Genomic DNA, 57,671 nt, shown 5'->3' with positions numbered 1-57,671 from the left:
GGGTGCCCGGATGGGTCGCTCAGAACATCGGATAGATGGACGAGTCGTTCTTTTGGGTGGCCTTCTTGCGGCGGAAAAGGCCAAGGATTTTCTTGAACAGGGTCATGGTATTGTTCCTTTCTTTCAGGTGGAAATTGCGTCGAGAACGATCTTCGAAACAAAATCGTGCCCGTCGTCGGTAAAGTGAATGCGGTCGACAAAGATCCATTGCTCGGGGCGCGCCTGACGGGCAATAAGCGGGGCAAGATCGACAAATTTCACGCCCAAAGCTTCGGCGCCCTCGGCAAGCCGGTTTGAATAGCTTTGCGCCGCGTGGGCTTCGAGAATGTCGCCATAGGTTTCGGCAAAGCGGCCGCGCCGCTCCAGTTCAGAAAACAGGATTTCCTCTTCGGGGGAACCGGTCTGACGGACCCAGTTCGACAGCGGCTGCAGCATGAAGACAAGCTTCGCGCCCAGCCCGTCGGCGAACATTTTCCAGCTCGTCAGATTCCGTAGCATTAGGCCTGCGGCATAGTCGATCTGTTCATCCAGCGAGGGCGGTGCTTCGGGCGCGTCCGCCGTGTCTGTGCCGAACCAACGCGAAAAGCGCGAGGGTTTCTTTTGCGCCATGGCATTGAAGAAATCGGGATACATGAAGAACGCGCCATGTTCGCCGCGATACCGTTTGGGCTGGCGCGCAAGGCCAAGGTCGTTGAACCCCGAAAACAGCACGATCTCGTCGACCATTGGCAGTTTGGAGTGGTGCAGCGAGAACAGGATCATTTCCTGCGTGGAATTGAAGCTGCGCCCGCCGAAATTGACCCAGGGGCTTCCGCCCGGGTCGTTTTCTGTCATGCGCGCGGACAGGGTGTGGCCGTCTGTGCTGGCCCCGATGCCAAAGACCGTCGAGCTACCCGCGAGGACGCGCACGCGGCTTTCGCCCTTGAGGTCGGCTACCGAATAGGACCGGTTGCGGGCCTCGGTGTAGCGGAACCCGCTGGCATCGGTATTGACCACCGGCGAGGAAAAGCCGAACGGGTGGAAATACATCAGATAGGGCAGCCAGTTGATATTTCCGTTGTCGGCGAATTCGTCGGAATAGGCCTGCATATGCGGCGTCAGTCTGGTGATGGCATTCATGGTATGGCTCCGGTTCGGAGGGAATTGATCGGTCGTATTCGTGAAAAGGCGCGGGGCTGGGCGCCCCGTTCCGGGGCTCAGCTTTCGGTCATTGCTGCGGCCAGAGTGGCCCGCAAAAGCACGTTGGCGCCCGCCTCGGCCCATTCGACCGAAATCTCTTCGGCCTCGTTATGGGACAGGCCACCGACGCAGGGGCACATGATCATCGTGCTGGGCACCACCCGTGCAAGCCAGCAGGCGTCATGCCCCGCACCCGAAACAAGGTCCATGTGGCTGACACCCAGCCCTTTTGCGGATTGGCGCACGATCGACACCAGTTCGGGATCGAAGGCGACCGGGTTCACCCGCCCCACTGGTTCGATGCTGATGCCAACGTCCAGATCGGCGGCGATCCGGGTCGCCTCGGCCTCGACCTTGGCGTGCAGCATGTCGAGCTTGGCCAGATCGGGAGACCGGACATCGACCGTGAACACGACTTTGCCCGGCAGAACGTTGCGCGAGTTCGGCGAGAAATTGACCTGTCCCACGCTGCCCACCGCGCCCGGCTGGTGCTGCATCGCCAGATCCTGAACCATCTGCATGATCTGGGCCATCGCCAGCGCCGCGTTCGAGCGCATGTTCATCGGGGTCGAACCGGTGTGTGCCTCGCGTCCGGTCAGGGTGATTTCGAGCCAGGAAAAACCCTGACAGTCAGTGACCACGCCGACATTGCGCTGCTCGGCCTCCAGAATCGGGCCTTGCTCGATATGGTATTCCAGATAGGCGCGCATTGGTTGGCTGCCGACCGATTCGGTGCCCATCCAACCGATGCGGCGCAATTCCTCGCCCAAGCTCTTGCCCTGCTCGTCCCGACGATCATGGGCATAGTCCAGGGTATAGGCCCCGGCAAAAACCCCCGAGCCGATCATCGAGGGTACAAAGCGGGCTCCCTCTTCGTTGGTCCAGTTGACGATGCCAACCGGGTGGCGGGTCTGGATGCCCTGTTCGTTCATCACGCGCACCACTTCGAGCGCGGAAAGGACCCCAAGCACGCCATCATAGCGCCCGCCGGTCGGCTGGGTATCCAGATGCGAGCCCATGAACACCGGGTCGGCATCGGGATCGGTGCCGGGCCGCACGGCGAACATGTTGCCCATCTGGTCGATGGTCAGGCTCATACCCTCGGCTTCGCACCAGCTCTGGAACAGACGCCGGACCTCTGCATCGTCATCGGTCAGCGTTTGGCGGTTGCAGCCGCCTGCAACACCTGGGCCGATAAGGGCAAGCTCGTGGATGGCGTTCCAGAGGCGGTCAATCTTGATGTGGGCGGTTTTCGAAATCTGGTCCAACATGTCGGATCCCTGTCAAGGCTATGTGTCGTAATTGAGTGGGCAGCACGGCGAGGGGACGGCGCGTCACATCACCGAAACCGCCGGGCGTTTGGTTGAGATCGAAGCAAGAAAGCGGCCAACAGGCGGCGCGAACTGATCGAAATCGGCAAGAAAGGCGTCATGCCCGCGCAGCGATTCAAGGTGAAGGACTTCGGTCGGGACCTTGCCGCCGTTCAGGCCGTCGACAATGGCCGTCTGCTGCCACACCGGGAACAGGATGTCCGTCTTGGTGCCGATTACCAGGGCCCGTTCCAGGTCAAGCTTCGACAGCGCACGGTGCAGATCGCCGCCCGTCTCGTCGGCCAGGTCGAACCTGTCGATTGCCCGGCTCAGGTACAGGTAGCAGTTGGGATCGTAGTGCCCGACAAAGCCGTTCACCTTGTACCGCAGATAGCCTTCGACCATGAATTCCGGCGCGAAAGCCACGTCCTTGGCGGCAGCCGCCGGGACTGGCTCGATACGGTCCCGAGCAAAGCGTTGCTGCCATTCCTCAGGCGAACGATAAGACAGCATACCCAGCATCCGCGCCTGCGACATGCCGACGTGCACATCGGCCGCGTGCTCGTACAGGCCGCGGCGCCAGGCCGGATCGTTCAGGATCGCCTGACGCTGCAGGGACCGCAGCGCGATGGCATAGGTGGCAGCCCCCGCCGCGCCCGAGATGTTGATATGCGTTCGGGCAATGTCGGGATAGCGGTGCAGCAGCGCAAGGGCGCTCATTCCGCCCATAGAGGTGCCGATCACGCAGCTCAGCTGCCGGACCCCAAGCTGCCGAACAAGGCAGCGCGCCGCTTCGGCGATGTCCTCGATGCTGATCTCTGGGAAATCCAAACGGTACTTGCGCCCTGAACGCGGATTGACAGAGGCCGGGCCGGTCGAACCGAAACAGCCCCCCGGTGCGTTGAAGCAGATCACGAACCAGCGGTTGGTATCCACCGCCTTGCCCGGCCCCACCATTTCCTCCCACCATCCTGGAGAGGTGTCCTCGGGATGAGATGCGATATGGGCGCTGGCGGAAAACCCACCGAATACCAGGATCGCGTTGCTGCCGTCGTCCGCAAGGCGGCCGTGGGTTTCATAGGCGATCCGGGCACTATGCAGGGCGCCGCCGCGTTTCAGGCGGAACCCGTCGGGCAACTCTGCAAAAAGAGTTGCCGCAGGTACGACCTCGCTTGTCCGGTCAGGAGCGTTTATCTTGTTCATCCCGGCCCCACCTCAAATCGCAAGTTCGAGTTCGGGCGTGCTATCGAGCGAGGCCAGCCATTCATCGTCCGACCCTTCAGAGAGGCCGTCGAAGAGGAACGTGGACAGATACCGTTCACCGGTGTCGGGCAGCACCGCCAGCAACACAGAGCCTTCGGGGGCGTCCTGCGCGATCTCAAGCGCGGTGGCGACATTCGCCCCGGAGGAAATGCCCGCAAAGATGCCTTCTTCGACCGACAGCCGCCGCGATGTGTCGCGGGCCACCACTTCGTCGATCTTGCGCAGCTCGCTGACCACGCTCTGATCCATGACGCTGGGCACGAAATTCGGCGCCAGCCCCTGGATCTGATGCGGGTTCCACACACCATCCTGTATGATGGCCGCATTGGACGGCTCGGCGGCGATGATCTTGACCTCGGGACGGGCCCGTTTGAGCATCTGGCCAACGCCGGTCACCGTGCCGCTGGTCCCGAACCCGGCGACGAAATAATCGAGGCGATGATTGGCAAAATCGCTCAGAATCTCGGACGCGGTGGTCATGCGGTGATAGGCCGGGTTGGCCGGGTTGTCGAACTGACGGGCGCGGAACCAGCCATGGCGCTCGGCCAGATCGTCAGCGATCTTGTTGCCGCCGCTGCTGCCCAGATGGCCGGGGAACAGGATCACCTTGCCGCCATAGGCACGGATCAGCTTGCGGCGCTCGATGGAATAGGAATCCCCCATGACGGCGACGAATTTGTAACCGCGCGCGGCCGCCACCATGGAAAAGGCGATGCCGACATTGCCCGAAGTGCATTCGACAATCGTATCGCCCGGCTTGAGTTCGCCGCGCCGCTCGGCGTCGAGCACGACCGCCAGCGCAAGCCGGTCCTTGACGGAACCGCCGGGGTTGAAGGATTCCACCTTGACGTAAACGGATACGTGTTTCGGCGCTATGTGGTTGAGACGGACAATCGGGGTTCTGCCGATGGTGTCGAGGACGGAATTATAAAGAGCCATCTTGAGGTACCTTTTGATTGAGCGGTTCGAGACAAAAAATGGTTGGGATCAGTCCCGTTTAACGGGCGTTGCGGCAACGGCAGAGCGCGATTGCGCACGCGGGAAGATCAGGAAGCCCTGGTTCACGGCGTAACCCGCAAACAGGATCATCATGCCGCCGGCGATCTGCACCAAGTGCATGGCTTTGCCATAGGCGAAGTAATCGACGAGGATCGCCACGACCGGATAGATGTAAGACAACACGGCGATGAGCGGCGTCGGCAGTTTCTTGAAGGCCGAATACATGAGAATGTAGGTCAGGCAGGTATGAAACGCGCCGAGGATCAGAAGGTTGGTCCACTGCGCCTGGGAAAAGCCGCTTGTCGCCTCAAGATTGGCCAGCGGCGCCAGCAACACGACCCCGACAGAAACTTGAATCAACGCGATCAGGTGCGGTTTGATCTCTTTGAGATGCTTCACGATAATCGATACGACCGCGTACAAGATGGCCGCCCCAATCGCCAGCGACACGCCCAGCAATTCCGCCGAGGCAAAGCTGAACTCGCCCATGTCCGGGCCGACGATCAGTACAACACCGGCAAAGGCGATAAGCACCCAGGCCAGCTTGTCCCGGGTCAGCTTGTCCCCCAGGAACAGCACCCCCATCAGAACAAAGAACAATGGCTGCGTGTGGTAAATCACCGTCGAGGTAGAGATCGAGGCAACGTTGAACGACGCGAACAGCATCACCCAGTTGGTGACCAGAAACACGCCGCTCAGCGCTGCGATCAGCAGCGTCTTGCGGGTCAGGCCGGTATTGCGCAGAAATCCCCGCGTATAGCAGTAAAGGGCAAGGAAGATCGCGCCAAACAGGCAGCGAAAGAACACCACGTCATATGGCGCCAGTTGCGACTCTAGAACAAAGTAGCCGACCGTGCCCATGACGATCATGGCCGCGATCATTTCAAGGAGTCCGCGACTCCGTTCAGTTGGAAGTAACATTCCTATTCTCCAGTCATTCTGTTTGGGTCGGGGCCGCGTCGTTGCGAGATCCGGAGGAAACGCCGCCGCCGGCAGCATCGGTTCGGGCTGGGGCGTGTGGCATGGGTTTTTGTAAAAACGGGCATTGCGCAGGCCGGGCTAGGTTGGTTTCTTCCAACTGGTACTGCCGCCATTCCCGGTTATCTTCGTCGCCGAAAAAGCCTAATTCTTCAGGCACCGTGCCGCCGTTGTAATCGGCGACCCGTTTACGGATATTGTCACGCACAAGGCGACCGCTCCGGGACTGCATGCTGGCGACTGCGTCGAAGTTTTCCCGTGGATTTATGACAAAGGTCAGGTAGTCGCCTAGATTGCGGCTGCGCAGAACTTGATGGTCCGGCGTGCTCATGTTCACGAACAACTGCACCCCGTTGAAACAGAAACACCAGCTGTGCTGATCTGGGTCCCTGGCAACGTCCGTGGGCCATGTGGCGGGATCCATGCCGTGCACCCAGTTCAGCACCTGCCAGCCCAGGTCGTGCAGGCTGATGCAATCCAGCCTCGACGCTTCGAAGAACATCACCAGCGGTGAAAACAGCCTGTCGTTCAGGGGGGTGTCTTTGACGAAATTGGTGTAGTCGGTGAGCCCGACCAGAACGTCATCGAATTCGCCTGCGTCGTTGCATTCGGCAAAGACGAAACGCACGTTATCGCTGGCCCACGCCTTGCGCCCGAACAGGCAAGGAAAGCTTTCGCTGCCGACGCGTTCGGCAAAGCCATCCATTGCACTGCGCTGCCAGCGGCTGGCCAAAAGGTCACCGGAATACAGTTCCCGTTTCATAAACAGTTTGCCAGCCTGAATGCGGCGTCGTTCGGTTACTGGTCCGGGTGAGGTTTGAACGAACATCTTGTTTGGAATCCTCAATTGCTCTCTTGGGCACGGAAAAAGCCCGCGCAAAACAGGTGGGCCGGCAGCATTGCCGCCCCGGGGTCCATGTCATTGTTTCAGCTAAGGAGTATCGTGCCTTAGGCGGCTACGACCCTGGTTTGACTCAGCAAGGGGCTGAGCATTTCAAGGATCGTCTTGAGCTCGGTTTCGGACTGCTGGGCATCTGGCGGCACCTGGAACTCCGCGACCTCGAGGCCCAGGACCTGATCGGGCGAAAGCGCCGACAAGATGGCCTGGATCTGGCCTGGCAGCAAGCCCCCGGACACTTTGTAATCGGCGGGAACATAGCCGGGTTCCAGCACGTCCCAGTCGATGTGAATCCACACCTTGCGCCCGTTCACGGCGCTCAGGACGGCCTCGGGCGTCACGTCGGAGGCGGGTATGATCCGGGCCCCTTCCCCCGCGATCAATTCTGCTTCCTTGGAGTCGATGTCGCGCGCGCCGACAAACACCACCTGATCCGCTTTCAGCCCCGCGCCAAGCCCGCTGTCCCAAAGGCCGCAGGCCGCCGCCACGACCATGCCGCCCAGATACCCCGAGTCGGTCGTATCCGGCGTGTTGAAATCACCATGCGCATCGACCCACAGCAGAACCGCGTCGGGATGGTTGCGCGCCATCGCAGGCAAGGACCCCAGGCTGATCGAACAGGTGTTCGACGCAAGCACGGTCAGCTTGCCGCTCTGAATGCTGCTTTCGACTGCGTCTTGTACCGCTTGCAGGGTCGGTTGTGCCTGCGGCAGGCTTTCGGTCCAATCGTCGTCGGCGGGCGCCGAGGGCGTGCCCACGGTTGTGGCCGTGAGCCCGTATTCCTGCTCCAGCGCCTTGGCGGTGAGCGCCGCCCCCTGAATGGTCATAGCGGTTTTGTCGGCAGCGCGGCCTTGCGACACGATCAAATTAAATAGCATGGTTATGATCCCCTGTTCGGCAGAAACTTTTCGGCTGAAAATCAATCGACTGACTATGCAGGCGGAGGCGTGGCCACAGTGCCCGGCCAGTAGTGGCCATCTGGTGTTGGGCGTTGTCCAAAGATGCCTTGCCCGATGCGGACAACCGTGGCGCCTTCGCGAATGGCATCTTCAAAGTCTCCCGACATGCCCATGGACAGACCACGAATTTCGGGGTGGTTGCCCAGCGACTGATCGCGCAGCTTGCGCAAAATACGAAAACACGCGCGAACACGGTCACGGTCGCCGCTGAACACCGCCAGCGTCATCAATCCGCGCGGGCGCAACTGCGTGCAGGTCTCAAGCACATCAAGGAAGGCTGGAAGGTCTTGGGGGGCAAGTCCGTACTTGCTGGCCTCGCCAGAGGTGTTCACCTGAACATAGACATCCAGAACCCGGCCTTGTTCGGCCAACAGTCGGTTCAACCGCGCCGCCAGCGCCATGCTGTCAAGCGCATGGAATTCCTGGGCGAATTCCAGCATCTGCTTGGCCTTGTTCTTTTGCAGGTGGCCGACCATTGTCCAACGCAACGGCAGATCGTTCAGCAGGTCGATCTTGCCCTGAGCTTCCTGCACCTTGTTTTCCGCGAAATCCCGCAGCCCGGCCGCATAGGCGTGACGCAGAATCTCGGCTGGCACGGTCTTGGTGATCGGCAACAGGCGTACATCCGACCGTTCGCGCCCGGCGTTGGCACAGGCCTGTGCAATGCAGCGTTCGATCTGGACCAGACGGGCATGGAACAACGCCTCCGGACTCGCACCAAATCGCGAGCTTTCGTCCATTTGCGCAATCACTTCCAGCACCTTTAATACCTCCATTCGTAAATCTTAACGGAGTGTTAATCCAAGTTGATATACCCTTAGAGATGAATTAGGACTCATAAAACGGCCAGTTTTCTCATGAATCGGTGGTCCAGTTGGTAAAAGCGGAATATCGCGCGCATCGGATCGGTCGCCGGGAGATCTGTGCAAATCTGCGCGACCAGATCAGGGGCGGAAATTACGCGCCCGACGAGCCGATTCCCTCTTCTCGGGCGCTCGCCGAGGAAATTGGCGTGTCCCGGACAACCGTCAGCGCCGCCTATGACCAATTGGCGGCCGAGGGCTATATTGTTGTCTGTCACGGTATGCGCCCTCGGGTCGCCGTCAACTTTCCCGCCGCTTCGACCAAAAAGACGGACAGTGCTGAAAAGGCAGATCCCGCGACCGAAAGCCTAAGCGCCTATGGGCGCCGATTGATCGATATCGGCCAATTGCGGCCACCCCGCTCTTCCCCTGACCTGATCAATTTCCGGTATGGAGAGATCGCGTCCGAGGATTTTCCCACCGCCCAATGGCGGCGCGCCGTGACCGGCGTTTTGCTGCGCAAACAAAACGTCCTGTCCTACCACGAACCGTTCGGCTCTAACGCGTTGCGCCATGCACTGCAAAGCTACCTGTGGCGGGCGCGGTCGATCAATTGCAGCCTTGACCAGATCATCATCGTCAATGGCTCTCAACAGGCGCTGGATCTGCTCTCACGCATCCTGCTGGACCCGGGCGACACCTTTGCGATTGAAAACCCGTCTTATGCGATGGCCCGGTGGTCATTCGAAGCCTCAGGTGCCACGGCCATCCCCATCGAGGTCGACGACCATGGGTTGGTCACCGACCAGCTTGAGGGGTTGCAGGCACGGCTGGCCTATGTGACGCCATCGCACCAATATCCCATGGGCGGAGTGATGCCGATTGACCGGCGCATGCAGCTAGTGGACTGGGCAAAACGCTCAGACGCCTGGATCGTTGAAGACGACTATGACAGCGAATACCGCTACGATGTGAAACCCTTGCCGCCCTTGTGGGCGTCGAACCCGAACGACCGTGTGATCTATATCGGCACCGTTTCCAAAACGCTCTCGCCTGCGCTGCGGATCGGCTATGCGGTGGTGCCTAACACGCTCGTCAGCGTTGTCGCGACTGCCAAACAATTGGCAGACCGGCACAACGCGCAACTGGAACAAGAGGCCTTGGCCGACCTGATTCAAAGCGGTACATATGAACGCCACGTTCGCAGGCAGCGCCGGAAGAACAATCACAGGCGGGAAACCCTGATCAGCGCCCTGAAAGCCACCTTTGGCGACCGCGTTGACATCCGCGGAACAGAGGCCGGTCTGCATATTGTGGTCTGGTTCCGCGACATCCCCATCGCACGAGAGCCAGACCTGATCGATCGCGCCCGCACGCTGGGTGTCGGGCTTTATTCCGTTCGCCCGCTTTGCAACCCGCCCTTGTCGCACAGCCAGAACGAACAGATCGGGCTGGTGATGGGGTATGCGTCGCTCAACCCGGCGTGGATCGTCAAAGGCGTCTCCCTGCTGGACAAGGCCATCCAAGACCTTGGCCTCTAAGCTTTGGAGCTCCAAGGCGGACTGCCAAAACGCGCGATGAACGTCTATTCCGGGAGAATACTCGCGTATATTGGGCTCTGTTGCAAACTCATATGCGGGTTGGCATGTTTGGGGCGGTGGCGGTGAGGAGGGTTTTGTTCGAAACTGGAATAACACCAGCAATGGCGCGGAGGGCATGATCGCTGACCACAACGATTTGTTGCTGCCTCTGGATGAATTGACCGTAGCGGCACCTGAACTCGCCTCACAATTGATTTATATGCTTGCAAACGGACAGGGCAAAGGCCGCGCACGCAAAGATGGGTCTGCCGCCGAACGTAATAGCTGGAACGCGTTGGTTTTGTCGTCCAGTGAGAAAACAGCGACACAACAAATTACGCAGGGGCGTCACAGGTCCCAAATGACGGGCGGATTGGCCGTCCGCATGGTTGATGTTCCAATTGAGCACGCGCCCAGAGAAACGATCGAAGACACCTGTGGCCTCGGGTCATCGCGGGCGTGGGTTGAGAAAGTAAAGTGCCTCACTGATGATCATTATGGGCTGGCGGGCCCAACTTTTGTGGAAAAGCTTTGTGTTGAGCGTAGTGTGCATATTGCGCAGGCTCGTCGGTACATCGCGCGCGTTCACGAAATGCTGTTCGAAAATGATGACGATCCCCAAGTACAGAGGGCAGCCGAGCGTTTCGCACTCGTAGCAGCAGCAGGGCAACTCGCCAGCGATTAGGGTATCGTCCCGATCTCACATGCACAGATTCTGCGGGCTATCACTGCTTGTTATCACGGGTGGAAAACGCAACGTGGTGGCGGTGAATCTGAGGAAAGTCGCCAAGCCCTGCGCCATCTGAAACATTTTTTTGAAACGCATGGCCCTTCCCGTTTTGAGCGCTTACTGCGAGGCGGCGCCGCAGAGGACAGCACTGACGAACGCACGGATGAATTTCCGGTGCGGGATCGTTGTGGATATAGGGTCAAACAAGAGGATGGCGCGTGGCTGTACTATGTTCTGCCAGGTGCATGGGAGGAGGTCATCTGCGCGGAGCATTCGCCTCAATTGGCAGCAAAAGTTGCGGATGAAGCGGGGGCATTGATTAAAGGGGGGGAAGCGCAACGCCTGCAGAAAAAAGTGCGCCTGCCCGATTTTCCGAATGGCACCCGCGTCTGCGCAATACGACCGGATTTGCTGTAAATTCCTGCGGGCCGCCATACGGTAAGGTGGCGGCCCGCGTGGTCATTGACAAGTGGTAGAAAGCGACTCTCGCCATTCAATGTACTAGCTCCTCATTTTCTGACCGTAGACGTGCGATGACCCGCGCCAGAAAACGCAGTGAGAATTCCGGGCGGCGCCAATCCTCGGCGATGAATTTCCGGACAGCATCGCGGACAGCGTCATCATCTGGGCACATCAGCTGCAGCGCCTGGACATACTGTTGCTCATCAAGTGCAGGTACATGAATGGCCTCAACTCGACTAAGGAAAGGCTGAGAAAGTCCGGAAATTTCGTTGGCAGTCAATGCCCATGAGATTTGGACATGTCACAAACAAGGCCACTCGCAGGGCAGCGAAAATGCGTGGCGGACTGTCGGTCCAGCAACGGCAACAGGGCATTGATCAGGCTGGTCGATCCGCCTGAGACGCCCCGCTTCCACGCCAGCGATCCGAAATGCCGCCGCGCCTGCTGAGGCATCGAGCTCCAGTGCAGGCAGCTGCGCAGCCTCAGCGATCAGCCGCGCAAGTACAGATTTGCCCGTACCGCCCGGCCCCCATAGCAGGATCGGCGGCATCAATGTGCCGCTACCGAGGCTCATTTTCATCAGTGACCAGATGCGCATCAATGGGCGATTGAGCCACGGTGCCTGCGCATAAACTGCAGCGATCATCTCATCAATTTGGTGCATATCCGTTGGCCCCGCCAGCGGCAGAGGGCCGTCTGCCGTCTCTAGCTGTGCGAAAAACTCTGCATCCCGTCGCGAGGGTTGATGACCTGTTGACGTCGGAAATTTCGCCCGCACCTCTGCCGTCAGAGCAGCCTCCAATTCATCATGCTCCGTAGTGGACAAACACAAATGATCACTCAGCCTCGACGTCACCGCGCGCGTCGCATCCGTCCGGCTGAGCGTCGATCTATCCAGAATGCTGTCGACATATTCGTCGCCGATGGTTTCGGACAGGGTGCGTGCAAGGGATTGGATTTGCGCGATTTCTACACCGCGAAGATCCAGTGACAGTTTGGGCTCTCTTTGCCCGCTCGAGAAATCCAGCGCGACAATTGTCCGAAAATCACATCCAGCGGCCTGAAACATCCGCTCTACCGCGATCAATTTTGGGGCCAGTGCATTTTTGACGGCGGCAGGCAGCCGTTGTTCGACATGCCAGTCCACTGAACGTGGGACCTGATACACAGCATGCGTGCGTGACGATTTTGCCGCAGTGGAAGTCTGAAAAGCCATTTGAGAAACTCTTTTGTGCTGAGGGGCGTATAGACTCTTACAGCGCTAAATCAGCGATGAGATCATGCCCTCGATCCAGATTGCAACCTGCTGAATGTCGATGTCCGGAAGTGAAACCTCGGACAAAAGAGAGACCGCATCCGCGATCAGATCCCCGTGAAGTGCATCAATACTCGTTTCGACCACATCCCCCATCAGCACGTAGAGCTAAGCAACGCAGGACATGCAAACGGCAGAGGATTTGAAAAATAAAAACATGATGATGATCCGATTTTCGGACAAACCATGGGCGTACATCGCGCAGCCTGTCCGGAGAATTTTTGGGGACACGACCCAATACGAATTAGTGCCCCCCACGAAGGAGGCTGGCTCTTATATTCGTATTATCGGATTGGTCATCTTCATGCCAAAGCAGGTAATCAGTACGAAATACCTTTTCAAGGGGAACGGCAGAAAACTTGGCTACTTAAAATCTTTCCCTGGACACTGATCGTTTAATAACTTTTGGCGGATCAAATGAATTATTAAACGATTAATGAGTATTCGGCTCTTTTGCAAAATGTTGATGATGGGAAGAGCATCACGGCAAGAAGCCCGGCACCCTAACTTGACGGCGGGTTCCGCATGTTCTTGGCTGACCGGTTTCAAACTACGCGGATCATATCTGCGGCTTTTTCGGCGATCATGATGGTGGCGGCGTTGGTGTTGCCAGACACTAGTTCGGGCATGATCGAACAATCCGCTACCCGCAGCCCGTCGATGCCATGCACCTTGGGGTCGCTTACGGCTGAGGGACTAGATTCCGGTAGGAGGCAGGATCGTATCACAAGGCATTTTGGCGGTGCCGCTTGACGATGTCCGTGACGGTGTTTTCCGTGAGACCGCGACCAGCGCTCTAACTCCAAATACCCTTTCGTATTTGCTGGAATGGACAATGCTGCCAATCGAGTGCCTTGGGTATCAATAGCGACGGCAACATGGGTTGCTTTATGAGTGTCGATGCCGACAATTACTGGATGGGTGGTCTTCATAGCGCCCTCGTTGCTTGCGAACTGCCCGGGCACCGAACCGAGAGGACAGGACTGTGATGGGGCGTCCCCGTCAGGCTCCTATGAGGTCACATCTCGCCCGTTGCCGGGGCGACTTGACGGTCGACACGTCAACACAATGACACGCGGTCAATCGTAGCATGGGTCAGGCCATCAAGCCGCAGTACCATATTCACAGTCATAGCAATTGCCCTTGCCGCTCATCGATAACCGGAACCCGTGCTGACGCAGGAGTTTCTGATAATCGTGGGAGCAATACTGACTTCCGCGATCTGTATGGTGGATGCAGCCTTTGTGCGGCTGCCGCAGCGCGACCGCCATGTTCAGGGCCCGGATCGCCAGATCACGTTTCATCCGATTGCTGACCGCCCAGCCGATGATACGGCGGGAATGCAAATCCAAGATCACCGCGAGATACAGCCAGCCTTCTCGGGTCCATACATAGCTTATGTCGCCCGCCCATTTCTGGTTGGGTTTGTCTGCTGAGAAGTCTCGGTTCAGCAGGTTCGGTGCAATGTTGAACGCATGGTTGCTGTCCGTCGTGACCTTGTATTTCTTTGACCTTTCAACCCGAATGCCGTGCTCACGCATCAGTCGACCGACACGGCGGTGGCCGATGTTCAGCCCCAGCTCTTTCAGCTCTTCGGTCATCCGTGGGCGGCCATAACTGCCCAGGCTGAGACGGGATTGCTCCTTGATGTGGGCCAGAACGACCATATCGGTTCGCTGCCTTTGACTGGCTGGTCGGCTGCGATAAGCGCGCAGGCCACGGGAGCTGACATCCAGCACGTCACACATCCGATTGGTACAAAAGGCGTGACAGTGTTCTTCGATGAACTTGAACCTCATGGCTTTTGGCCCGCGAAGAACTGCGTTGCCTTTTTTAGAATCCCCCTCTCCTCCTTGAGAATACGGTTCTCGCGTCGAAGCCGTTCATTCTCGCGTGCAAGGTCCAGACCCTTGTCGGAAACAACACCAGTGTCGCGATGTGCCGTGACCCATTTGTTAAGCGTCGACAGACCGACGCCCAAATCAGACGCAACCTGCTTGCGTGTCAGCCCGCTTGTCAGCGCGATCCGCACTGCATCGGCCCGGAATTCGTCCGTGCGTTTCATTCCCATAGTTCGTCTCCTTTGTTGCAATAAATGCTATCAAAGGAGCGGCATCAAACCGCGACAGGTCCAAGCCCATTTCCGTTCTCCTTTGCGGCAAAATACCAAGTCAAAGGAACGGAACAAATCCGCGACAGGCCCAGAACTCCAAGGGAAATCACGCCCTCGATCCACTCCAAAAACTCTCCCACGCCTCGACATCGCTCGCAAACCGGTCATAGACCTGCGCCTCAGTCACACCGCCGTCTATCAACAGACTCCAGCCTTCCTGTCCCGCGCGGCGGTAGATGGTGACGTAGACTGCGGTGGAGTTGGTCACAACCAGCCCCGACAGGTCCGACACCTCAACCGTGTGGCCTTTCAGCTGGGCCTGCACATCAGCGGGTAATTCACCGACGGCGAAGCGGCGGCTTTTGAAGTAGTCCATGGAAAACGCATAGGTGCTGATGAACAGCAGTGCGAAAAACAACAGCGCGGCCAATGCGCCAAAGCCGTTGTTCCAGAACACCACACCTGCGCTCACCGGGACCGCGATAAAGGGCAGCATCACCATCGTGGCGGCGGGATTGAAAAACTCGGGCCGCAGGCGTTTCTGGATCAGCAGGCGCAGGGCGCGCACCACCAGATGGTGGAAATGCAAACGATCAGGCTGATCGGTCTCTTTGTCCAAGAGACGGCGACGGATAATGGCAAAGGCGGTGTCGGCCACCGGCCAGAACAGGATCAGAATCGCCGCCAGACCGGCCCCTTCGGGATCGCGCATCAAGAGGATGATGCCGAGCCAGGACAGCACATGCCCGATCGCATAAGCCCCCGCATCGCCCAGAAACAACCGGCCGTAAGGCCAGTTCAGCACAAAGAACCCAAAGAGCGCCACAAACAGGATCGCCGCCACCAGCTGCACGTCCGCCTGACCGCTCAGGCCGCCGATAACAAAGTAAGCTGCCGCCGCCAGCATACTGTAGCCCGAGGCAAGACCGTTGAGCCCATCAATGAGGTTGAGCGCATGGCAGGCCCCCGCCGACCACAACAGGGTGATCAGGATGCCCACGCCAAAGAACCCGACAACGCCATCGACATAAGGAATACCAAAGCGCGGCACCATGGCGCCGCTCAGCACAATCGCCAGACCGGCAGAGGCAAAGGCCGCGATCAGACGCACCTTGGGCGACATGTCCCGCTGAATGTCTTCGCGCAGGCCCACGGCAAAGACCACCACACCGGCGCTGAGCGCCATCAGCAGGTCCGCTTCAATCCGGCCCATATAGACCAGCGTGGCCACAAAAAGGCCGACAATCACCGCCGCCCCGCCAATGCGCGGCGTCGGGCGCTTGTGTTCCGCCTGACGGGCGCTGAGGTCATTTTGCATGTGCTGTTTGTTCAAAAACAGATGCGGCGCGAAAGCAAAGAGGCAACACAGGCCAAAGCTGACGCCAAAAGCCAAAAGAAGCGGCAGCACACCGCCATCAGAAATTACGTCAAACATTACCTGTTCCAGAATACGCATCAGCCGCGAAAGGCGGATCGTTAAAAAGAGCTCGTTGCCCCGCTGTTAGCAAAGATTGCACCGCAATTGCTATAGCCGCATGATCGCTTAGACGCCTCTTTTCAACTTTCGCGATGCGAAAGAGGTCTGCGATCCCCACCGATAAAAACGACTGGCTAAAACGACTGACAAAAATACGGCAGCTGACCACAAGTTTAAAAATCCGTATGGTCCGCGTGTCGCAAGTACGGTAAAGCTGCCCCAATTGAACGACTGATAATGGATTTCCCATATGCTGACCTTGCCCCGCGCTGCACTTCTGGCGTCCTGCATGTTTCTGACCAGCTGCGGCGTCACCTATAACAGCCCCAAGGTGAGCGACACAGGCACAGCCTATGACGTGTCCATTATCTCCATGACACCCGCCACGGTTGCGCGCGCCAACACCAGTTCCTACAAGCCCAAACGCCTGCCTGCCGCCTTTTCGCAGATCGCCGGTGGGACCTCGGTCAGCCCTGGCCAGCTCCCCAAAGCGCCAAAGGGGTTGAAACTGCGCCTGCCGCCACCGGTGGAAGCTACCGCTTACAAAATCGGCGTGGGCGATGTCATTCTGGTGGCGACCCGCCGCCCCGCACCGATTGGTGCGGTGGAACAAACCAGCAGCCTGTCTGCCGCCCAAAGCCAGCGTCAGCCCTACACCGTGCGTGATGACGGCGCCATCGCCATCCCAGAGGTGGGCGCGGTCGCGGTCGAAGGTCTGACCATCGAAGAGGCCGAAGAGCGTGTATTCCAGCGTCTGGTGCAAAACCAGCTGGATCCGGAATTCAGCCTGGAAATTGCCGAATTCAACTCCAAACGTGTATCGATCGACGGCGCGGTGCAGCAATCGCAGCTGGTGCCGGTCACCCTCAACCCGCTGCATCTGGATGAGGCGATCACCGCTGCCGGCGGCATCTCCCCGGGCCAGCATGCCTACGCTTCGATCCGCATTCATCGCGGCGGCCGCCTCTACCAGATCCCGCTGGCCAACTACTATGCCAGCGCCCGGGTGCGCAAAACCGTGCTGCGCGACGGTGACTCGGTCTTTGTCGACAATGCTTATGAACAGCGCCGCGCCGAACTAGAAGAGCGCCGCGCCAATTTTCAGTCCAAGATGGAGCTGGGCGCGGTGGCGCGTGATCACGTCTACCTGACCGGTGAAGTGTCCGAGCAAAGCCGCATCGCCCTGCCCTTTGAGGTCAAATCCTCACTGGCGGATGTGTTTTATGAAAACGGCGGCTTCCCCACCGTGACTGGCAACCCGGCCCAAATCTACGTGCTACGCAGCAATGGTGAGGCGCTGACCGCCTATCACCTCAACGCCAAAAACATCGTCAATGTCGCCATGGCCACCAATTTTGAGATGCGCCCGAACGACATCATCTTTGTACAGGAACAGCCGATCACCACATGGGGCCGCGCCCTGCAACAGGCCTTCCCGCTGCTGTTGAACACGGGTGCCGCCAGCCTGCAATAAGCACGGCCAGACGATCACAGCACCGATCGTCTGAGGGATGGCCGGTGCCCAAACATTGACAGCGCCCTGCGCAAAGACATGCTGAGTGCAGGGCGGATCGTTTTGTCCGCTCCTGCTCTGCGCTATACTGCGCCTGCATCCGCAGCCTATAGGGCACCCCTGCCGCGCCAGCGGCTGCAAAAACAGAGTGCACAACAAATATCGTCTTTGACGCCTATTCATATTCAGCACCACGCTTAGGGAACAGTGAATTGATTATCATCAACAATCTTGAAAACCTGCCGCGCCGGGCCAAGCGGTCTGTGCTGTTTGCGGTCGATGTGGGGCTGATTGCGCTCAGCCTCGCCGCGGCCTTTGCTCTGCGTTACGGCATGATTGTTCCCGGTGAACCGATTCGCGCCAACTGGGTGCTGTTCCCCGCCATGCTGGCCATCGGTGCGGCGACGATCTGGGCCATGCGGCTCAACCATATCAAGATCCATACGGTGGAAAATCACACGCTGATGCGGCTGGCCATCTCTGCCGCGTTCCTCACCGTCTGCGCGATGGCGGTCAGTTTTCTGCTGAACCTGTCGGCGCCGCGTTCGGTGCCGGTGATCTTTGGCGCGATGTTCTTTGTTACCTCTGTGCTGTCGCACTTCGGCACCCGCTACCTCTTTGACCGCGTCAGCGACCGTCAGGCCCGCCGGGTGCCGGTGGCGATCTATGGCGCGGGCAACACCGGCGAACAGCTGGCCGCCGCATTGGGTCAGAACGGCGAAAACCGCCCCGTTTGTTTCATCGACGACAATCGTCAGCTGCACGGGCTGATGGTGTCGGGCCTCAAGGTGCATCCGGTCAGCGCCCTGCGCCGATTGATCAAAAAACACGGGCTGAAGCGGGTGCTGATCGCCATGCCTTCTGCCTCCAGCTACCGGCGTCAGGAAATCCTCGACGCGCTCTCCACCCAACCGATTGAGGTGATGGAACTGCCCAATCTTTCAGATCAGGTGGGCAACCGATCGCTGGAACTGGGGTTGCAGGCCAAACGGTTCAAGGATCTCTATGGCGCCCCCAGCCCCAATGCCCGCAACCCCGAGGTGCTGGCCGCCTGTCGCGGCAAAACCGTCTTTATTGCCGGGGCCGGTGGCCGCGTGGGGTCGGAACTGGCACAACAGCTGATCCGCTTTGAACCAGCCAAAATCATCCTGCTGGAGCGCAGCGAAACCGCCCTGCTGACGGTGATGCAGCGCCTCAACACGCTGGTGCATCGCAGTGGTTCTGCCACGGTGATTAAGGGCAAAACAGGCTCTATCGGGACGCTGGGGCGGGTGAAACAACTGCTGGGGCAAACGCAGGTCGATATCCTGATCAACGCGGCCCATTACGGCGACCCGCAGCTGTCAGAGGACAACCTGTTTGATGTGGTCGCCACCAATGTTCTGGGCCCCGTGAACCTGCTAAACGCCGCGATTGACCACGGTGTGAGCCAACTGGTGCAGCTGTCCTCTGAACATGTCACGACACCGCGCCATCTGGTCGATCACACCCAGCGGCTGGCAGAAAAGCTGCTGCTGGGACAGGCCGCTGCCCAAGAGGGCAGCGGTACGCAGGTCAGCCTGTTGCGTTTCGGCCCCACTGCGGGACCGGTTGGCGATATCTTCCCGCTGCTGGAACAGCAGATCCTCACTCATAACACCGTCACCCTGCCCGATGCAGAGATGACCCGTTTCTTTGTCACAACCTCCCGTGCCGCCGATCTGATCCTTGGCGCCCTGCCCTTTGGCAAGGAACTGCACACCCGTCCCGCCCACCTGTCCAAAGGCACCCCCCACCGCATCATGGATTTCGTCACCAAGGTGATCGACATGACCGGCAAGGGTGTGCGCAGCGAAAGCAACCCCTTTGGGGTCGAGGTGCGGTTTTCCGGCCTGCGTCCCGGCGAAGAGCTGCATGAAAGCTGCCCCTGCAGCGAACGGTGCATCCCGCTGGGGGCCAATCCGAACCTGCTGATGGCACAGGATGGCTGTCCGACGGCGGTGGAACATGGCCTGTTGATGCAGAGTTTTACCACCGCAATGGACCACTATGACGAAGACGCCCTGCGCCACCTTCTGCGCCCCGTAGCGGACGACGCCAAGGCAGCGGGCGAGGTGTTGCAAACCGCTTAAGGCTGCGGGCGGTTCAGCAACAGAGCAGACACAAAAACAGCACGGGGACGCCGATCCTCGTGCTTTGACGGGTCGACGATTGACTTGCGCCCTGCCCTCTTTCACAACCAATAAAAATTTAAGGTTTATTGATATGCACCCCCTTCCCCGCCGCCAGCGATCCAAAAGCACCGCTGCTTTCACATCCTCCCTGTTGTCCGCAACGCTGCTCAGCTCCGGCATGACACTGGCAGAGCCCGCCAGCGGCACGCTGACCCTTGGGACCATCAGCGAGGATTTTCTGACCCGCAGCGAACGGTTTGGCACGCTCGGCTTCAACGGTGCGGCAATCAGCGGGCGGATAGACTATGGCAACCTCTCGGCCTCCGCCACTTTGGGGCAGACGCAGCATGATCAGGCCTCGGGCGATTTTGACGCGTTGATCAACTATGATGTTTCGCTGCGCTTCGCTCAGAACTGGCGCGCGGGCGTGGGGCGCGTGGATCGCAACTGGTCGCCGTCACAATACAGCAGCCTGATCCTGTCGCAGAATGCACCCGCCTTTGATTCCGTCTACCTGATCAAGGACCGCCCCAGCAGCATCGACCTGCCGGTGCTGCGCTGGTTAGGGGACTGGGATGGGGAGGTGTTCATCGGCACCACCAATGACGCAGGCCAGCCCGACAATGCCCTGATCATGGGTATGCGCGCCCGCATCCGCCCTATTGAGAACCTTGAGGTGGATTTTGTCCGCACCGCCCAGTTCGGCGGTGAGGGACAACCACAGGATTTTGAAACCCTCCTGCGGGTTCTGGGCGGCAGCACCAATAGCGGCGCCGCCAGCGGTGCCAACCAGATGGCAGGCATTGGGCTGAGCTACAGCTTGCCGAATCTTGGCGGTGGTAGCCGGATTTATTACCAGTTCGTCGGCGAGGACGAGGCCGGATATTTCCCCTCCTGCCTGATGCATATGGGCGGCGTAGAGACGAATACCACCCTTTTCGGCAGCCGTTCACAGATCACGCTGGAACACACCGACACCACCATCGCCGCCACCGATGGCGGTTTCTGCGGCGCCAACACGGCCTATCGAAACGGCACTTATTCCTACGCCAACAACGGCGTCGTTCTGGGATCTGCCATCGATACGCAGAGCAAGGCGACCACGCTCTACATGAAGCATGAGCTGGATGAGACCTCTGTGAACTGGAGCATCGGACATTACACCATCAACGATCAGTCGCTGGCCACCCACCGCCTGTCCACCGCGCGGGCGACCGGGTTTGTGGCCACCGCGAGCCTGTCGCGCCCCTTACTGGGCGGCACGGTCAGCGCGTTGATTGCGCATCAGGACTTTGATCTGAACACCGCCGGTTTTGACAAAGGCACCCGTGTTGGGGTGAGCTTCCAGACCTCATTCTGAGGCAGTCCAGTTTTCCAAACATAGAAAGGGCCTGTGATCCGGCATGATCACAGGCCCTTTCTTTTCCATTAGACGGATACGGAATTGTTTCGCGCGCGAAACAATTGACCCTATTCAAGCCAAATAGACTCTATTTCGCCACCTCATCCGCATCAGACCGCGCGGTGAGCCAGTCGATCAGATCCACGATCAGCGCTTCATCCACAGCAGCGCCTTTTACGGTCAACTTGCCACCTGCACCATGTTGCACCACCTGCAGGTCAGGGCGAATTTTTCGGGTCATATTAGACTCTATTTCGGGTTTTAGAGACTGTTTTTTAGACTTCTCCGCCGCCGCTTTCCCTGCAGCTGCTGCCAATGTGGCGTTGATCAGATCCAGCTCATCCGCGGGGTTTTCTGGCGGGTTCGCCTCGATCCGCGCCTTCATGCCTTTGGCGAGGGCAGGGGCCGCCTCAATCTCACGGGCCAGAAATAGGCCAGCGCGTTCGCCAAGCGCCTCAGGGAAACGCAGCGCGCCATCGAGATGGGTCACCAAGGTCAGGAAGCTGCCGATCTTGGACCGTTTGGCACGACTTGCGGCGTGATAGAGACTGCGCAGCGCGGTGCGGGTGTCGGGGTAAACACCCTGCTCTACCGCGCGCGACGCGATGCGGGCGCGTTCATAATAGCTGAGGCCAACGCGGATTTCGTTTTCCTCAACCATCGCCAGATAGGCATCAGACGCCTGTTCCGGCTGACGCAGAAAGGCCAGGATCTGCGGCTGAGCTTCACCCGCCTCTGACAGGCGGGTGATGGCCCGCAAGCGGCGCCAGCCAGAGATCAGCCCATAGCGACCATCTGGCAGCGGGGCGACCTCGATCGGGGTTTGCTGGCCGCGTTGGCGCAGGGAAGTCATCAAAACCTCCATCTCGCCCTCATCGACGTTGATGCGATCGCGCACCAGATAATCGGTGACGATCTGATCCAGCGGCAATTCCAATGCCATGCGGCCCTCTTCACGGGCGCGGCGCAGGGTGTCGGACATTTCCTCTAGTGCGGCGGTGGTGCTGGCATGGGCGGCCACATCGGCAATGGGCGGCGCACGGCGAGCAGCTTCAGCCGGGGCATCCGGCAGGATCGGCGCCGCCACGGGGGAGGCGAGGAAGCCCGCTTTCGGCGGGGCGAGGCGTTTGCGTTTGGCCATGATTAATCCTCCGATACTGCAGAAATAGACTCTGGAAAAAGGCTAGGGCAGGGCGGCAAAGAGACGGTTACCGCAGCGCACGCAGATGTTTCGCGCGCGAAACATTTCCTTAACGACGGATTAAAGCCCCCGTTCATTCCGCCGCCTCCTGCAGGGCCAGCGCATCGCGGCGCCAGGCGCCGATCAACAGCGATTTGAAGGCGGCATAGGTGGCATCAAAGGTTTCACGGCCCCGCGCGTAAGTCTCGCGGTTGAAATCGCGATAATCCGCCTCATAGATCCCCTGCACCTGTTCACCAGCCTGACCGATCAGCGCGGTGAAATCCTGCCGGTGTGGTGACAACACCGGGCCAAGGTAGGCCTGCATCAAGGCGGTCAGTTCTGCCTGCTGGCTGCCGTCATAGCGGGTGACCACGGCACGCACCGCGTCCCATTCAAAATTCAGCTCGTCGCGTCCCAAAGCGCGGGCGGCGAGGTTTTCCCCCTCTTCAATCGACTGAAAAGTGGTGTGCAGCATGTCGAAAAACCGCCCCGTCGAGTCAAACTCAAGGAAAGACGCCCCCAGCGGCACCAACAGAATGTCCGAGGCCGCCAGCCCATTGATGGTCAGGTAGCCAAGCGCCGGCGGGGTATCGACGAAAATCACATCGTATTCGTCGAGGATGCCGTCCGCCTCCAGACTGTCGGTCAGGGCATCCCACAGCTTCCAGCCACCGCCCTGCATCCGCCAGACGGGGATCTGAAATTCTGCCCAGTAAAGGTTCAGCTGCGCGCCGATCAGGTCGATGTTGGGCCAGTGGGTGGATTGAATGAGCGACTGAGCCGACACATCCAGCGCGGCGGAGAGCGTGTCATCGAGCGGAATGGGCTGCTCCCCCCGATCCATCCGGCGCTGGTTGTCGCTGCGCAGATAACTGGCGTAGTGGCGTGCGAGGAGGGGGAAGACGGTTTGCCATTCATCCTCGACCTTGCCGCCGAAAATTGAGGTCATCGAACCCTGACTGTCCAGATCAATCACCAGCACCTTGTAGCCATCAAGGGCCGCCGACATGGCCAGATGGGCGGCGGTCGATGTCTTGCCCACGCCGCCCTTGAAGTTCGCCACCGCAACCATTTTGGCGGGCAGACCTTCGGGGCGATAGGGCAGGTAGTTTTTCGCTTTCGATCCTTCGGCCGCGAAATGGGCACGCAGGCGCAGCACCTCATCCAGGGTAAACCACTTGGCCCCGCCACTGGTTTCAGACTGGCCCTGCGGCAGGTCGGGGTTTTGTTTCAGCACGCGACGAAAATGGCCCTGCGCCACGGGGATCAGATAGCGGGTAATCTCCCAGGTTGAAAAAAGCCGCAGGTGACGTTCACCGTTTTCCTCCAGCCCGCGACTGGCGAGGTCAGAACGCCCCTGCGCACAGGCGGCTGCGATGGCGGCGAACCCATCGGTCTGGGTGGGTGCACCAAGCGCATTCAAAGCCTGATCGGGATCAATGTTGAAATAGGGAGGAAGGGTGGATGTCATTTCAGAACTGCCATGTGCGCTGTTTTCTTAAACATATCCAAAAACGCGACACATGGAAGGAAAAACGTCTCTTCCTCCTGTCTTTCTTAGCAAAAAAGCAGCGGAAATTGCAGGGAAAAACGTCTGCGGAGAGGCTGGAAGTGAATTTTTCTTGTTAGAATTTAGTTATTATATAGTTACGGGGCGCGAATGATTTGAGCAAACCTCTGATTAAAAATGATTTTTGTGCTTTCATTTTGGCATAAGCGACTCTGAAACCCCGATATGGTGATTCAGAAACCCCGCTCGAGTGACTCTGAAACGGCGAAGGCGCGGCGGTGTTGGCTGGACGCGGCCTGTGGATAACTTTAGGGTGTCACTGAAACCCCGAAAACGGGGGAGTCGGAGGGATGGAAAACATCCCCCACATCATGGCAAGAGCAGGCACAGGACATTCAGATGGGCGTGAGACAGCGGCATCACGGCACAGATTCAGCGGGGCGACAGCGATGAGCGCGGTTGCACCTATGGGGGGGATGTTGCCCGACCGTCATCCCACCGGTGATCTCTTCGTCTGCGATATTTTCGAGGCCAGTCCCAAGGATGATCTGGGTTCGATGGAGCATCCGATCTTTTCGCTCTCGACCCGGCCGGATCGACGCATCCTCAGCTATGCCCACAATGGGGTAGAGGTGCAGGTGACGCCCTCGGTGCGGGGACGGGCGACGATCCATGACAAGGATATTCTGATCTACTGCATCAGCCAGCTGGTGGCGGCGCTGAATGCGGGGCGTGAGATTTCGCGCACCCTGCAGCTGAAGGCGCATGATCTTCTGGTGGCGACAAACCGGGACACGGGCGGCGACAGTTACACCCGCTTGCGCGAGGCGTTTGAACGGCTGGCGGGCACGCGGATCACCACCAATCTGGAAACCGGCGGTCAGGAAGTGACCAGCGGCTTTGGCCTGATTGAGCGCTGGGAGATCGTGCGCAAATCCCGCGGCGGGCGGATGGTCAATGTGACGGTAACGCTGAGTGAATGGCTGTATCGTGCGGTGCTGTCGAAATCGGTACTGACGCTGAACCGTGATTATTTTCGTCTGCGTAAACCGCTGGAGCGGCGGATTTATGAGCTGGCGCGCAAACACTGTGGTCGTCAGCCCGAATGGCAGGTGAGCCTGGCGGTGTTGCACAAGAAAGCCGGATCCACCGCACCCCTGCGGGTGTTTCGCGCGGCGGTGCGCAAGATGATCGCGGCCGCCAACCTGCCCGATTATGACATCCATGAAGAGGCGGGGGATCTGATCGTCTTTACCCGTCAGGGGCAGGTGGTCAGTTCGGTGGGACCCGCGCAAACGGGGCAGGGGGCGGATGTGCCGCAATTGTCTGAAGAGGCATTGGCCGAGGCACGGCTGATGGCGCCCGGTGCGGATGTCTACGCGCTGGAGGCAGAGTGGCGCCGGTTTTGGGCGGATACGGGTCGGGTGCGGGTGCATGCGCCGGACAAAGCCTTTCTGGCATGGTTACAGGGCCGTATCGCGCGTCAGCCTTAAGGGGTTTGATCATCGCGGGGGGATCGTGTGTGGAGGGGCTGCATCGGGTGTCGCGTGATCCTGCTGGGGCGGGTGTGTCGCCTTGACTTGCACGGGGGGAGGCGGTGAACATGGCCATGATGATTTGGCCGGATTCGCCCACTGCGGGTGCGGCCTGTACCATTGGTTGCGATGCGATAGGCCAGAGGCCCACAGAGGTCCAGCACAGCGGAGCAATCCCAAGAGGATCGAAGAGCAGGAAGACAGATCATGCAGATCGTGTGTCGCAGATCGCCGCGGGCGATGGCGGGGGCGGGTTGGACCGGCCTTTCTGCGCGTTTCTGCGTGGGCCTCTGTGCCGTGCTGTTCTGGATGGCAGAGGGTGTGATGACAGAGGGTGATTATGCGGCGCAGGCGGGATCGAAACCGCAGCGCCCGGCAATGGAGCTGACATGTCCTGACGAGGGAACGGCCCTGAGTGACGCGCTCTGCGCTGCCGTGTTGGCCGAGCTGCAGGGCAGGGCGCAGGCTGTGCCGCCGCTGCCGCTTTCGGTGCGGCTGCAGATCAGCGACCGCAGCGACAGCCATATGACCGCGCATCTGGAGTGGCAGGGGCAGGGCGGCACGGATCAACGCACAGGGTGGACGACCGGCCCCGATCTGACCTTCAGCGCCACCGACCGCAGCCTTAGCACCGCAATGATGACCCGATTTGCCCGCGACCTTGTGAGGATCAGCGGGCTGCCTGAATGATCTGGCCCGAATGATCTGGCCTGAGTGAATTGGCCCGAATGATGCAGCCTGCCGCCGCAGGCCACGCCCAAGAGAGAAAGACGACAACAGCCCATGTGTACGATCTGCGCTCAATTCCAGCCGCTGGCGCCCGACTGCGCCTTTGTCCCCCTGCCCAACAGTGCTGCGCTGCTGGAATCTGATGATGCCGGTGACAGTGTGGCCACCAGCTACCGGATGGAGGTGGGCGATACGTTTTCCGGTGATCTGGCTTCAGCCGGGGATCGCGATTGGGTGGCGGTGACGCTGACGGCAGGGGACAGCTATGCCATCTCGCTCACGGGGGACACACTGAGCGATCCTTACCTGCGTCTTTATGATGGCGGCGGGCGGCTGCTGGCCAGCAATGATGATGGTGGCGCCAGCCTGAACTCTCTGTTGAACTACACCGTGTCGACCACCGGCACCTATTATGTGGTGGCGGGCTCCTTTGCCGATCGCACCACAGGGACGTACACGTTGGCGATTTCCGAACGGGACGCGCCGGAACCGGCCACGCTGGATGAACTGGCCACCTTCCTGACCGATGGGTACTGGGCCAATAACGGCGGTCGACGTGCCTTTGACACCAGCCAGTCCAATGAGATTACCGTCAACCTCACCGCGCTGACCAGTGACGGCCAGCAGCTGGCCCGTTGGGCGCTGGAGGCCTGGGCGATGGTTGCCAACCTGCGCTTTACCGAGGTGACGAGCGGCGGCCAGATCACCTTTGATGACAGTGAAAGCGGGGCCTTTTCCACCTCGTCCTTCAGTGGCGGGCAGATCATCTCGTCTCAGGTCAATGTCTCCACCAGTTGGGTCAGCACCTATGGCACCAGCATGGACAGCTATTCGCTGCAGACCTACATTCACGAGATCGGCCATGCGCTGGGTCTGGGCCATCAGGGCAGCTACAACGGCAACGCCCAATATGGCAGTGATGCCACCTTTACCAATGACAGCTGGCAGATGTCGGTGATGTCCTATTTCAGCCAGACCGATAACCCTACAGTGAATGCCTCCGAGGGGTTCCTGCCCACGACGATGATGGCCGATATTGTGGCGATACAGACCCTATATGGCGCCCCCGGCGGCAGTGGTCTCACCGCCGGAAACACCACCTGGGGCGCCAACACCACGCTGACCGGATCCCTGGGCCAGCTGTTCACCGACCTGGCCAATGGCACCACCTCTGCCACATACAGCGGTCGCGCGGTGGCGCTGACGATCTATGATCAGGAGGGCTGGGATACGCTGGACCTCTCCACCTCGACCACCGATGACCGGATCAGCCTGTGGCATTCGACCTTTTCGGATGTGCGGGGCGGCATCGGCAATCTCGGGATTGCCCGGGACACCGTCATCGAACAGCTGATCACCGGCGCGGGCAGCGACCTGATCAGTGGCAACTGGGTGGCCAACACCATCACCGCCAATGGCGGCAATGACACGGTCTGGGCGAACAACGGCGATGATCTGGTCTTTGGCAATGGCGGCAACGATGTGCTGGGCGGCGGCGACGGCCATGACCAGCTGTGGGGCGGCAGCGGCAATGACACAGCCTATGGCGGTGCGGGCAACGACCGTTTTGGTGGCGAAGCGGGGGCCGATGCCCTCTGGGGTGGGGGCGGTGACGACAGCATCTATGGCGGCAGCGGCGCCGACACCATCGGCGGTGACGGTGGCGATGATGAGATCTGGGGCGGCAGCGAAGGCGATGTGATCTATGGTGGCGCCGGTGCGGACACTGTGGGCGGCGGTGATGGCGCAGACCAGATCTGGGGCGGCAGTGGCAATGATGTGCTTTATGCCGGGGCGGACAATGACACGCTTTATGGGGACGAAGGCAGTGACACCCTCTGGGGCGGTGCGGGCAACGACAGCCTGTCGGGCGGCGGTGACAACGACCTGATCTATGGCGGTGCGGACAGCGACACCCTGTCGGGCCAATGGGGCAACGACACGCTGGTGGGCGGCACGGGGGGCGATACGTTCATCTTTGCGCCCGGCACCGGCAATGATGAGGTGCGTGACTTCTCCATCGGGGAGGGCGACCGGCTGCGCCTTGATGATGCGCTGTGGTCCGGCACGCTGACCGATGCGCAGGTGATCTCCACCTACGCGACGGTGCACAGCTGGGGCACGGTGTTCAATTTCAACGGCGACTATCTGACCGTTCTGGGCGCCAATGACGCCAGCGCCCTGGCCGGCGCGATCGATGTGTTCTGAACCTGACCTGGCGTCGCGGCCTTCTAAAATCTTTGGCCGAAACGGCCTGCAAAAACGGCCGCCCCTCACGGGGCGGCCTTCGCTATGACATAGCGTATTCTGCGCGTTGAGCACGGCGCGGCCCTGTCTGTTGTGTGGGTTTTGGGCCGGTCTTTCGGTCGGTCTTTTGCTTGGGTGCGGCAGGGCGTTGGGGACGGTGGCAGGAAATAGCAGGGCTTTCTTCGCCATCTGGGCCAGTGGGTGGTCCTGCAAAAACCTCCATTCCTAGAGCGGGGTATTGTGCCATAAAGGGGGACAGGGGTGTCAGTGCACCCTGATATTTGCGTGGATTTTGAACAGTGAACGTAGAACAAACCTCCCTTCCCGGGGTGCTGGTGCTGACGCCCGCCCGTTTTGGTGATCATCGCGGCTTTTTCAGTGAAAGCTACAGCCACCAGCGCATGGCGGAACATGGCATCACAACCGAGTTTGTGCAGGACAACCATTCGCTGTCGCGCGAGGTGGGGACAGTGCGTGGTTTGCACTTTCAGGCGCCCCCGCATGCGCAGGTGAAACTTGTCCGCTGTGGGCGCGGGGCGCTCTATGATGTGGCGGTCGATATCCGCAAGGGCAGTCCCACTTATGGTCAATGGTTCGGGACCGAGCTGAGCTTTGACAATGGCAAGCAGTTGTTGGTGCCCGCAGGCTTCCTGCATGGGTTCATCACGCTGCAACCCGATACCGAGATTGTTTATAAATGTTCAGACTATTACGCGCCGGACTGTGATGGCGCGGTGCGTTGGGACAGTTGTGGTGTTCAGTGGCCAGAGGTGGGTGCTGCGCCCATTCTGTCGGCCAAGGATGAGGTTGCGCCAGCACTCGCTGATTTTGACAGCCCTTTTGTGTTTGAGGACTAAGAGAATGAAGATTTTGGTAACCGGTGGTGCGGGCTTCATTGGATCGGCGGTGGTGCGACTGGCGATTGCGCGCGGCCATCAGGTGGTCAATCTGGATGCGCTGACCTATGCCGCCTGTCTGGACAACGTCGCCTCTGTTGCAGATCACCCGAACTATCAGTTCGTGCAGGCCGACATCCGTGATCGTGCCGCGCTGGACCGCGTGCTGGCGCAGACCCAGCCCGATGTGATCATGCATCTGGCCGCAGAAAGCCATGTGGATCGCTCCATCGACGGGCCGTCGGATTTCATCGACACCAATATCACCGGCACTTTCAACATGCTGGAGGCGGCGCGCAAATACTGGCTGGATCAGGGGCGATCAGACAGCTTCCGTTTCCATCATATTTCCACCGATGAGGTGTACGGCTCGCTGCCTGCGGATCCTGAGGTGCAGTTCACCGAAGCCACCTCTTATGACCCGCGCAGTCCCTATTCCGCCTCAAAAGCGGCCTCGGACCATCTGGTGCGCGCCTGGGCGGAGACGTATGGGTTGCCGGTTCTGCTGACCAATTGTTCGAACAACTACGGGCCCTATCACTTCCCCGAAAAGCTGATTCCGGTGGTTATTCTGAACGCGCTGGCAGGCAAGCCGCTGCCGATCTATGGCGATGGATCGAACGTGCGTGACTGGCTTTATGTCGAAGATCACGCTGACGCGCTGCTCTTGGTGGTGGAGAAGGGCCAGCTGGGCCGCAGCTACAATATCGGCGGCGAAAATGAGTGCAGCAATCTGCAACTGGTGCAGGCGCTGTGCGCAATCCTGGATGAGTTGCGCCCGCGCGACGCAGGATCCTACGGCGATCTGATCACCTTTGTCACCGATCGTCCCGGCCATGATGCCCGCTATGCCATCGACCCCACGCGCATCCGCGACGAGCTGGGCTGGCGTCCTTCGGTGACGGTGGAGGAAGGGCTGCGCAAAACTGTGCAGTGGTATCTGAGCAATGAAGCGTGGTGGCGTGCGTTGCAGGACCGTCAGGGCGTTGGTGAACGGCTGGGGGTGAAGGCATGAAGCTGCTGGTCTTTGGCAAAACCGGTCAGGTGGCGCGGGAGCTGGCGCGGCTCATGCCCGGGGCGCAGTTTCACGATCGCGCGATGGCCGATTTGAGCGATCCGGTGGGATGTGCAGATGCGATTGCCACCCACGCGCCGGATGTGGTGATCAACGCCGCCGCCTACACCGCCGTTGATCGCGCCGAAGAGGAAGAGGCGCTGGCCACCGTGGTGAACGGGGATGCCCCCACCGCGATGGCGCGGGCCTGTGCGGCGCGGGATATTCCGTTTATCCATATATCGACCGATTATGTTTTTGATGGATCGGGGCAGGCGGCGTGGCAGCCGGGTGATGCGACCGCGCCGTTGGGGGCTTATGGCCGGTCCAAACTGGTCGGCGAAGAGGGCATTCGCGCGGCGGGCGGGCGCCATGTGATCCTGCGCACATCCTGGGTGTTTTCGGCCCATGGGGCAAACTTTGTGAAAACCATGCTGCGCCTGTCTGAAAGCCGCGATGCGCTGAGTGTCGTGGCCGATCAGATTGGCGGGCCGACGGCAGCGGCGGATATTGCTGCGGCTTGTGTTTCGATTGCCCGCCAGATGGTGGCCGGCACGCATGCGGGCGGCACCTATCATTTTGCCGGCACACCGGATGTCAGCTGGGTCGGTTTCGCGCGCGAAACATTTGCGCGAAGTGACCGCGCGGTGACTGTCACCGACATCCCTTCGTCTGATTATCCGACCCCCGCCAAACGTCCGGAAAATTCGCGCATGGACTGCACAACGCTGGTCACAGATTTTGGCATTTCCCGTCCCGATTGGCGCGAAAGCCTGTCGCGGGTACTGATTGATTTAAAGGATATTTCCCAATGACAGAGACGAAACAGCGCCCGAAACACCGTAAAGGCATCATCCTCGCCGGTGGCTCTGGCACACGGCTGTATCCGATCACCATCGGGGTGTCGAAACAGCTGCTGCCGGTCTATGACAAACCGATGATCTACTATCCGTTGAGCGTGTTGATGCTGGCCGGTATCCGCGACATTGCGGTGATCACCACGCCCGAGGATCAGGCACAGTTTCAGCGCACGCTTGGTGATGGCAGCCAGTGGGGGATTTCGCTGACTTATATCGCGCAGCCCAGCCCTGACGGTCTGGCGCAGGCCTTTGTGCTGGCCGAGGAGTTTCTGGACGGTCATCCCTCGGTGCTGGTTCTGGGTGATAATATTTTCTACGGCGCCGATCTGCCGAAACTCTTGGCCAGCGCCAATGAGAAGGCCGTGGGGGCGTCGGTCTTTGGCTACCGCGTGGCCGATCCCGAACGCTACGGCGTGGTGGATTTCGATGCCGCGGGACACGTGAAATCGATCATCGAAAAGCCCGAAGTGGCGCCATCCAACTATGCCGTCACCGGCATCTATTTCGTCGATGAAACAGCGCCCGCGCGGGCCCGCGAGGTCAAACCCTCGGCCCGGGGCGAATTGGAGATTGTGACGCTTCTGGAAAGCTATCTGGCCGAGGATCAACTGGACGTGGAACTGATGGGCCGCGGTTATGCATGGCTCGACACCGGCACACATGGGTCGCTGTTGGACGCGGGCAATTTCGTGCGCACGTTGGAAAATCGTCAGGGCATGCAAACGGGATGTCTGGAAGAAATCGCCTATGACGCCGGTTGGATCAGCAAAGACCAGCTGCTGGAACGGGCAGAGATGTTCAAGAAAAACGACTTCGGACGGTATCTGGAGGGGTTGGTTTGAGGCGCCTGAGGGTGCTGCCATAGAGAATAAGGGGAAACCTGCATCTAGCGTTTGAACTGGAGGCCATTTCGTAGCACATAGGAACGGTATATTTTCTGATGAAATGGATTGGCTCAATGATCACCCCCGTTCTCCTCTGTGGCGGTTCAGGTACGCGCCTTTGGCCGCTGTCGCGTAAAAGCTATCCTAAACAGTTTGCACCACTTGTGGGCGAAACGACCTTGTTTCAGGCGGCGGCGCAGCGGTTAAGCGGGGTGCAGGGCGATGTCAGCTATGACCGGCCGATGGTGCTGACCAATTCCGATTTTCGCTTCATTGTGACCGAGCAGTTGCAGGGCGTGGGCATCGACCCCGGCGCCATTCTGATCGAGCCTGAGGGGCGCAACACCGCCCCCGCCGTGCTGGCCGCCGCGCTGAAGGCCCATGCCGCCGATCCTGAGGCGGTGCTGCTGGTGGCGCCCTCAGATCATGTGGTGCCGGACGCGCAGGCCTTTGCCGCCGCCGTGGCCAAAGGAATGGAAGCGGTGACCGCAGGGCAGTTGGTCACCTTCGGCATCACGCCCAGCCATGCGGAAACCGCCTATGGCTATCTGGAACTGGCAGCGCAGCCCGACGCCACTGGCAATGCTGTGGCGTTGAAGCGGTTCGTGGAAAAGCCCGATGCGGCGCGGGCGGCAGAGATGCTGGCGGCTGGCAACTTTAAGTGGAACGCAGGCATCTTCCTGTTCCGCGCTGCCGATATGATCGCCGCCTTTGAAGCCTATGCGCCTGCGCTGATCGCACCGGTGACATCCGCGCTTGATGAGGCGCAGGTGGACCTTGGCTTCCTGCGGTTGGCGCCCGGCCCCTGGGCTGAGGCCGAAGATATCTCGATCGATTATGCGGTGATGGAAAAGGCGGTAAATCTTTCTGTCGTGCCCTTTGATGCAGATTGGTCCGACCTTGGCGGTTGGGATGCGGTCTGGCGTGAAAGCGGGCCGGACGGGCAGGGCGTTGTGACCTCGGACGGCGCCACGGCAATTGACTGTCAGGACACGCTGCTGCGCTCAGAGAGCCCCAATATGGAAGTGGTGGGCATTGGCCTCAAAAACATCATGACCATCGCGATGAACGACGCGGTTCTGGTGGCGGATATGAGCTGTGCGCAAAGCGTCAAGAAAGCGGTCACGGCGTTGAAGGAAAAAGGCGCGGCACAGGCCACCACCTTCCCTAAGGATCACCGCCCCTGGGGTTGGTTTGAAAGCCTTGTGGTTGGCGGCCGTTTCCAGGTGAAACGCATCATGGTGCACCCCGGCGCGGCGCTGTCGCTGCAAAGCCATGTGCACCGCTCAGAGCATTGGATTGTGGTCGAAGGCACCGCGCGCGTCACCGTGGATGATGAGGTGAAGCTGGTGACAGAAAACCAGTCGGTCTATATCCCGCTGGGCGCCGTGCACCGGATGGAAAACCCCGGCAAAGTGCCGATGGTGCTGATCGAGGTACAGACTGGCGCCTATGTTGGCGAAGATGATATTATCCGCTACGAAGACGTCTACGCGCGGGATTAAAGGGACTTTAAAATGAAAATTGCAGTCGCAGGTCTGGGGTATGTGGGCCTGTCCAATGCCGTTTTGCTGGCGCAGAACCATGCGGTTGTTGCCGTTGATGTCAGTGAAGATCGCGTGGCCCTGGTCAACGCGGGCCAAAGCCCGATCGTCGACCCTGATATCGAAGAGTTTCTGAAAGGCCGCACCCTAAACCTGCAGGCCACCACTGATGCGACCGCGGCCTATGGGGACGCGGATTTTGTCATCGTGGCAACGCCGACAAACTATGACCCGAAAACAAACTATTTCGACACTTCCAGTGTTGAAGCGGTGATTGGGCAGGTGATTGCCCTGAACCCCGCCGCCACCATCGTGATCAAATCGACAATCCCTGTCGGCTTTGTTGCTGACGTGCGGGCGCGGCTCGGCACCGAACAGGTGATCTTCAGCCCTGAGTTTTTGCGCGAAGGCCGGGCGCTTTATGACAACCTGCACCCCAGTCGGATCATTGTTGGCGAACGTTCTGATCGCGCACGCATCTTTGCCGATCTGCTGCTGGAAGGGGCCGAACGTAAAGAGGTGGAGGTTCTGTTCACCGATGCCAATGAGGCGGAGGCGATCAAACTGTTTGCCAACACCTATCTGGCGATGCGTGTTGCCTTCTTTAACGAGCTGGACAGCTACGCCATGGCCGGCGGTATGGACACCCGCCAGATCATCGAAGGCATCAGCTTGGATCCACGCATCGGTGGCCATTACAACAACCCCTCCTTCGGCTATGGTGGTTATTGCCTGCCCAAGGACACCAAACAGCTCTTGGCCAACTACAATCATGTGCCGCAGAACCTGATCCGCGCCATTGTCGATGCCAACCGCACCCGCAAGGATTTTCTAACCGATCAGATTCTGATGAAAGGCCCTAAGGTCGTGGGCATCTACCGGCTGGTGATGAAAGCAGGGTCAGACAATTTCCGCATGAGTTCGGTGCAGGGGATCATGAAACGCCTGAAAGCCAAAGGCATTGAGGTGATCGTCTATGAACCGGTGATGGAGGAAGAGCATTTCTTCCACTCCCGGGTGATCCGCGACCTCGACGCGTTTAAGGCAGAGGCCGATGTGATCGTTGCCAACCGGCTGAGTGATGACCTCGACGGCATCGAAGAGAAAGTATTCACCCGTGACCTCTTTGGCGGGGATTGAGGCACCTATGCAAACTGTACTTGTAACCGGTTCGGCTGGATTCATTGGTCATCATCTCTGCCAGCTTTTGCTGGGGCAGGGATTTTGCGTTATCGGTCTTGATGCAATGACGGACTACTATGATGTTGCGCTGAAGGAGGCCCGCCATAGCCGGCTGGCGCACGCTAACTTTCTGCCTATCATGGGCAAGGTCGAAGAGCCGGGCCTAATGATGAAACTTTTTGAGGCCCATAAGCCTGACTATGTCGTTCATTTGGCGGCCCAGGCGGGTGTGCGGTATTCGATCGAGAACCCGCGCTCCTATCTGGAAAGCAATATCGTTGGCACCTTTGAAATTCTTGAGGCCGCCCGCGCATATCCGCCGAAACACATGCTGCTTGCTTCCACCTCGTCGGCCTTTGGGGCCAATACAGAGATGCCCTATCAGGAAACACAGCGCGCGGACCATCAGATGTCCTTTTATGCGGCAACGAAGAAATCGACAGAGAATATGGCGCATTCCTATGCGCATTTGTTTGATTTGCCCGTGACGATGTTCCGCTTCTTTACCGTGTACGGGCCGTGGGGCCGGCCGGATATGGCATTGTTCAAGTTCACCAAAGCGATCCTGGAAGGCAATCCGATCGACGTCTATAATCATGGCGACATGAAACGGGACTTCACCTATGTGGAGGATCTTGTTGAAGGTATCCGGCTGTTGATGGACGCGATCCCCGAACGGCCTGCAGATGGCGTTGTGCCTGAGGGTGACAGCCTATCGCCAGTGGCGCCCCATCGGGTGGTAAACATTGGCAACAGCGACGCGGTTAAATTGACGGATTTCATCGAGGCGATCGAGGCTGCAACAGGCGTTCAGGCCGAGCGCAACTTGTTGCCAATGCAGCCAGGCGATGTCCCTGCAACTTGGGCAGATGCTGAATTGCTGAAATCGTTGACAGGGTATCAGCCAAAGACCGACGTCCGCGAAGGCGTTGCACGGTTTGTTGAGTGGTATCGCGAGTTCTATCGCCCCAATGAGGCTGGGACCGCACAGTAAATTTACCGTTTAGGGCAGCGGCGTAGGATAGTTATCGCGCGCTTTAGAGGTGCGCCAGAGATGCCATAACCTGTAGAAAGCCAGGTCTTATGTTCACATTAGCCCTGCGTGGTCGCGAGGGGTTGTTGCTATTCATACGGTTGCACAGCTTACTTTTGGCAACGACTTTGATCGTCTTTCACATCCCGCATGCCCTCATTCAGTGCATGACCGTATTGGTGTTTTTTGCCGTCTCTGTACGCCTTATCCGCAACGCGGAAGATTAAGTTTTGGCTGAGTGCCTCAAGTCTCTTTTTGTTCCTTTTCTTTGCAGTCCTCAATTTCGCGATGGTGGTGATAAGTGGCGTGCCGGACGGGGAGCCGGAGTGGATGTTTGCCCTTGGATTTTATTTTGGCACCATGTCCGCACTAGATCTGGTTGGGCGCTATTTTGCAGTAAGATAGGGGATGTATAACATCCTAGTTTGGGGTGTGCCCGCCGCGTTGATAAACGTTTTATAATCAATGTTATGTTAAATATATGCGCGCTGCCTCCGTAACCCTACCCAAACAGCACGTCTGATGTGCTGAAATCGGCCATCTCCAGACCGATCAGCAGCAGGCGGCCGCCGTCATAGGTGATCTGCAGGCCCTCTGCGGTGTCGCTGAGGCTCAGGTCGGAAAACTGCACCGGCCCGCCGCCTGTGTTGGGGGTGAAGTGCAAGCGATCGCTTCCTGCCGTGAAATCGCCGATCTGGTCATTGCCGTTCATCGGATCGGCCACTCCTTCGGAGGTGGCGCCGAAAACAAATGTATCGCTGCCCGCACCGCCCCACAGCGTGTCATCACCGGGCCCACCGCTCAGCTGATCATCGCCTGCGCCGCCCCAGACCAGATCGTCGCCGGCGCTGGCCCATAGGGTATCGTTGCCCGCGCCGCCGCCCAGCTCGTCACGGCCTTCGCCGCCATAGAGCAGGTCATTGCCGCCATCGCCCCAGACGGTGTCATCATCGCGCCCGCCGCCCAGCACGTCATTGCCTGCGCCACCATAAAGCGTGTCATTGCCATCGCTGGCCCAAATCGTGTCATGGCCATCTGCCCCGCCCAACTCATCCCAGCCTGCGCCGCCATAGACGTGGTCGTGGCCGTCGCCTGCCCAGATCGTGTCACTGCCCGTGCCGCCGCCGAGCACGTCATCGCCTGCCTCCCCCCACAGCGTATCGTGCCCTGCCGCGCCCCAGATGGTGTCCGCGCCGTCGCCAGCAAAGATCCGGTCATCATCGCCGCCCGCATTGATCAGGTCGTCACCGGCGTAGCTGATGACGCTGTCGTTGCCGCTGCTGGCGGTGATTACATCATCGCCGTTGCTGCCGGTGAGGCTGTTGGCCTCCACGCTGCCCTCTAAGGTCATGCCCTGCGGCTGGCCAAGGAGCAGCGCGCGGTCCGCGCCGGTGAATTGCGCGGCGAGCAGCGCGTGGGGATCCTCGAACGGCTGGCCACTGGCGCTATTGAGCACCAGCGTGTTGTCGCGGTAGCGCACCTCGGCCCCAGTGCCAGTCGCGGTGATCTGCAATTGTGCGGCGCTGCGCAGCATGGCCCAGGCGCTGAGATCCAGCCGGTCCGCACCGGGGTCGAAATCAGTGATGGTGGCGTCACCTAAAGGGGCCAGAATGAAGAGGTCGGCGCCCGCCCCACCTGTCAGTCGGCTGCCGTCCTGTGCCAGCAGCAGGTCATCGCCTGCCCCGCCATTGAGCCCGCCGGTGCTGGGCGGTGTGCCAGTGCTGGGCGCTAGGCCAAGGGTCGCAAGCGGCACGTGCAGCTGGGTGATCCCGCCTTCGGCCTCTGAGGTGACGAAGATCTGCAGTTGATCGCCCATCTGCCGCGCGGTGATCTGGCGCACATCCATCAACCCGCGTCCGTCGCGGTGTTCAATACTGTGCAGATGGGTCAGTCGCCCGTCGGGTAACAGCGCAAAGAGGCTCAGCCCATCATCGCGCCCGCCGGTGATCACCAGCACATGTTCGCCTGCCTCTTCCCTGCCCTCCACCGTCACCACGCTGAGGGCCTGTGCGCCAGCAAAACGGGTCGCGCGGGTGTCGATCAGGTGATCGCGGGGGGTGAGGCTGCCTGTGGCGTCGACCTCGATCACACTCAGCGAATTGCTATCTGCGGCGGTGAGGATGGCCCATGTGCGGCCAAAGGCCCCGATCACTTCCATCGCAGTGGGTTGGGCGAGGCCAAAGCCCTCGTTTGCGCCCAATGTGGTGAGGGGTGTCAGGTAGCCGGTGGTGGAAATGCGGTGGCTGTGGATCTGGCTGCTGTCGGTGCTGAGGAGGAGGGCTGTGTCGGCAATCACCGCGGTGCTGAGGGTGGTGGCATCGGTCAGTGCGGGCAGGCTACGGGGGGGGGCGGTGGTGATCTCGGCACCGTTTATCTGCGTCAGGCTGACCTGTGCGGCAGTGCTGGAGGCGGTGAACAGAAGCGTGCTGTCTGTGAGCGCCAAAGTGGCAAGTGCGGTGAGCGGTGTGTTTGGGGACACCCCTGTCAGTTGGGTGGCCGCGCCCAGTGTTGCATCAGGGCTGAGCCGCAGGGTTTGCACCCCGCCTGCGCTGCTGAAGAGGAGCTGCGCCTGATCTCCCGCCCCCAGCATGCCGAGATGACCGGGGCCGAGGGTTGTGGGATCCAGCGCATAGAAATGGCTGTCTTGAAATGTCGCCGTGCCGCTGGTGCTGAGGCGGTAGCTGCTGATGCCGCCTCCCGTTCCACTGGCGCCGTAAAGCGCCAGCTGGCCGTCCCTCTCGACGATCTGCAGCGCCCGCAGATCGCTGTCGAGCGTTGCCTGCCCTGAGCTGAACCGTCCCTGAACTGTGAGCTGCATCCGCCGTCCTCTTTTGCCTCAGGGCAGATGTGACAGCGGGATCGGTCAGGGGCGGTGCGTCATTGCGGTGAAAGCGCGGCACTTGTGATCAGTGTGATTTAAATGCGCGCGGTTTTAGGGCGTGGTTTTAGGGCGCGAGGAGGGCGGCCGTGAAGGCCGCTGTGAGGTCCAGCGCCTCTGGCGCGGGGGCGGTGGCGATCTGCCCTGCAACCTGATGTTCGGCGTCAAAGCCCGCCTGCACATGCAATGCCACCCGCTCGGCCAGATCCTGCAGCGCCGCGGGGGAGAGCGTCAGCCAGCCGGTCTGTGTTTTCCAGCGTCGTGCGGTGCCAGCTTGCGCGACCATTGCAATGCGCTGCTGGCTGTCGCGATCGGTGGCCACACGCGCGCCCTCAAACCGGGCGCCGTCGGGCAGGGTCAGCCCGCCCACCTCATAGTGCCAGCGCAGCTGCGCAAGAGTGGCAAGCGCCTCTGCACGGGCGGCGTCTCGGACATCCTCAGCGGGGATCAGGGCGGTGAGGTCCATGGTGTTCATGCCGCATCCTCCTGTGGGGTGTCCTCACCGGGGAGCGTGATCTCGCCCTCCTCAATGACGCTGAGGGGGGCGGGAAAGCGCAGCGTCTCAGGGGCTTCAGCGCCATGGGGCAGGATCAGTGTCAGGTGCAGGCCATCCGTGCGGTGTGCGATGTCGGAGGCGAGGTATGCGCAGACGACCGCGTGGCGGGGCAGAATAGCCCCTTGAGGGATAGCGCTGAGGTCAAAGGCTGTGCCATTGACCAGCAGCTGATCGCCGTCGCGGGCCAGTGTCAGGCGGCCCTCGCGGCGCATGGGGGTCAGGGTGATGTGAAACGGGGTCATGGTGTTTTTCTCCTCTCGGCTCAGAACCAGCGGCCCAGCCACAGTTTGTCGCCATCAATGCGGGTCACTGTGCCGGTGAAACTGGCCGGCGCTGTGGTGATCGGGGTGTCAAAGTTGGTGCAGATCTGGGTGCCATCGGCAAAGCGCAGATACTGCCCGTTGCTGTTGCTGCCCTGCTCGATCAAGGCCCCTGTGGGCTGGCCGCCCACCGCGCTGACGGGGCCCAGCACGTTGCCCTGATCATAGATCTGTTGCCAGCCGCTGGGGCCGGTGCCGTCATTGCGCCGCCAGAGCAGCGCGGGATCGCCTGGACCAGATACGGCCGCCAGGATCTGCGCCCAGTGATCTGATCCTCGCGCCAGATGCAGGCCCACATGGGCGCGGGTGCTGTCAGGGCTGTCGCCCTGCCCTGCCCCGCTGGCATGGCCCAATAGCTGACTAACCGCGCCCGCATCGCCAAGCTGGCCAAGGTGCGCACTGTCCGCTGTGGCGCCCAGACCGAAGGCCCCCACCTTCATCAAACCGCCCCCCGTCGCATAAGACCCCGCGTGCACCACCGTGCCGCTGACATCACTGCCATCGGGGGCCAGTGCCAGCGCATCCTGCCAGCTGCTGCCATCGGCGCTGACCTTGATGGTGAAGCTGAGATTGCCGGTCAGCCCCATTTCCGCATGGCCCTGCCAGCCGCTTTGAAACAACAGCGCGGCGGTGTCGCTGGCGGCGGATTTGTTCACCGTCAGGCGATGATCGCTGCCTGCGTGATTGAGCAGCGTTGCGGGGGCCGAAACTGACAGGCGGTTGTGATCATCGGCAGTTGCGGCAATGCCAAGGTGCGGCAGGTTCTGCCGTGCGGCACTCACCACCTGCCAGCTGCCGCTTACCCAGATCCGCAGATCGGCGCTGCCGCGCAAGCTGGCCCGCCAGCCGTCCTGTGGGACGATAAACAACCAGTCGCTTTCCTCGCGCAGGGCCAATTCATGCGCGTGACCGGCCCAGTCGCCGGTGGGGGTCGCCCCGAGGGCAAAGACCTGCCCCACCTCCGGCAGCGCAGGGGGAGCGGCCTCTTCAAACCCCTCAACACAGAGCTGCACCAGCGCGTCCAACCGGCGCAGTGCCTCATTATGGGTGACATGCTTTTGCGCCTGCGCGGGGGCAATATAAGGCAGATCCAACCGGGGCGAGGGGGACATGACAGCTCCTTTTCAGATGACTGTCACAGGGGTAGCGCAGTGGGGATTGCTGCAGGGTAAAGGCAGCGTGCGGTGGGGGGAGCAGACGGTTATGAAGACGATTCCGCAAAGAAAGGCCCGAACAGAAAGGCGGAGGTTCCTCTTTACAGCGGCCCCTTGCTGGGGGCGAAATAGTACGCTAGCGCCAGAACGGCGCGTCCGTAAGGGGATCGCCCGCCGATACAGCGATAAGACGGGCGTTTGCGCCTAAATCTGCGTTTCATTTGGCTGGTACTATGACTTTCTCAATGCAGCGGCCGTTTTCGTACACCTGCCGTTCGCTACATCCGGCGCGAACTTACGACATGCGGACAAAGCGCCAATTCGCTGCAGCTGAGCGAAGGTCTGCTTTGCGATCAAGCTATTTTGATGCCAGCGCAAAACGGTCGCGCCACTGTCGATTGACATCATCAGCGAGTTTGGCGGTCGGCGTTGATATCTCGTGCGCAATTGAGCCATCTGCACCGAGTGTTTCGAGTATCCGTGACAGCTGTTTTTGTGGCTCTTTTGAAAGAGTCTCATACGAGACTTCCAGAGGCACCACCGACTGTTCGTCGAACCAAGACCGCCAAGCCGTGTCGAAATCGACAAACTCCACCACCTGTGATCGTATTGCTTCGGGATCGTAGCCGTCTGCCCGCCGGGGCTCTAACCTTTCGAGATCAGTTCCATCGGCTCTGCGATGCCAAAGACCGGTTTGTTCCGCGCGAATGCAAGAGATCGCTTGATCCAGCTTGTCTTGTCGCGAAAGAAAAATGAATAGCGTCGGACCGAAAGCCGCTTCGACGCGATCTACGTCCGAAACGCAATTGGGATACAGAAATTGTAGCTGCTCCATGAAGAAGGCGAAGCTGCCACGCTGAAGTCTTATTCCACAGACGTCGGTGTTGCCTTTTCCGCGCGCCTTTGCTGCTTCGAAAATGCCATCCAACATATCGCGCCTCGTCGCAAAGTCAGCCGCGTCCAGATCGTAGTAATCCAGCCAAGCATCAATCGAAGGTTCGTGAAAGAGAGAGCCGGGTTTCCCAGCAACTTTGGTCTCAGCAAGCAATTCGCAAAGCATTGTGCTGCCGCTGCGTGGCGATGTGCAAATGACGTAGGAGGTAAACGGTGGATTGGGCATGATATCTCTTCAACAAAGCTATCGGTGACCGTTAACGGACTTTTGTAACAGCTGCAGCATTCAGCACAATGGGCTCACTGCAGACCTTCTCTGCACGTTATCGGAATGGCCGTTCTGACGCTAGCGTACTCTTTTGCCCCTCGCCGTAAGCGACCCCTTGTTGTGGCTGGCTGAGCGGAGTTTTAGAAAGGCCGGACTGTCAGAAAGGAACTGTTCATGGATTTCCAAACGTGGCTGGCGTTTGTCACAGCGTCAACGGCTCTGCTGCTCATTCCGGGGCCAACAGTTCTACTGGTCCTCAGCTATGCGATCAGTCAGGGCAAACGGGTGGCGCTGGCAACCGTTGGAGGTGTGGCCCTTGGCGACTTCATTGCAATGTCAGCCTCGCTTGCGGGTTTGGGGGCTTTGGTCCTTGCTTCGGCCACGCTGTTCACCGTGCTGAAATGGATCGGCGCGGTGTATCTGGTCTATCTGGGGATCAAACTGTTGCGCAGCGCCGCCACCGCATCGCTTGGGGATCTGGAAAGCGTATCCGTGGCGGCAGCGCGGACCAGCAATGTCTTTGCCCATGCAGCGGCGGTCACAGCGCTGAACCCCAAATCCATCGTGTTTTTCATCGCCTTTGTGCCGCAGTTCGTGACTGTGAACCGCCCGCTCCTGCCGCAGTTTGCGATACTGGTGGCGACATTTGTTGGCCTTGCCGCTTTGAATGCGCTGGCCTATGCGCTTCTGGCGGATCGGTTGCGGGCCAAGATCGCCCGCCCATCGGTGCTGGCGTGGATGTCGCGCATGGGCGGCGGCGCGCTGATTGCGATGGGGGTGGCAACCGCGGCGTTCAAACGCGCGTAGCCGCCGGTCAATCACTGGCCTCACATTGCCTTCTGCCTGCGCTTTTGGCACAGTTTAGCCCAAGAGGCCGTGTCTGACACCGCGATCAAAACGGGGATAGGAATGGGGCAGATATGGCGGTTTTGATTGTAGGCGCGGGCCTGTCAGGGGCCACTTTGGCGCGGCAACTGGCCGAGGCTGGCACATCCGTCACCGTGGTGGAGGCGCGGGATCATGTGGCGGGCAACTGTCACACGATGCGCGATCCAGACACCGGCGTGATGGAACATGTCTACGGGCCGCATATCTTTCACACTGATGACGCGCAGGTCTGGGACCATGTCAGCCGCTTTGCCCGGATGATGCCCTATCGCCATCGGGTGCGGACGACGGCGCAGGGACAGGTCTATACGCTGCCGGTCACGCTTCACAGCATCAACCAGCTGTTCGGCACGGCCATGGGGCCAGAGGAGGCGCGGGCGTTTCTGGCCAGCCAAGCAGAGGACATCCCTGATCCGCAAAGCTTTGAGGAGGCCGCCCTCGCCCAGATGGGGCGGCGGCTTTATGAGGCGTTCTTCAAGGGCTACACCCAGAAACAATGGGGCTGTGATCCGCGCGACCTGCCCGCCTCTATCCTCAAACGATTGCCGCTCAGGTTTGAGTATGACGACAGCTATTTTGCCCACCGCTATCAAGGCATCCCGCGCGAAGGCTACACTGCGATGGTCACCGCAATGCTGGATCATCCGCGCATCACCCTGCGGCTGAACACGCCCTATGATCCCGCGCAGGAGGGGCAATCAGGGGCGCCCTGGGATCAAGAGCACTGGGAGCACCTGTTCTGGTCCGGTCCACTGGATGGCTATTTCAACCATGCGCTGGGGCGGCTCAAATACCGCACGCTGCGCTTTGAACGTTTCACGGCGGCGGGTGATTATCAGGGCTGCGCGGTGATGAATTATGCAGACAGGGATGTGGCGCAGACGCGGATCACCGAACACAAACACTTCGCGCCGTGGGAACAGCATGCCGGAACGGTGGTCACCCGCGAATACAGCGCCGCGGCCGGGGCAGAAGATATCCCCTATTACCCCGTGCGTCTGCTGGCGGACAAAGCGCTGCTGCAGCGCTATGTCGAGGCCGCCCGCGCCACACAGGGCGTCACCTTCATTGGCCGCCTTGGCACCTACCGCTATCTGGATATGGACGCTGCCATCCATGAGGCGCTGCAGGTGGCAGAGGCCTATCTCGGCGCTCAGCACAGCGATGCAGCGATGCCTGCCTTCGTGGTGGAACCGCTTTAGATCAAACGCAGAAAAGCCGGCCCAGATACGGACCGACTTCCCCGGAGTTATGGGCCCCCTGTATCGAGGGGCCCAATGAGTATTCTGTGAGTGGTGTGACCTTACTTGGCCCGACTTACTTGGCCCGACTTACTTCGTCAGGGCGTGACGGACGCCGTTCTGGATCTGGGCAAACGAGGCGTCGTCTTCGTCGAGAATGTCGATGACTTTGGCGGCTTTGTTCAGCGCGTCACCGTCCACCAGGCTCAGGTCGATGTTCGGGGCGTACTGGCGGATCTGCGCTTCTTCAAAGCCCGAGATGTCTGCGGTCATGGCGGATGCGGCGCCGGTCAGGGCGATCAGGGCGGCGGCGGATGCGGTTACGATACGGTTCATGTTTTTAACTCCTAAGTCAGTTGTGTGGTGGCGCGGATGCGGGGAGCGGCGCCGATCAAGAGGGGGTTGGGGATGAGGTCTGCGCGGTCGCAGACCTCAGGACTTCTTACTTGGTGAGGGCGTGACGAACGCCGTTCTGGATCTGGGCAAACGAGGCGTCGTCTTCGTCGAGGGTGTCGATGACTTTGGCGGCTTTGTTCAGCGCGTCACCGTCAACCAGGCTCAGGTCGATGTTCGGGGCATACTGGCGGATCTGCGCTTCTTCAAAGCCCGAGATGTCGGCGGTCATGGCGGATGCAGCGCCGGTCAGGGCGATCAGGGCGGCGGCGGATGCGGTTACGATACGGTTCATGTTTTTAACTCCTAAGTCAGTTTTCAGTTCAGTCTCGGCGGGTCGATCGGGGAGGTGATCGTTTGTTTGTCAGTGTGTTGGACTGTGTGTTTGTCCGTCTGACACCAAACAAACTGGGGGCAGTTCGGCGCGATTGAAACCCAACGAAATCGTCACGGGATGTCACGGCGATGTGTCTTGAAAAGAGCGCGAGGCAAACGCTGTCTGTGCCCTGATGCAGGGCAATGGTGCGCGCTATATTTTACAGGGGCTTGCGCGCGGCAAAACCGTTACAGCCCCCACCACAGGGCGTGAGGAAATGGGGTGATTTTGGCGAAAGTACATTTGTCACATAAACGTGACGCCGGTTCTTTTATGCCTTTGTTTCAAAGCCCTCACAGACCCGCGCGCAATCCTCGCGATCTGGTGTGAGGATTGCGGGCATTTGTAACAGAGAGAGGGCGGGGGAGAGGGCGTGGAGAGTCTCGAAACTGGGGTCTGAGGCCCCCCGCTCCAGATTAAAGTACCGCCCCAAAAGTATTGTTGGGCCGCGTCACGCCAGAGGCGTGCTTCCAGCACGCCCCGCCCCCGTCAAACCGGAGGTGTGCCTCCAACAAAACTGGGCGGCGCGATGGCGCCACCCTCGGGTCGGCGCTAAATAACGGCGGTTGGACTGCCTCAGCCCTGTTTCTGTCTCCGCACCTTCGCCATGCCAACGGCGTTGATCTCCCCCAGCTGTTCCCACAGCTGATAATCAGGCGCGTAGAAGGCCCGCAGTTCATCATGCAGATGCGTGGGGATCACATCTGCCGCCTGCCATGTGCTGACATTCTGGCGGGACAGCGTGGCCTTCACCCCCAAGGCCGCACAGATTTCAGCAAACATCGCCTCCAGCTGCGGATAGGGGATGATCACATCCATCAGGACCGGCCCGCCTGCGGGGGCGCAGAACAGGTGGCGCTGCAGGTATTTCCAGCCCTCCGGCGTGCGGATGTTCCAATCCTGTTGCTGCCAGAACGCTTCAAACGTCATTTCTGCAGGCAGCGGCGCGGCGACCTGATTGCCTTTGCGGTAGCGAAACCAGGAACTGATCCAGTCAAGCGGCTCGCGCATCACGCCAAACTTGAAATAGCGATCCGGATGATGCGCGGGCTGCGAAAACAGGACATCATAGAGGTGATAGACCTGATGTATCCCGATATGTTTGCGCGCCGGACTGCCGGTGCGGTAAATATCGGCATGTTCCATCAAGGCATGCTCGATCGAGGTGGAGGCCGTTTTGGTATTGGCCACGAAAAGAAACTGCTTTTCCGTACTGATCAGCATCTGCCACCTGTTATGTTGCACCTTATATTGCGCCTGATATTGTGCGGGCCCCGTTCTGCGCCTAATCCCTTTATGTAAGATAAAATAAAACAGTTGTAGATAGGCTGTCAGGTGGCAGTCTTGGCCGACAGTCTTTCAAGTGGTGGTTTCGTGTCTGCGCCTCTTTCTTCTGATCCCCAAAGTCCGGCGCCGCTGATTTCCGTCATTGTGCCGCTCTATAATGTGGCCGCGTATGTGGGGGCCTGTCTGGCCAGCCTCAGGGCGCAGCGGTTTGAGGCGTTTGAGGTCATCGTGGTCGACGATGGATCCAGTGATGACAGTGTGCTGCAGGCAGAGGCGGCGATTGTGGGCGATGCGCGGTTCCGGTTGATCCGTCAGACCCATCGCGGGCTGGGGGCGGCGCGCAATGCGGGGCTCAATCTGGCGCGGGGGGCGTTCATCGCCTTTGTCGACAGTGATGACCGGGTGACGCCTGAGTATTTACAGCAGATGCATCAGGCGCTGGTGGAGAGCGGTGCCGATTGGGTGGCCTGCGCCATTGCTTTTTGTGAGGCGGATGGGCGGCAGGTGTATCATCCGGTGCCTCACTCTGGCATCCACGGTCAGGCTGACCGGCACAGGTCGGGGCAGGTCCGCCGCTGTGAGTTCGGGAACTGGGGCGATGTGATCCGTCATTTCCCCTCTGCGTGGAATAAGCTTTATCGGCGCGATCTCATTGGCGACGTCCGCTTTCCTGAGGGCACATGGTTTGAGGATCACGGGTTTTTCGCCCGGCTGGCGGCGCACAGCGATCATATCCTGCATCTGGCCATGCCGCTTTATGTGCAGACGCGCGGACGGGCGGGGCAGATTACCGCGGCGGACAGCGATCAGGTGTTTGAGCAGTTTCAGGTGCTCGACGATCTGCGCGGGGTGATCTGTGATCCGGACGCGCCTCATCAAGGCGGGGCCGAGGCCTTCGGCCAGATCGCCAGCCGGTTGCTGTTTGAACGCAGCACGGCTCTGCGTGATCCGGTACGGCGGCGGCGCTATGTGCAGGCGGCGGCCGACTATCTGGCGCGGTATGAACTGACCTATCAGCCCGAATGGGACAGTGATATTTCCCGTGCCTTCGGGGTGGAGATGACAGGGGAGGTACCGCTGTCGGTGGTGATCCCCTGTTTGGCGCAGGATCCCGCGCCCTTGCAGGGGACACTTGCCTCTCTGGCGCGTCAACCTGCGCCGGGGCGGGAGGTGGTGATTGCCTGTGACAGCCGTCGCGCGGCGCGCATGGCGCGGGCGGTGGCGGCAGATCACCCAGAGGTGCGGGTGCTGCGCAGCACCCGGCGGGGTGTGCAGGCAATGCTGCGCGCGGGCCTGAGAGAGGCGCGGGGGCGCTATATCTGCCTGCTGGTGCCGGGGGATGTGTTGCCCGATCAGGTGTTGCACACCCGTGTCGACAGCGCCCTGCGCAGTGGTGTGGGGACGCTTACGGCGACAGTCTTGCGCGTTGCGCCAAACCCCGAGGCGCGTATTTATGCGCGGGGTGATCTGCTGGCCGCTGATCTGCGGTTTGAACGCGCGCCCCCTACGGCGACAGGTAAACCTGCCTTGCGGCAGGCCAAAGCGCCATCGCCGCAAATGCTGGGCTTCCCTGTGTTGCGGGTGATGGGCGGATCAGACAGTGCCTGTTTTGCCTTTGAAGCGGTGTTTGCCGCCTATCCCTATGCCAACCTCTCTTTCTATGACCGCGCCCAGCGGCGGATCCTGTTCCACCTGTCGCTGCGACAGGAGGAGGGCAAGGTGGTCTGCAACCATCGTGGTGCGTCTGAACCGGACAATGCCGGCCTTTGGGGGCGTGAGGTGGCGCGTCCGTTGCAGCTGTCCGAAGGTGTGCAACGGGTTGAGGTACGCTTTACCCCCAAATCCCTTACCACGCAGATTGCAGTCTATGTGGATGGTCAGCGGTTGTTCCGGTTTGGCGGTATGGGCGTGGCCCGTCGGTTCAGGGATCTGGATCAGATTTCTTATGTGGATTTTCAGGGCGGCATCAGCCCGGCGGGCATTGATATGTTCGGGCGTAATCCTGCGCCGCTCAGCCTGAATCATCGGCTGGAGGTGCGCGGGGTGCTGAGGGGGGATTTCGTGTCCCCCCTGACCTTGACCTGCGCTGAACAGGCGGAGGCGCTTGCCGTCAGCCCGACCGCGACGCTGCGCCTGCCCCTGCCGGGGCGGTGGTGGCAGGGCGTGGCGGCAGATGCACCGCTGATGATCAAGGTGCAGGATGGGCACGGGACCGTTTTGGCCACGCTCACCCTCAGCCGTGCGGATCTGGCCCGCCGCCTTGAGGATATGCTGTGTCAGACGGATCTGCGCGCCGATCCCTTAGCGGCGATGCAGGCGCTGGAACATCTGCGCTTTGCCGGTGAGCCGGTGCAGCGCGCCTTGAACCCGGAGGCGCAGGCGAGGGTGCAAGCACTGCAACAGTTTTACCGGCTGACAGATTTTCTGCCCCTCCCCCCCGCTCCGGCGCCGCACGGCGCAGCCTCTCCCCCCGATCCTGTGGCCACCACACAGGCCCGCCTGATCGCGCGCTTACGTGCCGCGCCGGAGGGAGATGCGCTGTCGCTGCTCCCAGCGGCGCTGGCGGAATTGCCTGCGGATCTGCAGCCCGATCTTTATCTGGCACTGGTGGAGTATTTCTGCGACCCGGATCAGGATTTTGACCACTTCTATGCCGGTTTTGCCGCCGCTGGCTACGCCGATCATTTCACCCCCGACCCAACCGATCTGTGGCAGGCCACATCGCTCTTGCCGCTCCTCCTCTTGGCGGGGCGCGACCGGGAGGTAAAGGAGGTGCTATGGGCCCTGGCCAAACCAGGCCCGCAGCGCGGCGAGGGATGGATCGTCACCCCAGCGCTGGGGTTTCTGGTGCGACGCGCTTTGGCCGAAGAGCTGCCCGAAGATCTGCGCGAGGCGATCCTTTATGCGGTGATGGATCTGGTAGAGGGTCTGGCAGAGCGCAGCGCCGCAGGACAGGCGCTGGCCGATCGCGCCCATTGTCTGGTGCTGACAGAGACAGCGGTGCAAATGATCACCCAGTTGGGTCGCTGCCCCCATTATATGCGCCAGCGGGTGCTGGGGTTTGTGATCCGCATCTATGGGCTGTCGCGTCAGTTCTGGCAACTGCTGGCCGACCAGCCCATCGTGCTGCCCACAGAGCTGGAGGTCATCCGCGCCGCCTTTGATCAGCTGCAGAAGGCCGTTCGCGATCCCGCAGTGCACACCGATCTTGATCAGGCGCTGGACCTGTTCACCCGCTGGGACAACCGTGATGTGGCCCATTTGCGCCGTGACCTTTTTGGCCCCGCAGGGCTGCCGGCGCAGGGCTGCGGGATGCCGGATCCCGCCAGTTTGCGCCGTGCGGGACTGAACGCTGAGGATGCGATGCTGCGCCACATGGCCTTCCCCCATGGGAATGAAAAGGACGTGCCCGATCCGTCGGCCGAGGCCGTCGCGCTGACCGCTCGCGCCGTTACCGCCGCCTACACCGATGTGCCCCGCGCGCCCTATTACGAGGCGCAGATGGATGCCGCTGCCGGGATGGGGAGCGTTTTGGCGAAGATCGCAGAGGGCGAAGATCCCGGTCATATCGCCGCCACGCTGGACGCACTGACACCGGATCTGGCGCGCCTCTCTGGCCCGCGCAGTCATTATCTGGGACTGGGCCTGTCACTGGGTCTGATCCGTGCGGTGTCAGACCATCCCGTGCTGCTGGATCAGGCGCTGGCCCAGCTCACCCGCCTGACCCGCCGCCTGACGGCGCAGGATCAGCGCGCCTTGGCCCGTGCCCCCGCGCCAGCCCTTGCCGCCCGCGCCCTACAGGCCGCGGCGCCGCAGGTGATCCCGCGCCTTGCTGCTGTGCTGCCAGAGCTGATGGGGAAACTGATAACGGACCTGACGTCGGAGTTGCCCCCCGGTCAGCCCACGCCCAACAGCCCACTGCCACGCTCACCCCTTTATGACTGTATCGTCACGGTGTTTTCCTGTCGGGCCAACCTTGCGACCCGCATTCCTTTGATGCGCGACGGTTGGCTCAGCCAACTGGCCGCGCGCAACATCCCCTATGTGATCGTGGTCGGTGACAAAGACGTGGCTGCAGCCACGCGAAACGGTGACATCCTCACCGTGCCTGCGCCCGATGATTACGAAGGCCTGCCGCAGAAAACCCTCGCCACCCTGCGCTGGGTGCAGGGCCACACTCCCCACGCCCATATGCTGAAGATCGACGATGACTGTTTCCTCAACGTCGAAGCCTTCTTTCACAGCCTCAGCTATCGCAAGTTTGACTATTACGGTCGGGTGCTGCAACGGCAGGTGGGGCAGATGGATCGCAGTTGGCATATGGCGAAATCCACCAGCCAGCGGGGGCGCATGGCGCTGGACAAATCGCCTGAGCCTGCGACATATGCCGACGGAGGATCGGGCTATACCCTCAGCCGCCGCGCCATCATCGCCGCGCTAGAGGCCGCCCGCAGCCCCGCCGGGCAGGCGCTGATCCAGTGCTCGTTTATGGAGGATAAGCTCTTGGGCGATCTCCTCAGCCTGCGCGGCATTGCACCGGTGGGAGAGGATTACCGCATCACCATACGCCGCCGTATGGTTGCGGAAGCCACGCCGGTGCCGCTGTGGATGAACAGCTTTGCACCCTCTCAGGCCGCGCCAGTGAAACTGGTGCATCTGGACCGCGCCGCCGATCAGATCCCCACCCTCAAAGGGCTTGCAGGCCAGCAGCTGCACCCGAAGAAAATCTGGCCCACCGCACAGGTCGCCCGCCTTGGCTATCAAAGCAACGCTTTGGAACTGATCAGCCCTGCGGCCCATCTGCAGGCCGCCCGCAGCGCCGAGGTCGCGGTGGTTGCGGTGATGCGCAATGAGATGTTCATGCTGCCACGGTTTCTGGATCATTACCGTCGCCTCGGAGTCACCAGCTTCCTGATTGCCGATAACGGCTCAGACGATGGCACGCTTGACCACCTCTTGGCGCAGCCCGATGTGGCGCTGTTTTCCGTCGATACAGATTACCGCCTGTCGCAATATGGGGTCCTCTGGCAGCAGGCGATGATGGCCGCGTTTCGCACCGGCAAATGGTCGCTGGTTGCGGATGCGGATGAGCTGCTGGTGTGGCAGCATCCCGGCGATGGCGTCCCTCGCCAGAGCTTGCCAGATCTGCTCTGCCAGCCGAACTTTCAGGGGGCTGAGGCAGCGCGGGTCTTCATGCTGGATATGTATCCACGCGGTGCGTTGAGTGCGGCGGATTTCAGCGCCGATCCCTTCGCGCAGGCGGGGTTTGTGGATCGAGAGCCCTTCCTGACCAACTGGGCCGGGCGCGGGCCGTTTTCCAACATGCCCACATGGACCAGCGCCCTGCGCCACCGGCTGATCCCGGGATCGCGCGCGGACCTCTTCGTGGCGCAGAAAATCGCGCTGCTGAAGTATCAGCCCTGGATGCGCCTGTCGGCAGGGCTGCATTTTGTAGGCGATGTGCAGCTGTCACGGCGCGAGCTTTTGTTTGGCCATTTCAAATACAACGCCGATTTCCACCGCAAGGCGGCGGCCGAGGTGACCCGCGGTCAGCATTTTAATAATGCCGAAGAATACCGCGCCTATCTGGCGCTGATCGCTGCGGGGCGCGATGTGCTCTATCAACCGAAGCGGTCGGTGCCGTGGTATGACGCACCTTTCGTAAAGGCGCGGTTGGGGGCGTGAGCCCGCCCCACACTTGAAGTCTAGCACCAACCCGTGGGGCGGGTCGTGCCGGAGGCACGCCTCAAACGCAGAAAAGCCGGCCCAGATACGGACCGACTTCCCCGGAGTTATGGGCCCCCTGTATCGAGGGGCCCAATGAGTATTCTGTGAGTGGTGTGACCTTACTTGGCCCGACTTACTTGGCCCGACTTACTTGGTCAGGGCGTGACGCACGCCGTTCTGGATCTGGGCGAAGGACGCGTCGTCTTCGTCCAGGGTGTCGATGACCTTCGCCGCTTTGTTCAGCGCGTCACCGTCGACCAGCGACAGGTCGATGTTCGGGGCATACTGGCGGATCTGCGCTTCTTCAAAGCCCGAGATGTCGGCGGTCATGGCGGATGCGGCGCCGGTCAGGGCGATCAGGGCGGCGGCGGAAGCGGTTACGATACGGTTCATGGTGTTAACTCCTAAGTCAGTTGTGTGGTGGCGCGGATGCGGGGAGCGGCGCCGATCAAGAGGGGGTTGGGGATGAGGTCTGCGCGGTCGCAGACCTCAGGGCCGAATTATTTGGCCCGACTTACTTGGTGAGGGCGTGACGCACGCCGTTCTGGATCTGAGCAAACGACGCATCGTCTTCGTCCAGAGTGTCGATGACCTTCGCCGCTTTGTTCAGCGCGTCACCGTCGACCAGGCTCAGGTCGATGTTCGGGGCGTACTGGCGGATCTGCGCTTCTTCGAAGCCCGAGATGTCGGCGGTCATGGCGGATGCGGCACCGGTCAGGGCGATCAGGGCGGCGGCGGAAGCGGTTACGATACGTTTCATGGTGTTAACTCCTAAGTCAGTTTTGAGGATGGCGCGGATGCGGGGAGGGGCGCCGATCAAGAGGGGGTTGGGATGAGGTCTGCGCGGTCGCAGACCTCAGGGCCGAATTATTTGGCCCGACTTACTTGGTCAGGGCGTGACGCACGCCGTTCTGGATCTGGGCGAAGGACGCGTCGTCTTCGTCGAGAATGTCGATGACCTTCGCCGCTTTGTTCAGCGCATCACCGTCGACCAGCGACAGGTCGATGTTCGGGGCATACTGGCGGATCTGCGCTTCTTCAAAGCCCGAGATGTCGGCGGTCATGGCGGATGCGGCACCGGTCAGGGCGATCAGGGCGGCGGCGGATGCGGTTACGATACGGTTCATGTTTTTAACTCCTAAGTCAGTTTTCAGTTCAGTCTCGGCGGGTCGATCGGGGAGGTGATCGTTTGTTTGTCAGTGTGTTGGACTGTGTGTTTGTCCGTCTGACACCAAACAAACTGGGGGCAGTTCGGCGGGAATAAAACCCAACGAAATCGTCACGGGATGTCACGGCGATGTGTCTTGAAAAGAGGTGCGCGGTGAACGGTCCCTGCGCAGTGCTGCACAGGGTCTGTGCAGCCCATGTTTTAAAGGCTGAAACGGGGGTGGGGCGTGTTACAGATCCCACCACAGGGCGTGAGGAAATGGGGTGATTTTGGCGAAAGTACATTTGTCACATAAACGTGACGCCGGTTCTTTTATGCCTTTGTTTCAAAGCGCTCACAGACCCGCGCGCAATCCTCGCGATCCGGTGTGAGGAAAGCGCGCATTTGTAACAGAGAAGGCGGGGGAGAGGGCGTGGAGAGTCTCGAAACTGAAGTCTGAGGCCCCCCGTTCCAGATTAAAGTACCGCCCCAAAAGTATTGTTGGGCCGCGTCACGCCAGAGGCGTGCTTCCAGCACGCCCCGCCCCCGTCAAACCGGAGGTGTGCCTCCAACAAAACTGGGCGGCGCTAAATAACGGCTGTTGGACTAGCCTCAGCCCGTTTGCCCTGTATCCGGGCGATCCGCTGCTCGATCTCTTCGCGGCTGCGGCCGGTTTGGCCGCGCAGGCCGTCCTTCAGGGCCAGCCAGAACAGCGCGAGGAAGGCACGTCGCTCGCCCGCATGCGCCCGCAGCTGCCAGAGCCAACCGCATAGCACCACCGGCAGGGCCAGCCAGAACAGCCTTCCTGCAGCGCGGTGATAGAGCATCAGCAGGTTGCGGTGGTAGAAATAGACCTTCCACAGCGCGGTGAAACGGCGGGGGTGCCGGGGCGATCCTTCGTCAAAGGTGGTGCAGTCATGTTCAAACTGCACGATAGGCTGAAATCCGATACGCCCCCCTGCCTTGCTGAGGCCGAGGGTGTAAAACCCGTCATCGCCATAGATAAACATATCCGGATCGGGATAGCCGATGCGCCGGACCGCATCGCCGCGGATGAAGAAGCCGACGAAAGAGGCCAGATCAACGCGCTGCCCCGGACCGTCATTGCCCAACGCCGGTGGTTCCAGTCGCAGCCCTATGCGCCCCAGACCGCGGATCATCCGCCACAGGTTCTGTCCCCAGCCGGCGCGCAGCCAGAAGGGATTGCGCGAGGGGCGGTTCATTTTGCACACCGTACCGTCAGGCTGATAGACCGCCGCCGCCACTGCATCCCACTGCGCAAGGTCGAGGTGGTGGAACCGCGCCAATGCCCCTGCCATCGGGCGGGCGTCATCATCCATTACCACCAGCCAGTCGGGATCAAAGCGCTGCATCGCCAGCTGCATGCCGGTGGCAAAGCCGCCTGCACCGCCCATGTTGCGGCGGTTGCGATGGATGATCAGACGTGGATCAGACTGGGTGGCCAGCCACGGGGCGGTGTCATCCGTGCTGGCGTTATCGACCACCACCACCGCCTGCAATAGACCTGTGGGCTGACTGAGAAGCCGTGCCAGTGTTACCTGCAGCTGGTCACATCTATTATATGTGACCACCACCGCCACCAGACGGCCAGCTTTCCCCATTGTCACAGGGTCCGATATCACAGGAGACAGATCGGCGGCTGGCGCGTCCAGCACCTGAACCACCAGCCTGTCCCAGTTTTTCCGCTCCACCCTGCTCATGACCGGCTTGACCTTTGGCGCCTGTTGCCCTTCTTCCGCGTTGCCCTATCACTATGGCAGGACAGGGCAACGAAAGGGTTAAAGTCCTTTCGCCAGCGCATCAAAATCGCGCAGGCGTTTGATCAGGTCGGCCATTTCATGCACCGGGATCATGTTTGGACCATCGCAGGGTGCGTTATCGGGATCCTCATGGGTTTCGATAAACAGCGCCGAGACGCCAACCGCACAGGCCGCGCTCGCCAGTGACGACACAAACTGACGTTCCCCCCCCGAAGAGTTGCCTTTGCCGCCTGGTTGCTGCACCGAATGGGTGGCGTCAAACACCACTGGATAGCCGGTCGCAGCCATGGTGGGCAGGCCGCGGAAATCGCTGACCAGCGTGTTGTAGCCGAACGAGGTGCCGCGATCACAGAGCATGATCTGCGTGTTGCCGGTGGAGGCGATTTTATCCGCCACATTGCCCATGTCCCAAGGCGCCAGAAACTGACCCTTTTTCACATTGAGAGGCTTGCCGGTGTTGCCTGCCGCCAGCAACAGGTCGGTCTGACGGCACAGGAAGGCCGGGATCTGGATCACATCCACCACTTCGGCCGCCCCCGCACAATGGTTGGTTTCATGCACATCGGTGATGACCGGACAGCCAAAAGTGTCGCGCACCTCGCCAAGGATCTTCAGCCCCTCTTCCATGCCGATGCCGCGTGCGGCGTCGATCGAAGAGCGGTTTGCCTTGTCGTAGCTGGATTTATAGATGAACTGGCTGCCTGATTTGGCGCAGGCCTCGGCCACTTTTTCCGCCATCATCATCGTGTGGTCGCGGTTTTCCAATTGGCAGGGACCGGCGATGAAGGAAATTGGGTTTTTGCCGCCGATGTTAATGTCACCCACGGTGACGATTTTGGTTTCGGTGATGTCCATGGCTTACAGGTCCTTCAGCACAGAATTGATACGGTCTACATCTTCGGGATTGTTCAGCTCCCAGAAGACGCGGCCTTTGCCCTCGACCTCGACACAGCGCATCTTGGTGTCATTGACAAGGAAACGCAGTTGTTCAAGCCCCTCCAGCACTTCCAGCTGGCTGATGCCCCAGGAAGTATAGGCGGCCAGCGCTACCGGGCGGTAGGCGTAGCAGCCGACGTGGTGATAGACGGGAATATCGCGCCCCGGCACCTTGTCAGGGTCAATATAAGGCAGCACTTCCTTGGAGAAATAAAGCGCGTGGCCCTTGGCGTTGAACACCGCGGTGGTGCCACCAACGCGGCCGGCTTTGCGGTCTTCGACGAAATGGCTGTAGGTCAGCGGATCGCATTGCAGCACCGGCGTGGCGACCTGCGCCTCTGCGTCCTGTTTCATGGCGGCGATCAGATCCTCAACGAACCATTCAGGGGTCAGGGGGGCGTCGCCCTGCAGGTTGACGATCAGGTCCGCCTCCACCTGTCCGTTGCGCAGCGCCTCAGCGCAGCGTGCGGTGCCATTTTCAGCCTCTGGCGAGGTCATAATGATAGAGGCGCCGAAAGCCTTGGCGTGATCCGCGATGCGGTCGTCATCGGTGACAACGTGCACCTCAGCCACGCCAGTGACCCGCTGGGCCGCTTCCCAGCTGAGACGGATCAGGGATTTTTTTTCGCCAGAAGGCAGGGTCAGTTCCGCCAGCGGCTTGCCCGGATAGCGGGTCGAGGCATAGCGCGCAGGGATCAGGATAACGGTTTTCATCAGGGGATCTCCTTTAGCGGATCAGGCCACACAGGTTCAGGCAACTCAGGTTCAGGCAACACCGGCGCGCAGCAGGTCATGCAGGTGCAGAATGCCGACAGGGCGATTTTCCGCATCAACGGCAAAGAGCGTGGTGATCTTACGGTCGTTCATCAGGGCCAGCGCCTGCGCCGCCAGCATATCGGGTGCTGCGGTCACCGGTGACAGCGTGGCCACCTCACCGGCTGTGACTGCCATCAGATTGGCCATATTACGGCGCAGGTCACCGTCCGACACGACGCCGATCAGCACCTCGCCTTCGGTGACGCCAGTGGTGCCAAACCCTTTGGAGGTCATTTCGATCAGAACCTCCTCCATCGCGGTGTCTTTGCTCACCAACGGCAGGGCGTCGACACCATGCATCAGCTGCGCCACGGTGGACAGCTGCGCGCCCAGCTTGCCGCCGGGGTGGAAGGTGGCAAAGTTCTCGGCCTTGAAATCGCGCGCCTCCATCAGGGCAACCGCCAGCGCATCGCCAATCGCCAGGGTCAGCGTGGTCGAGGTGGTGGGTGCCATGCCCATCGGGCAGGCCTCAGGCGCAGGGGGCAAGAGCAGCTGATAATCCGCCGCCGCCATCAGGGTGGAGCCGGGGCGCGAAGAAATCCCAATGAGCGGAATCGAAAAGCGGCGCGTATGACCCAGCACATCAGACAATTCGCGCGTCTCACCAGAGTTGGAGATCAGCACAACAATATCGTCCTGCGTAATCATGCCCAAATCGCCATGGCTGGCCTCAGAAGCATGCACAAAAGAGCTGGGTGTGCCGGTCGAGGCGAGGGTGGCGGCGATCTTGTTGCCGATATGGCCGGATTTGCCGATGCCGGAAATGATCACCCGACCCTTGGTGTTGAGGATCAATGTCACCACCGCCTCAAAATCGGCGGGCAGATGATCAGACAGCAGGCGCAGCGCGTCTGCCTCGATGCCCAGCACACGCTTGGCGGCGCTGACCATTTTCGACGGGGAAGAGGCTTGTTCAGTCATAAAGCTGCAATGTCATAGGGCTGGGATACGATCAATGGGCAATGCACGCTTCGCTGGAAACTGTCGGATCTTTGCCGCTGTGTGGAGGGGTAGGAATATCCCTGAGGCAGTCCAACCGCCGTTATTTAGCGCCGACCCGAGGGTGGCGCCATCGCGCCGCCCAGTTTTGCTGGAGGCACACCTCCGGTTTGACGGGGGCGGGGCGTGCTGGAAGCACGCCTCTGGCGTGACGCGGCCCAACAATACTTTTGGGGCGGTACTTTAATCTGGAGCGGGGGGCCTCAGACCCCAGTTTCG

General features: G+C 60.3%; 45 protein-coding genes and 2 pseudogenes. 18 read left to right on the top strand and 29 right to left on the bottom strand.

Annotated features, from left to right (window positions below):
• Positions 1 to 123 precede the first annotated feature (123 nt).
• The 8 genes from MHM86_RS15725 to MHM86_RS15690 form a co-directional block, all read right to left on the bottom strand.
• The gene (locus MHM86_RS15725) at positions 124 to 1,119 is read right to left on the bottom strand and encodes a GDSL-type esterase/lipase family protein (RefSeq protein WP_239201224.1); all 996 of its coding nucleotides are present in this window, start codon (positions 1,117 to 1,119) and stop codon (positions 124 to 126) included.
• Between the two features lie 77 nt (positions 1,120 to 1,196).
• Positions 1,197 to 2,450, bottom strand: coding sequence for a Zn-dependent hydrolase (locus tag MHM86_RS15720; RefSeq protein ID WP_239201222.1), 1,254 nt, complete (start codon positions 2,448 to 2,450; stop codon positions 1,197 to 1,199).
• Between the two features lie 63 nt (positions 2,451 to 2,513).
• A complete protein-coding gene (locus MHM86_RS15715; RefSeq protein WP_239201220.1) occupies positions 2,514 to 3,692 on the bottom strand; it encodes a homoserine O-acetyltransferase in 1,179 nt (392 codons plus the stop codon).
• A 12-nt stretch (positions 3,693 to 3,704) separates the two neighbouring features.
• Positions 3,705 to 4,691: a cysteine synthase A gene (gene cysK / locus MHM86_RS15710; RefSeq protein WP_239201218.1), complete on the bottom strand. Its 987-nt coding sequence runs from the start codon at positions 4,689 to 4,691 to the stop codon at positions 3,705 to 3,707.
• Positions 4,692 to 4,739: 48 nt separating this feature from the next.
• A complete protein-coding gene (locus tag MHM86_RS15705) occupies positions 4,740 to 5,672 on the bottom strand; it encodes a DMT family transporter (protein ID WP_370644196.1) in 933 nt (310 codons plus the stop codon).
• Positions 5,673 to 5,685: 13 nt separating this feature from the next.
• Positions 5,686 to 6,558: a YqcI/YcgG family protein gene (locus MHM86_RS15700; protein WP_239201214.1), complete on the bottom strand. Its 873-nt coding sequence runs from the start codon at positions 6,556 to 6,558 to the stop codon at positions 5,686 to 5,688.
• Between the two features lie 119 nt (positions 6,559 to 6,677).
• Positions 6,678 to 7,505, bottom strand: coding sequence for an arginase family protein (locus MHM86_RS15695; protein ID WP_239201212.1), 828 nt, complete (start codon positions 7,503 to 7,505; stop codon positions 6,678 to 6,680).
• Between the two features lie 53 nt (positions 7,506 to 7,558).
• The gene (locus tag MHM86_RS15690; protein ID WP_239201210.1) at positions 7,559 to 8,362 is read right to left on the bottom strand and encodes a YggS family pyridoxal phosphate-dependent enzyme; all 804 of its coding nucleotides are present in this window, start codon (positions 8,360 to 8,362) and stop codon (positions 7,559 to 7,561) included.
• 89 nt (positions 8,363 to 8,451) lie between these two features.
• Between MHM86_RS15690 and MHM86_RS15685 the strand changes: the two genes are divergently transcribed.
• The gene (locus MHM86_RS15685; RefSeq protein WP_239201209.1) at positions 8,452 to 9,930 is read left to right on the top strand and encodes a PLP-dependent aminotransferase family protein; all 1,479 of its coding nucleotides are present in this window, start codon (positions 8,452 to 8,454) and stop codon (positions 9,928 to 9,930) included.
• Between the two features lie 70 nt (positions 9,931 to 10,000).
• Positions 10,001 to 10,654, top strand: a complete 654-nt coding sequence (locus MHM86_RS15680) for a DUF927 domain-containing protein (RefSeq protein WP_239201207.1) — start codon at positions 10,001 to 10,003, stop codon at positions 10,652 to 10,654.
• 808 nt (positions 10,655 to 11,462) lie between these two features.
• Here the strand turns inward: MHM86_RS15680 and MHM86_RS15675 are convergent.
• The 4 genes and pseudogenes from MHM86_RS15675 to MHM86_RS15660 all read right to left on the bottom strand — a co-directional run bounded on the left by MHM86_RS15675 (position 11,463) and on the right by MHM86_RS15660 (position 16,024).
• Positions 11,463 to 12,377 carry an AAA family ATPase gene (locus MHM86_RS15675; RefSeq protein WP_239201205.1) on the bottom strand — a complete coding sequence of 305 codons (915 nt, stop codon included), beginning with the start codon at positions 12,375 to 12,377 and terminating at the stop codon, positions 11,463 to 11,465.
• 644 nt (positions 12,378 to 13,021) lie between these two features.
• A pseudogene (locus MHM86_RS15670) lies at positions 13,022 to 13,150 on the bottom strand (GMC oxidoreductase); the annotation flags it as partial.
• Between the two features lie 453 nt (positions 13,151 to 13,603).
• Positions 13,604 to 14,547, bottom strand: a pseudogene (locus MHM86_RS15665) (IS3 family transposase); the annotation flags it as partial.
• A 148-nt stretch (positions 14,548 to 14,695) separates the two neighbouring features.
• A complete protein-coding gene (locus tag MHM86_RS15660; RefSeq protein WP_239201201.1) occupies positions 14,696 to 16,024 on the bottom strand; it encodes a glycosyltransferase family 4 protein in 1,329 nt (442 codons plus the stop codon).
• 292 nt (positions 16,025 to 16,316) lie between these two features.
• Between MHM86_RS15660 and MHM86_RS15655 the strand changes: the two genes are divergently transcribed.
• The 3 genes from MHM86_RS15655 (at position 16,317) to MHM86_RS15645 (ending at position 21,092) form a co-directional block, all read left to right on the top strand.
• Positions 16,317 to 17,540 carry a polysaccharide biosynthesis/export family protein gene (locus MHM86_RS15655; protein ID WP_239201198.1) on the top strand — a complete coding sequence of 408 codons (1,224 nt, stop codon included), beginning with the start codon at positions 16,317 to 16,319 and terminating at the stop codon, positions 17,538 to 17,540.
• Positions 17,541 to 17,791: 251 nt separating this feature from the next.
• Positions 17,792 to 19,690 (top strand): SDR family NAD(P)-dependent oxidoreductase, encoded by a 1,899-nt coding sequence (locus MHM86_RS15650; RefSeq protein WP_239201196.1) that lies wholly within the window; start codon positions 17,792 to 17,794, stop codon positions 19,688 to 19,690.
• Between the two features lie 133 nt (positions 19,691 to 19,823).
• Positions 19,824 to 21,092: a capsule assembly Wzi family protein gene (locus MHM86_RS15645; protein WP_239201192.1), complete on the top strand. Its 1,269-nt coding sequence runs from the start codon at positions 19,824 to 19,826 to the stop codon at positions 21,090 to 21,092.
• 130 nt (positions 21,093 to 21,222) lie between these two features.
• Here MHM86_RS15645 and MHM86_RS15640 read toward each other — a convergent pair whose 3' ends face one another.
• Positions 21,223 to 22,275, bottom strand: a complete 1,053-nt coding sequence (locus tag MHM86_RS15640; RefSeq protein WP_239201191.1) for a ParB N-terminal domain-containing protein — start codon at positions 22,273 to 22,275, stop codon at positions 21,223 to 21,225.
• A 133-nt stretch (positions 22,276 to 22,408) separates the two neighbouring features.
• Positions 22,409 to 23,788 carry an AAA family ATPase gene (locus MHM86_RS15635; protein ID WP_239201187.1) on the bottom strand — a complete coding sequence of 460 codons (1,380 nt, stop codon included), beginning with the start codon at positions 23,786 to 23,788 and terminating at the stop codon, positions 22,409 to 22,411.
• Between the two features lie 488 nt (positions 23,789 to 24,276).
• On the opposite strand from MHM86_RS15635, the gene MHM86_RS15630 reads away from it, so the two are divergent.
• From MHM86_RS15630 to MHM86_RS15585, 10 genes are all read left to right on the top strand, one after another.
• Positions 24,277 to 25,320 (top strand): replication initiator protein A, encoded by a 1,044-nt coding sequence (locus MHM86_RS15630; RefSeq protein ID WP_239201185.1) that lies wholly within the window; start codon positions 24,277 to 24,279, stop codon positions 25,318 to 25,320.
• A 249-nt stretch (positions 25,321 to 25,569) separates the two neighbouring features.
• Positions 25,570 to 26,052, top strand: a complete 483-nt coding sequence (locus tag MHM86_RS15625; protein ID WP_239201183.1) for a hypothetical protein — start codon at positions 25,570 to 25,572, stop codon at positions 26,050 to 26,052.
• Positions 26,053 to 26,145: 93 nt separating this feature from the next.
• Positions 26,146 to 28,299 (top strand): M10 family metallopeptidase C-terminal domain-containing protein, encoded by a 2,154-nt coding sequence (locus MHM86_RS15620; protein ID WP_239201182.1) that lies wholly within the window; start codon positions 26,146 to 26,148, stop codon positions 28,297 to 28,299.
• Between the two features lie 338 nt (positions 28,300 to 28,637).
• On the top strand, positions 28,638 to 29,195 hold the full coding sequence (gene rfbC / locus MHM86_RS15615; protein WP_239201179.1) for a dTDP-4-dehydrorhamnose 3,5-epimerase: 558 nt from the start codon (positions 28,638 to 28,640) through the stop codon (positions 29,193 to 29,195).
• 4 nt (positions 29,196 to 29,199) lie between these two features.
• A complete protein-coding gene (rfbB, locus tag MHM86_RS15610) occupies positions 29,200 to 30,249 on the top strand; it encodes a dTDP-glucose 4,6-dehydratase (RefSeq protein WP_239201178.1) in 1,050 nt (349 codons plus the stop codon).
• Positions 30,246 to 31,103 (top strand): dTDP-4-dehydrorhamnose reductase, encoded by an 858-nt coding sequence (gene rfbD, locus MHM86_RS15605; RefSeq protein WP_239201174.1) that lies wholly within the window; start codon positions 30,246 to 30,248, stop codon positions 31,101 to 31,103. Before rfbB ends, rfbD begins: the two co-directional genes overlap by 4 nt.
• Positions 31,100 to 31,990, top strand: coding sequence for a glucose-1-phosphate thymidylyltransferase RfbA (gene rfbA / locus MHM86_RS15600; protein WP_239201173.1), 891 nt, complete (start codon positions 31,100 to 31,102; stop codon positions 31,988 to 31,990). Before rfbD ends, rfbA begins: the two co-directional genes overlap by 4 nt.
• 116 nt (positions 31,991 to 32,106) lie before the next feature.
• The gene (locus tag MHM86_RS15595; RefSeq protein ID WP_239201168.1) at positions 32,107 to 33,537 is read left to right on the top strand and encodes a mannose-1-phosphate guanylyltransferase/mannose-6-phosphate isomerase; all 1,431 of its coding nucleotides are present in this window, start codon (positions 32,107 to 32,109) and stop codon (positions 33,535 to 33,537) included.
• Between the two features lie 12 nt (positions 33,538 to 33,549).
• Positions 33,550 to 34,716, top strand: a complete 1,167-nt coding sequence (locus tag MHM86_RS15590; protein WP_239201166.1) for a nucleotide sugar dehydrogenase — start codon at positions 33,550 to 33,552, stop codon at positions 34,714 to 34,716.
• Between the two features lie 7 nt (positions 34,717 to 34,723).
• Positions 34,724 to 35,752 carry a GDP-mannose 4,6-dehydratase gene (locus MHM86_RS15585; RefSeq protein ID WP_239201165.1) on the top strand — a complete coding sequence of 343 codons (1,029 nt, stop codon included), beginning with the start codon at positions 34,724 to 34,726 and terminating at the stop codon, positions 35,750 to 35,752.
• A gap of 541 nt (positions 35,753 to 36,293) precedes the next feature.
• Here MHM86_RS15585 and MHM86_RS15580 read toward each other — a convergent pair.
• The 5 genes from MHM86_RS15580 to MHM86_RS15560 all read right to left on the bottom strand — a co-directional run bounded on the left by MHM86_RS15580 (position 36,294) and on the right by MHM86_RS15560 (position 41,819).
• On the bottom strand, positions 36,294 to 38,609 hold the full coding sequence (locus tag MHM86_RS15580) for a calcium-binding protein (RefSeq protein ID WP_239201163.1): 2,316 nt from the start codon (positions 38,607 to 38,609) through the stop codon (positions 36,294 to 36,296).
• 127 nt (positions 38,610 to 38,736) lie between these two features.
• The gene (locus MHM86_RS15575) at positions 38,737 to 39,144 is read right to left on the bottom strand and encodes a DUF4376 domain-containing protein (protein WP_239201162.1); all 408 of its coding nucleotides are present in this window, start codon (positions 39,142 to 39,144) and stop codon (positions 38,737 to 38,739) included.
• Positions 39,141 to 39,467, bottom strand: coding sequence for a hypothetical protein (locus MHM86_RS15570; RefSeq protein ID WP_239201160.1), 327 nt, complete (start codon positions 39,465 to 39,467; stop codon positions 39,141 to 39,143). The genes MHM86_RS15575 and MHM86_RS15570 overlap by 4 nt, the downstream gene beginning before the upstream one ends.
• A 20-nt stretch (positions 39,468 to 39,487) precedes the next feature.
• Positions 39,488 to 40,657, bottom strand: a complete 1,170-nt coding sequence (locus tag MHM86_RS15565; protein WP_239201158.1) for a DUF2793 domain-containing protein — start codon at positions 40,655 to 40,657, stop codon at positions 39,488 to 39,490.
• A gap of 400 nt (positions 40,658 to 41,057) precedes the next feature.
• Complete coding sequence (locus MHM86_RS15560; RefSeq protein WP_239201157.1) at positions 41,058 to 41,819, bottom strand: Stf0 family sulfotransferase; 762 nt, start codon at positions 41,817 to 41,819, stop codon at positions 41,058 to 41,060.
• A gap of 216 nt (positions 41,820 to 42,035) precedes the next feature.
• On the opposite strand from MHM86_RS15560, the gene MHM86_RS15555 reads away from it, so the two are divergent.
• Both MHM86_RS15555 and glf read left to right on the top strand, forming a co-directional pair.
• A complete protein-coding gene (locus MHM86_RS15555; protein ID WP_239201156.1) occupies positions 42,036 to 42,668 on the top strand; it encodes a LysE family translocator in 633 nt (210 codons plus the stop codon).
• A 113-nt stretch (positions 42,669 to 42,781) separates the two neighbouring features.
• Positions 42,782 to 43,951: a UDP-galactopyranose mutase gene (gene glf, locus MHM86_RS15550; RefSeq protein ID WP_239201154.1), complete on the top strand. Its 1,170-nt coding sequence runs from the start codon at positions 42,782 to 42,784 to the stop codon at positions 43,949 to 43,951.
• Positions 43,952 to 44,080: 129 nt separating this feature from the next.
• On the opposite strand, the gene MHM86_RS15545 is transcribed toward glf, so the two are convergent.
• The 3 genes from MHM86_RS15545 to MHM86_RS15535 form a co-directional block, all read right to left on the bottom strand.
• The gene (locus MHM86_RS15545) at positions 44,081 to 44,326 is read right to left on the bottom strand and encodes a hypothetical protein (RefSeq protein WP_239201145.1); all 246 of its coding nucleotides are present in this window, start codon (positions 44,324 to 44,326) and stop codon (positions 44,081 to 44,083) included.
• A gap of 106 nt (positions 44,327 to 44,432) precedes the next feature.
• Positions 44,433 to 44,678: a hypothetical protein gene (locus tag MHM86_RS15540; RefSeq protein ID WP_239201147.1), complete on the bottom strand. Its 246-nt coding sequence runs from the start codon at positions 44,676 to 44,678 to the stop codon at positions 44,433 to 44,435.
• Positions 44,679 to 45,335: 657 nt separating this feature from the next.
• Complete coding sequence (locus MHM86_RS15535) at positions 45,336 to 45,983, bottom strand: sulfotransferase family 2 domain-containing protein (protein ID WP_239201152.1); 648 nt, start codon at positions 45,981 to 45,983, stop codon at positions 45,336 to 45,338.
• Between the two features lie 120 nt (positions 45,984 to 46,103).
• Between MHM86_RS15535 and MHM86_RS15530 the strand changes: the two genes are divergently transcribed.
• A complete protein-coding gene (locus MHM86_RS15530; protein ID WP_239201148.1) occupies positions 46,104 to 51,731 on the top strand; it encodes a glycosyltransferase in 5,628 nt (1,875 codons plus the stop codon).
• A 189-nt stretch (positions 51,732 to 51,920) separates the two neighbouring features.
• On the opposite strand, the gene MHM86_RS15525 is transcribed toward MHM86_RS15530, so the two are convergent.
• The 7 genes from MHM86_RS15525 to MHM86_RS15495 all read right to left on the bottom strand — a co-directional run bounded on the left by MHM86_RS15525 (position 51,921) and on the right by MHM86_RS15495 (position 57,374).
• Positions 51,921 to 52,166 (bottom strand): hypothetical protein, encoded by a 246-nt coding sequence (locus MHM86_RS15525; RefSeq protein ID WP_239201147.1) that lies wholly within the window; start codon positions 52,164 to 52,166, stop codon positions 51,921 to 51,923.
• Positions 52,167 to 52,287: 121 nt separating this feature from the next.
• On the bottom strand, positions 52,288 to 52,533 hold the full coding sequence (locus MHM86_RS15520) for a hypothetical protein (protein WP_239201146.1): 246 nt from the start codon (positions 52,531 to 52,533) through the stop codon (positions 52,288 to 52,290).
• Positions 52,534 to 52,654: 121 nt separating this feature from the next.
• Entirely contained in the window at positions 52,655 to 52,900 is a 246-nt protein-coding gene (locus MHM86_RS15515) for a hypothetical protein (RefSeq protein WP_239201145.1), read from the bottom strand.
• Positions 52,901 to 53,507: 607 nt separating this feature from the next.
• A complete protein-coding gene (locus tag MHM86_RS15510) occupies positions 53,508 to 54,641 on the bottom strand; it encodes a glycosyltransferase (RefSeq protein WP_239201137.1) in 1,134 nt (377 codons plus the stop codon).
• Positions 54,642 to 54,719: 78 nt separating this feature from the next.
• Positions 54,720 to 55,550, bottom strand: a complete 831-nt coding sequence (gene kdsA / locus MHM86_RS15505; protein WP_239201281.1) for a 3-deoxy-8-phosphooctulonate synthase — start codon at positions 55,548 to 55,550, stop codon at positions 54,720 to 54,722.
• Between the two features lie 9 nt (positions 55,551 to 55,559).
• Entirely contained in the window at positions 55,560 to 56,351 is a 792-nt protein-coding gene (locus MHM86_RS15500; protein WP_239201135.1) for a 3-deoxy-manno-octulosonate cytidylyltransferase, read from the bottom strand.
• Between the two features lie 51 nt (positions 56,352 to 56,402).
• The gene (locus MHM86_RS15495; RefSeq protein ID WP_239201134.1) at positions 56,403 to 57,374 is read right to left on the bottom strand and encodes an SIS domain-containing protein; all 972 of its coding nucleotides are present in this window, start codon (positions 57,372 to 57,374) and stop codon (positions 56,403 to 56,405) included.
• Between the last annotated feature and the right edge of the window lie 297 nt (positions 57,375 to 57,671).

Origin of the sequence: Thalassobius sp. Cn5-15, from assembly GCF_022347685.1 — a bacterium.
In the GTDB taxonomy this organism is placed as follows: domain Bacteria; phylum Pseudomonadota; class Alphaproteobacteria; order Rhodobacterales; family Rhodobacteraceae; genus Thalassobius.
The sequence above is the reverse complement of the archived record's forward strand: the minus strand, read 5'-3'. Positions and strand labels throughout refer to the sequence as shown.

Excerpts from the sequence above, each read along its gene's own strand:
- MHM86_RS15495 (WP_239201134.1), bottom strand. The coding sequence starts at position 57,374 with ATGACTGAACAAGCCTCTTCCCCGTCGAAAATGGTCAGCGCCGCCAAG.
- MHM86_RS15590 (WP_239201166.1), top strand. The coding sequence starts at position 33,550 with ATGAAAATTGCAGTCGCAGGTCTGGGGTATGTGGGCCTGTCCAATGCC.
- MHM86_RS15545 (WP_239201145.1), bottom strand. The coding sequence starts at position 44,326 with ATGAACCGTATCGTAACCGCATCCGCCGCCGCCCTGATCGCCCTGACC.
- glf (WP_239201154.1), top strand. The coding sequence starts at position 42,782 with ATGGCGGTTTTGATTGTAGGCGCGGGCCTGTCAGGGGCCACTTTGGCG.
- MHM86_RS15510 (WP_239201137.1), bottom strand. The coding sequence starts at position 54,641 with ATGAGCAGGGTGGAGCGGAAAAACTGGGACAGGCTGGTGGTTCAGGTG.
- MHM86_RS15570 (WP_239201160.1), bottom strand. The coding sequence starts at position 39,467 with ATGACCCCGTTTCACATCACCCTGACCCCCATGCGCCGCGAGGGCCGC.
- cysK (WP_239201218.1), bottom strand. The coding sequence starts at position 4,691 with ATGGCTCTTTATAATTCCGTCCTCGACACCATCGGCAGAACCCCGATT.
- MHM86_RS15675 (WP_239201205.1), bottom strand. The coding sequence starts at position 12,377 with ATGGCTTTTCAGACTTCCACTGCGGCAAAATCGTCACGCACGCATGCT.
- MHM86_RS15700 (WP_239201214.1), bottom strand. The coding sequence starts at position 6,558 with ATGTTCGTTCAAACCTCACCCGGACCAGTAACCGAACGACGCCGCATT.
- MHM86_RS15640 (WP_239201191.1), bottom strand. The coding sequence starts at position 22,275 with ATGGCCAAACGCAAACGCCTCGCCCCGCCGAAAGCGGGCTTCCTCGCC.
- MHM86_RS15620 (WP_239201182.1), top strand. The coding sequence starts at position 26,146 with ATGTGTACGATCTGCGCTCAATTCCAGCCGCTGGCGCCCGACTGCGCC.
- MHM86_RS15625 (WP_239201183.1), top strand. The coding sequence starts at position 25,570 with ATGCAGATCGTGTGTCGCAGATCGCCGCGGGCGATGGCGGGGGCGGGT.
- MHM86_RS15565 (WP_239201158.1), bottom strand. The coding sequence starts at position 40,657 with ATGTCCCCCTCGCCCCGGTTGGATCTGCCTTATATTGCCCCCGCGCAG.
- MHM86_RS15630 (WP_239201185.1), top strand. The coding sequence starts at position 24,277 with ATGAGCGCGGTTGCACCTATGGGGGGGATGTTGCCCGACCGTCATCCC.
- MHM86_RS15560 (WP_239201157.1), bottom strand. The coding sequence starts at position 41,819 with ATGCCCAATCCACCGTTTACCTCCTACGTCATTTGCACATCGCCACGC.
- MHM86_RS15725 (WP_239201224.1), bottom strand. The coding sequence starts at position 1,119 with ATGAATGCCATCACCAGACTGACGCCGCATATGCAGGCCTATTCCGAC.
- rfbD (WP_239201174.1), top strand. The coding sequence starts at position 30,246 with ATGAAGCTGCTGGTCTTTGGCAAAACCGGTCAGGTGGCGCGGGAGCTG.
- MHM86_RS15660 (WP_239201201.1), bottom strand. The coding sequence starts at position 16,024 with ATGTTTGACGTAATTTCTGATGGCGGTGTGCTGCCGCTTCTTTTGGCT.
- MHM86_RS15585 (WP_239201165.1), top strand. The coding sequence starts at position 34,724 with ATGCAAACTGTACTTGTAACCGGTTCGGCTGGATTCATTGGTCATCAT.
- MHM86_RS15695 (WP_239201212.1), bottom strand. The coding sequence starts at position 7,505 with ATGCTATTTAATTTGATCGTGTCGCAAGGCCGCGCTGCCGACAAAACC.
- rfbA (WP_239201173.1), top strand. The coding sequence starts at position 31,100 with ATGACAGAGACGAAACAGCGCCCGAAACACCGTAAAGGCATCATCCTC.
- MHM86_RS15555 (WP_239201156.1), top strand. The coding sequence starts at position 42,036 with ATGGATTTCCAAACGTGGCTGGCGTTTGTCACAGCGTCAACGGCTCTG.
- MHM86_RS15500 (WP_239201135.1), bottom strand. The coding sequence starts at position 56,351 with ATGAAAACCGTTATCCTGATCCCTGCGCGCTATGCCTCGACCCGCTAT.
- MHM86_RS15540 (WP_239201147.1), bottom strand. The coding sequence starts at position 44,678 with ATGAACCGTATCGTAACCGCATCCGCCGCCGCCCTGATCGCCCTGACC.
- MHM86_RS15635 (WP_239201187.1), bottom strand. The coding sequence starts at position 23,788 with ATGACATCCACCCTTCCTCCCTATTTCAACATTGATCCCGATCAGGCT.
- MHM86_RS15535 (WP_239201152.1), bottom strand. The coding sequence starts at position 45,983 with ATGCTGATCAGTACGGAAAAGCAGTTTCTTTTCGTGGCCAATACCAAA.
- rfbB (WP_239201178.1), top strand. The coding sequence starts at position 29,200 with ATGAAGATTTTGGTAACCGGTGGTGCGGGCTTCATTGGATCGGCGGTG.
- MHM86_RS15705 (WP_370644196.1), bottom strand. The coding sequence starts at position 5,672 with ATGTTACTTCCAACTGAACGGAGTCGCGGACTCCTTGAAATGATCGCG.
- MHM86_RS15595 (WP_239201168.1), top strand. The coding sequence starts at position 32,107 with ATGATCACCCCCGTTCTCCTCTGTGGCGGTTCAGGTACGCGCCTTTGG.
- MHM86_RS15720 (WP_239201222.1), bottom strand. The coding sequence starts at position 2,450 with ATGTTGGACCAGATTTCGAAAACCGCCCACATCAAGATTGACCGCCTC.
- MHM86_RS15515 (WP_239201145.1), bottom strand. The coding sequence starts at position 52,900 with ATGAACCGTATCGTAACCGCATCCGCCGCCGCCCTGATCGCCCTGACC.
- MHM86_RS15715 (WP_239201220.1), bottom strand. The coding sequence starts at position 3,692 with ATGAACAAGATAAACGCTCCTGACCGGACAAGCGAGGTCGTACCTGCG.
- MHM86_RS15580 (WP_239201163.1), bottom strand. The coding sequence starts at position 38,609 with ATGCAGCTCACAGTTCAGGGACGGTTCAGCTCAGGGCAGGCAACGCTC.
- MHM86_RS15690 (WP_239201210.1), bottom strand. The coding sequence starts at position 8,362 with ATGGAGGTATTAAAGGTGCTGGAAGTGATTGCGCAAATGGACGAAAGC.
- MHM86_RS15520 (WP_239201146.1), bottom strand. The coding sequence starts at position 52,533 with ATGAAACGTATCGTAACCGCTTCCGCCGCCGCCCTGATCGCCCTGACC.
- MHM86_RS15655 (WP_239201198.1), top strand. The coding sequence starts at position 16,317 with ATGCTGACCTTGCCCCGCGCTGCACTTCTGGCGTCCTGCATGTTTCTG.
- MHM86_RS15645 (WP_239201192.1), top strand. The coding sequence starts at position 19,824 with ATGCACCCCCTTCCCCGCCGCCAGCGATCCAAAAGCACCGCTGCTTTC.
- MHM86_RS15575 (WP_239201162.1), bottom strand. The coding sequence starts at position 39,144 with ATGAACACCATGGACCTCACCGCCCTGATCCCCGCTGAGGATGTCCGA.
- MHM86_RS15525 (WP_239201147.1), bottom strand. The coding sequence starts at position 52,166 with ATGAACCGTATCGTAACCGCTTCCGCCGCCGCCCTGATCGCCCTGACC.